This window comes from Ruegeria sp. HKCCD7296 (genome assembly GCF_013110775.1).
Classification (GTDB): domain Bacteria; phylum Pseudomonadota; class Alphaproteobacteria; order Rhodobacterales; family Rhodobacteraceae; genus Ruegeria.
Genome location: NZ_WVRF01000004.1, coordinates 115344 through 173014 on the forward strand (window position 1 = coordinate 115344; position 57671 = coordinate 173014).

Here is a 57671-nt window from a genome sequence, read left to right on the forward strand (position 1 = left end):
GTTTGACCCATCGCTTGACGCAGGCCATCTGCCAATTCTTTCGCTTGCTGAGTGTCTTCTTTGTCTGGGGTCAGCTTGAGGCCGAATGAGGCAAGCGTTTGTACGCCTCCATTTCGAAACCAAATCGGGGCGTATTCCTCTGGGGCATCTACAAAACGCAACAGCATCTCTTCGTGGTTGCCAAGAAGGCAATGAACTCGTCCACCTGACGCTTGGCTCAGATAAAGCAAATGGCGCAAAACATGAGCACTGTTCGGACCACGATCGATATAGTCGCCAACAAAAACCAATGGATCTTGATCGTCTAGACGAGGCAAAAGCGCGTGCAGCAGATCCAGGCGGCCATGAATATCACCCACCGCTGTCACGCGCGTGCCGGGGGAGATGTCGCAAGACACTGTTTCGGTCGCTGGACGCGCCGAACGGTTGAACCGTGATTTGATCCATTTCGTAACCATGCGCCCTGATCCCTACCCTTCCGAGCAAATGGCGGCAATGAACATCTGATTGAACCGGCAAAGTGTTGACCAACACCCTCGTGTTGTCCGATATGACCTTCAAAGTGGTCGAAAAACGTTGATCTCAGGCGCGAAACAAAGTCTTTCGGTCAACGGTGATTTCGTGGTGCGTTCTGAGGGTTTTATGAAACGGGTTTTGATTACGGGCTCTGCGGGGTTCATCGGGTTCCATCTGGCCAAGCTGCTTCTTTCAGAAGGGTTTCAGGTGCATGGCTATGACGGGATGACCGACTATTACGATGTGACGCTTAAACAGCGTAGGCATCAGATCCTGCTACAAACCCCGGGCTTTACCGCGACCGAGGATCGATTGGAAAACTATGACCGGCTGGTGCAGGTGGCGGAGGAATTCCATCCCGATGTCATCGTCCACTTGGCGGCCCAAGCCGGTGTTCGGCACAGCCTCGAATACCCCCGCAGCTATATCGAATCTAATGTCGTTGGCACGTTCAACGTGATGGAAATCGCGCGCCAGCATGAGGTCGGACATCTGTTGATGGCTTCGACCTCGTCCATCTATGGTGCCAACGAAGAGATGCCGTTTACCGAAACGGAAAAAGCGGACACGCAATTGACCATCTACTCTGCCACCAAAAAGGCGAATGAGGCGATGGGGCATTCCTATGCGCATCTGTGGAATCTGCCGACCACGATGTTTCGGTTTTTTACGGTCTATGGCACCTGGGGTCGGCCCGACCTGGCCTATTTCAAGTTTGTGGCCGCCATTCTCGAAGGCCGTCCGATTGACATTTACAATCACGGAGACATGTATCGGGACTTCACCCATGTTGAAGATTTGGTGCGCGGAATCAGATTGCTGATCGATGTACCCCCGGTCCGGCCTGCCAGCCGTGAAGACATCGAGGATGGCGATAGCCTTTCAACGGTTGCGCCCTATCGCATCGTCAATATCGGAAATGGCGACAAAGTGCGTCTGATGGACTTCATCGAAGCCATCGAAGAGGCGGTTGGACAGACGGCCATCAAGAACTTTATGCCGATGCAGATGGGCGACGTTCATGCGACATGGGCTGACAACCGCCTGTTGCAGCGGTTGACCAATTACCGTCCACAGACGGACCTGAAAGATGGCATAGCCCAGTTCGTTTCCTGGTATCGGGATTACTACGGAAAATAGCGTTGGCTAAAAGTTGAATGAAAAAACCGGCGCTGGCTGCGCCGGTTTTTCTATTATTAACCGCCGAAATCGTCCAGCATGATGTCTTCACGATCCACGCCCAGATCCAGCAGCATGTTGATGACCGACTGGTTCATGATGGGCGGACCACACATGTAGAACTCGCAGTCTTCTGGCGCGGGATGGTTCTTGAGGTATTCTTCGAACAGGACGTTATGGATGAATCCGGTATAGCCTTTCCAGTCATCCTCGGGCTGCGCATCCGAAAGCGCGACATGCCATTCGAAATTGTCGAACTCTTCGGCCAGTTGGTCGAAATCCTCGACAAAGAACATCTCTTTCTTCGACCGCGCGCCATACCAGAAGCTGATCTTGCGATCGCGGTTTTCAAGGCGCTTGAGTTGGTCGAAGATGTGGCTTCGCATGGGGGCCATGCCGGCACCACCACCGATGAACACCATCTCTTTTTGGGTCTCACGCGCGAAGAACTCGCCAAACGGACCCGAGATTGTAACCTTGTCACCCGGTTTCAGGTTGAAGATGTAGGATGACATCTGACCCGGCGGGATGCCTTCCGAGCCCGGAGGCGGCGAAGCCACACGGACGTTCAGCATGATCATGCCTTTTTCATCCGGGTAGTTGGCCATCGAATAGGCCCGTTCGATCGGTTCCGCGACAACCGACTCATACTGCCACAGATTGAAGCGATCCCAATCCTCGCGGTATTCCTCTTCCACATCGAAATCGGTGTATTTCAACTGGTGTGCGGGGGCCTCGATCTGGATGTAGCCACCGGCGCGGAAGTTCACATCCTCGCCTTCCGGCAAGTCTAGGGTCAGTGCTTTGATAAAGGTTGCAACGTTTTCGTTCGAACGAACGGTACATTCCCATTTCTTGACGCCGAAGACCTCTTCCGGGACTTCGATGTCCATATCCTGTTTCACGGCCACCTGACAGGACAGTCGGTCACCGCACGAGGCTTCGCGTTTGGTGATATGGCTTTCCTCAGTGGGCAGGATCGACCCACCACCCGAATGCACGCGCACCCGACATTGCGCGCAGGTGCCACCGCCGCCGCAAGCCGAAGGAACAAAAAGCTTCTCGGCCGCCAGCGTTTGCAGCAATTTGCCGCCTGCGGGTACGGAAATGGTTTTCTCGCCGTTGATGGTGATGTTCACGTTGCCGGTCGACACCAGCTTGGACCGGGCGGCCATGATGACGGCCACCAGTGCCAGAACGATGACGGTGAAAAGAGCTACGCCTAGGGTAAAGGTTTCCATTGACGCCTCCTTACAGTTTCACGCCCGAGAAGGACATGAAGGCCATGGCCATCAATCCTGCGGTGATGAAGGTGATGCCCAGACCCTGTAGGCCGTCGGGAATGTCCGAATATTTCAGCTTTTCGCGAACACCCGCCATCGCAGTGATCGCCAACGCCCAACCAAAGCCCGAAGACAGGCCATAGGTTGCGGCCTCGGCAAAGTTGTAGTCACGTTCCACCATGAACAGCGAGCCGCCCAGGATGGCGCAGTTCACGGTGATCAGCGGCAGGAAGATCCCCAGCGCGTTGTAAAGCGGCGGGAAGTACTTATCCAAAACCATCTCAAGGATTTGAACCATCGCCGCAATCACGCCGATATACGAGATCAGGCCAAGGAAGGTCAGGTCCACATCCGGGAAACCAGCCCACGCCAGCGCACCCGGCTTCAGCAGATAGTTCAGCAGCAGGTTGTTGGCGGGAACGGTGATGGCCTGCACGACCATGACAGAAATACCCAGACCCAGCGCAGTCGAGATTTTCTTCGAAACGGCGATGAAGGTACACATCCCCAAGAAGAAGCTGAGCGCAAGGTTTTCGACAAAGATGGCCTTTACGGCCAGTGAGATCAGACCTTCCATCAGTGGGCCTCTACCTGCTGAATTTTGTATTCACGCTCTTCCACCTGGTTCGGCTTCCATGTGCGGAACGCCCAGATGATCAGACCGATGATGAAGAACGCCGACGGTGGCAGTAGCAACATGCCGTTGGGCACGTACCAGCCACCGTTGTTGACGGTCTCCAGTATGGTAACGCCGAACAGCGACCCGGCACCGAACAACTCACGAATGAAGCCAACCAACAGCAGGATCAGGCCATAGCCCATCCCATTGCCCATCCCGTCGATGAAGGACGCGACCGGAGGGTTCTTCATCGCAAACGCCTCGGCGCGGCCCATCACAATACAGTTGGTGATGATCAGACCGACGAAGACCGACAGGGTTTTCGAGATCTCGAACGCGTAGGCCTTGAGGATCTGGTCAACCAGGATCACCAGCGAGGCGATGATTACCATCTGCACGATGATCCGGATCGAGCCGGGAATCTGGTTGCGCAGGCACGAGATGAAGAAGGACGAGAACGAGGTCACGAAAATAACCGCCAGCGCCATCACCATCGACACCTGCAGCGACGAGGTCACCGCCAGTGCCGAACAGATGCCCAGCACCTGCAAGGTGATCGGGTTGTTGTCGACAAGCGGGTCGACCAGCATCTCTTTCTTGGTCTGAGACATTAGAACTCTCCTGCTTGCAGCTTGGCCAGGAACGGAGCATAGCCCGCGTCGCCCATCCAGAATTTCACCAGGTTATCGACACCAACTGAGGTCAGTGTCGCCCCTGCCAGAGCATCGATATAAAATTCCGGTCCGGCAGCAGGCTGGGACTTGGCAACGGTGATTTGCAGATCACCCGCATCATCACGCAGCTTCTTGCCGTTCCACAGCGCTTTCCAACGTGGGTTGTCCACTTCGGCCCCAAGGCCAGGGGTTTCACCGTGCTGATAGAATTGCAGACCGTAGATATCGTTGCCGTTGTTTTCCAAAGCGATAAAGCCGTAGAGCGTAGACCACAAACCATAGCCGTGCAGCGGCAGGATCACCTTGTCCAGATCGCCTGCGTCGTCACGCAGCAGATAGATCACGCGGTATTTCGACTTGCGACCAATACCAGCGGGGTCATCGTCCAGCGCAACGCTCAGCTCAGGGTCGCTGGCGGCGGCGATGTCGTCGAAGGTGGCCGGGTCGAACTGATCATCGACGAAGTCGCCGGTGGACAGTTCCAGCACATGCGGCTCAAAGGCGGCAAAGGCTTCGGTCACATCGATGCCGGGTTCAAAAACGCCCGCAACTTGCAGAACGTTGACCTGTTTGTCCTTCAGGCGGTTGGTTTCCTGCACCGGGCGCAGGCTAACAGCGGCTGCAGAGACAACCATCGAGGCGACAAGACAAACGGCAACGGCGATGAAGATCGTCTTGCCAACCGAATCTGGCGAAGCTGCCAGAAACTTGGCCAGTGCGCCCTTTGGAGCGTCGTTGTTGTCAGGGGATTGCGTATCAGACATGGCGACGCGCCCTCCGTTTAATGTTGGCCTGAACAACGAAATAGTCGATCAGCGGTGCAAAGACGTTTCCGAACAGAATTGCCAGCATCATACCTTCGGGGAAAGCCGGATTGATCACGCGGATCATCACAACCATGACACCGATCAGCGCGCCATAGATATAGCGACCTACGTTGGTATGGCTGGCCGAAACCGGTTCGGTCACCATAAAGGCCAGACCAAAGGCATAACCGCCCAGTACGATGTGCCAGTACCAAGGCATCGCGAACATCGGGTTCGTGTCCGATCCGATGAGGTTCAGCAGCAGGGTAAAGCCGATTGTTCCGGCCAGACAGCCTACAATCAGGCGGTAATTGGCGATCTTTGTCGTCAGCAGGAAGGCCAGACCGATCATACACGCCAGCGTCGATGTCTCACCAAAGCTGCCCTGAATCTGTCCGAAGAACGCGCTTGACCAGGTGATGCCTTCAGCGGCCAGAGCCTGAACGCCGTCCGCAGCCGAGACCGCCAGTGCAGTTGCGCCCGAGAATCCGTCAACCGGGGTCCAAACCGCATCTCCTGACATCTGTGCGGGATAGGCGAAGTAAAGGAAGGCGCGTCCAACTAGTGCCGGGTTGAGGAAGTTCTTGCCTGTTCCACCAAACACTTCTTTACCGATCACGACCCCGAAGATGATACCCAATGCGACCTGCCATAGCGGCGTGGTTGCAGGCATTATCAGCGTGTAGAGCATTGATGTAACGAGGAAACCCTCGTTCACCTCATGCCCGCGCACAGTTGCGAAGATAACCTCGAAAATGCCGCCAGCCACCAGCGTGACGATGTAGATCGGCAGGAAATACATCAGCCCGTGCATGACGTTGGCAAAAATGCTTTCCGGGTTCAGCGAGATGCCAAATGTCTGCAGAATGGCAATACGCCAACCAGTGGCCGAGTCAGGCCCAAGCGTGGCAATAGCCGAATTGGCTTGGTAGCCGGTATTGTACATCCCCCACAGAATACAGGGGATCGTTGCGATCACGACATAAGTCATGATCCGCTTCATATCCACGTAAGACCGTGCATGAGGGGCAACGGTGGTCACAGTTTTCGGAGTGTAGATAAAGCTTTCGACCATCTCGTAGATGGGGAAATACTTTTCGTACTTGCCGCCCTTGGTAAAGTTCGGCTCGATCCGATCGAAGAAGCTGCGCAAACCCATTTGGATCAGCCCTCCTTTTCAATCTTGGTCAGGCAGTCGCGCAGCGCCAGCCCGTATTCATATTTTGCCGGACAGGCAAAGCCCACAAGACCCAGATCCTCTTCGTCCAGCTCCAATGCGCCCAAGGCTTGGGCGGTGTCGGTATCCATCACCAACAAGGCGCGCAGTAGCTGTGTGGGCAGGTAATCCTGCGGCATCAACTCTTCGAACACTCCGGTCGGCACCATCGCACGACGCCCACCATTCAGGTTGGACGTGAAGGCATACAGTTTTTTGGCGAATGCCGATCCCAAAACCGGCTGGACCGAATATTTCGACGGCATTGGGCGAATCCAACCCATCGGAATTTGGTCGTGATCCTCTCGGATAATGCTGATCTGACGTGCGAAACGACCCAAATAGGCCGTCGGGCCATCTGCGTGCTGACCTGACAGGATCGAGCCGGAAATGATCCGAGGTGTTCCGTCGACATTCACCTCGTCACGGGTAAGATCATCCGTGGATGCGCCCATAACGGTACGGACCAGACGTGGCTGACGTGCTCCAGGACCAGACAGAGCGACCACGATGTTCGGATCAAGATGACCAGTCAGCAAAAGTCGGCCAATGGCAATGACGTCCTGATAGCCAATGGTCCAGACCTGCTTGTCGCCCGTAAGGGGTTCAAGAAAATGAATATGGGTTCCCGCCAGACCCGAAGGGTGGGGCCCAGAGAATGCTGCGGTTTCCACGCCGTTCAAGTCTGCGCCGGGGATCGCGTCACCCTCTTTTTGGCATAGGTACGTCGCACCCTCTGTCAGCTTGCTGATGGCACTCAGACCGGCAGTGAACGCGTCGGATGCTTCTTGAATAACAGCCGCCGCATCTGCCGCCAACGGATCACTGTCCATAGCGGTGACAAAAATCGCAGCCGGTGCGCTGCCCGGTTCAGGCATTTTCGAATAAGGCCGTGTGCGAAACGCGGTCCACAAACCAGCAGCGCACAGTTTGGCAGACACGCCCTCAGCCGTATCCGCATCGCCGACGCCAGAGAAATCCACTCCTGTGTCATTTGCGTCCGACACTTCGATCACGACGCTTTGCAGAACACGACGGGCACCGCGGTTGATGGCGACAACCTTACCGCTGACAGGCGCAACCATCATCGCATCTGGCGCATCTTTATGACAGAACAACGGAGCCCCCCGCTGCACCGAGTCGCCTTCCTGTACCAACATCTTTGGCTTAAGGCCGATATAGTCATCCCCCAACACACCGACAGTCTTGTACTCCGGCCCCGGATGGATGGTCTGGTCAGGAGCGCCTTCAACCGGCAGATCCAACCCTTTTTTCAGTTTGAAAGTTTGCATGTTGCTACGTTCTTCCAAGCCTTTTTTGCTGCGCCTGCATTGTCGACGCCCTTTCGGGGTCATGCAATACCGCGGAAATTCTTACCATTCGTCGCAAAAGCGTCAAAATGTGTCCAGAATCCGCTGGCGTTATTCCGATCATGGACCCTTTACGCGGGGATGCCTCTAAACGCAAACCTGTTACCGCCAAAAGTTATCTTGGGACTACACATTCCCGCTATTTCCCCGGCAAACTGAAACATTTCAGCCGCAAAAAAAGCGTGTCGCACCCGCTGTACTTCCGGTGTAAGCAACTCGAATGGAAAAAAACGCAGACCTCGACATTTTTTTGATCGCAACACCCGGCCTGGAAGCACCACTATGCACTGAGGTGCAGGCGCACGGATTCGCCGGTGCAAAAGCGGTTCGCGGTGGTGTGACGTGTCGCGGGTCCTGGTCAGAAGTCTGGCGCGCCAATTTGACCTTAAGGGGCGCAAACAAGGTTCTTGTGCGTCTGGGTAGCTTCCCAGCGGTGCATCTGGCTCAGCTGGACAAACGCGCCCGCAAATTTCCCTGGGGCGCGTTCTTGCGTTCCGACATTCCGGTAAAGGTAGAGGCAACCAGCCGTAAATCCCGGATTTACCACGCAGGGGCCGCCCGGCAAAGGGTTGAACGCGCGATCTCTGAGACGTTAGGCGCTCCGATTTCATCCGAGGCTGGTCTTAGGGTCTTGCTGCGCATCGAGAAAGACATTTGCACTTTGTCGGTCGATAGTTCGGGCGAGCTTTTACATAAGCGCGGACATAAGGAAGCAATCGCCAAAGCCCCAATGCGAGAAACGATGGCCGCTATGTTCTTACGAGAATGTGGGTTTACAGGGGAAGAGCCTGTACTTGACCCAATGTGCGGGTCGGGCACCTTTGTCATTGAGGCTGCCGAAATTGCACTCGGACTACTGCCCGGCCGATCGCGCCGCTTCGCGTTCGAGGACCTGGCAGGCTTTGATTGCGATCAGTGGCAGTCGATGCGCGAAAGCAATTCCAAAAGAGAAAGTGCAATGACCTTTTGCGGTTCGGACAGGAACGCGGGTGCTGTCGAAGCGGCAACCGCAAACGCCAATCGGGCGCAGGTCAGCCATGTGACGCGCTTTCAACTGCGATCCGTCAGCGACATTAACCCCCCCGAAGGCCCCGAAGGCCTGGTTATTGTTAACCCGCCCTATGGAGCACGTATCGGGGATGAAAAGCGCCTGCGTTCAGTCTATGGTGCACTGGGCAAAGCCCTGATGAGCCGGTTTCAGGGATGGAGAGTTGGAATAGTGACCAGTTCTGCTTCCTTGGCTAGGTCAACCCGTCTTCCACTATTGGCGCCAGGCCCGGTGGTCGACCATGGCGGCACAAAAATTCGCCTGTACAAAACGGATCCACTCGGCTGACTCCGATTATCAAATTGCCGTGCCCTGTTCCGCCAACGATTTCCCACGTCCAAGCCCCAAAATCCTCTTGCGCATCGGAACCGCCGGGTATAGATCACCCGCCACGGTCGGAGTGTAGCTCAGCCTGGTAGAGCACTGTCTTCGGGAGGCAGGGGTCGGAGGTTCGAATCCTCTCACTCCGACCAATAAAACAAGGCGCCTGAGGGCGCCTTTGTTGTTTTCAAGACAGTGATCCGAGGTTCGTTGAACCTGAGCATTAGTCGAACTCTAACGCGTTGGCAGCTTTACGCAGGTGCTCGGGGCTATAACCTATATGCAGCGACGAAGAGGAGCACCCAGAACAGAGCGAAATTGAGGCTGCCTAAGACGAAAACTCGACCAAGCCATTTGCGTGGTGGAACGCAGCGCGTCACTGCAAGCAACAACAATCCAGCAGGCAGAGCTCGTAACGCAGCCAGGGTAATCGGATAGCCAGCCGGGAGCGCTTCCGTAGTTACCAGGTAGGTGCTTCCCCATACCGCTGGGGCGAGCGCAGTGAGAAGAATGTCGGTTGAGCGTGACATAGTGTGTCTCCCGGCTGAGGCGTTGGAAAAGTTGAGTGAGACGTCAGAGGCGCGCGGGTTACGCTGCTTCCGCTTTGAGGTTTGATCCAACGAGGCACGCTGCAATCCTTGCAACATGAGCGCCCTGGAAACGCGCTCCGGCCAGGTCAAATTCGGTAGGTGTGCGGGAACCATCAGCACCGGCGATCGTTCCGGCACCATATGGCGCGCCGCCAATGATATCTTCTGATGTAGTCTGGCCAGCAAATGTGTAGGGCATTCCGGCAATCAGCATCCCAAAGTGTTGAAGAGGGACTTGCGTTGTCAGAAGGGTGGCCTCGTGCCCGCCATGTTGCGAACCTGTTGATGCAAAGACCGCTCCGACCTTACCAACCAGTGCATTCCTGGCCCAAAGCCCTCCCGCCTGGTCAAGGAAGGACTTCATTTGGCCAGCCATCATGCCAAATCGGGTCGGTGTTCCAATGATGATTGCATCATAGTTTTCCAGATCGGTCGGCAAGGCGGCAGGTGTATCATCTAAGACATAGCCAGCCTGCTGACGGACCTCTTCAGGGACGGTTTCGGGCACACGTCGAACGTCAACTTCAGTGCCGGGAACACTTCTGGCGCCTTCAGCTTCGGCATCGGCCAATGTGCGGACGTGGCCATAGCTTGAATAGTAGAGAACGAGAATACGTGACATAGGATAATCGCAGCCGCACGGATTGGGCGACCCTTCGGCAAAAGCTTTCACAGCGTCCATTTGGCAAATACTGCATCTCAAGTGATGGCGACGTGCCTCCGGAGATCACGGCAGAAACCCTTGAGCGGTTTGAAATTCTGACCAGCAAAGCGCTTGAGGTTACTGAAAAGCGCCTGAGGGGCGAAAGCGGTTACGGAACGGAAGACAACGAGGCTCTCAAATTCTTGAGTTGGCAGTTCCGCCGATGCCCGCGCAATGTCGCGACGTGGCTGATGGACTGTATTGAAGCGTCCGGGCGCAATCACCCTTTCGTCAAGCATCAAGCAAGTTGGGTCCTCGTATATCAGGGCCTTGGCCGCATCGTCGGAAGCGAAGAGGACGAAGCGAGAGCAATGCGGTTGCTTCTGACTTCGTCAATTAAGGACTGGATCTGGAACCGACAAAGCGCGGCCATGGCGTTCATGCTGTCTCGTTCTGACACCGCTCCATCTTATCTGAAACGAGAAGACGTAGAGAAGCTAACCAAAAGGACTATTGCGGACTTTCAACGTAATATTGGCGGTCAATATACAATGTTTAACTACGCGCCTTTCTTACTTGCAGGCCTGGTAAGATGGCGTCTCGTTGATCCTACAGCATTGGTGATCGGGGCCGACCCGTTGGCGGATGACCTCTTGGCTATCATTGAGAAAACAGAGCAAGACCTGAAGGCCCGCCGTGGGTCCAATACTAATTTCCAAAGGCGGAGGTTGAAGTTCTTGCCTATCCTCCAAGACCTTAAGTCAGAACTGGCGGGAGAAGGTTCGAATCCTGACCTGTTGTTGGATATCTATGGAGCAAGTGGAACGTGAACATGAGCGCGCAGGTAGTCTGAAAATTGGCGTGACAGTGCCAAACAGTATCCGTTACCAGCTTTTAAATGGAGTTCCAGTTCGGCCGAGAGTGACGCGAAGTCAGTTCTCAGGTGGCCGACAGACGCCATACCAACGTTGCCCTCTTTTACCTTTCGTCTTCCGTGAAATAGCCGATGCTGACAATGAGAAATTGAGGCGGGAAGAAATCAGTCAGCTAAAATGTTCAGCCAGTTCGGAACAACTCATTCTGACTCGATCTTTCTATCCGGGCGGAAAAACGGCGGTCTTTTTTACTGTTCCATAGACAAAGCTGGTATCGATTGAGGCTATCCCACCGATCGGATGAATTCGGTGACGAATAAATTCCTCGTAGGCATCGAGATCCGATACCAAAACCCGCAATTGGTAGTCCATTGCCCCGGTCAGCACGTGGCATTCAAGAACTTCATCGATCATCCGAACGCGCTTTTCGAAATTCTGAACGTCCGTTTCATTGTGTCGCTCTAACCGGATACGCACGAAGACTGTAATGGCCATCCCATACGCGGCAGCGTCAACGTCGGCGCTGTATCCCGTTATCACTCCGTTGGCTTCAAGATTTTTGACCCGGCGCAGACACGGTGACGGGGACAGGTTCACCTCGTCGGCAAGATCCTGGTTCGTCATGCGCCCGTCACGCTGCAGCGCTCGAATGATTTGCCTGTCCTTAGCGTCCATTTCACCCTCTTGCTTAGCAGAAAATGCCAATTGAGCCGCTCACGTTGGTATATTTCGCAACCATTAGCCCAAAGTAAAGGCGCAAACTGGCTCCAACATGAATCAGGAGCTTGCAATGACTCGTCCAACCGGATTTGCCACCCGCGCCATTCACCACGCTTATAACCCTCTGGAAAATGACGGTGCGTTGACGCCACCCCTGCATTTGACGTCCACATTTACCTTCGAAACCGCAGAGGCTGGTGGAGAGTTGTTCGCCGGTGAGCGTGAAGGTCATATCTACAGCCGTATTTCAAACCCCACATGCGACCTTCTTGAGCAACGCATTGCCGTGCTTGAGGGGGCCGAGGCCGGTCTAGCTCTCTCAAGCGGCATGGGGGCGATCACGGCAGTGCTTTGGACCCTGCTGTCGCCAGGTGACGAAGTCATCGTGGACAAAACGCTCTATGGCTGCACCTTCGCCTTCATGCGTCATGGTTTGGCGAAATGGGGGGTTACGATCACACATGTAGACATGACAGACCCTGAAAACCTTAAAGCGGCCGTTTCCGGCAAAACCCGCGTTGTCTATTTCGAAACTCCGGCCAATCCGAACATGCGCTTGGTGGACATCGCCGCAAGCGCCACAATTGCGCATTCGGTCGGTGCAACGGTCGTCGTCGATAACACTTATGCCAGCCCATATCTGACCCGCCCGATTGAGCATGGGGCAGATATTGTTCTGCACTCCGCCACCAAATACCTCGGCGGGCATGGCGATGTGGTTGCCGGTCTGGTTGTAGGAACCGCCGAACAGATCGCTGAGATCCGCCTTGTTGGGATGAAGGACATGACCGGCGCGGTAATGGCCCCTTTCAACGCGATGCTGATCCTGCGTGGTCTGAAAACACTGAACCTTCGTCTGGATCGTCATTGTGACTCTGCCAGGGTCGTCGCGGACTTCCTCGAAGCGCATCCTGCCGTCGACGAGGTTTATTTCCCCGGTCTTGAGAGCTTCGCACAGCACGATGTAGCGCAGCGACAGATGTCCCAACCGGGCGCTATGATAGCGTTCGAGATCAAATCCGGTCTGTCCGGAGGGATTGAATTCATGAACCGCTTGAACATGATCCAGCGTGCAGTGTCGTTGGGCGACGCGGAAACACTGATCCAACACCCAGCGTCCATGACTCATTCGACGTATACCCCAGAAGAGCGTGCCGAGCATGGGATAAGCGATGGCCTGATCCGTCTGTCTGTCGGGCTAGAGGATGTCGAAGATATCCTTGCAGACCTAGAGCAGGCTTTGCCCTACCCTGCTCGCAGCGCCGCCTAAACCCGGAGACAACCATGCACATTGATCCCACCAAACTAAAGAATGTCGAACAGCGCCTGCTGTGGTTGTCTCATTGGATGATCCACCATGCCAACCATGTCCGACCAAAGGTGGATGGGATCAAGATTGGTGGCCATCAGGCTTCGTCTGCTTCGATGGTGTCGATCATGACCGCGCTCTACTTCTCAGCCTTACGCCCTGAGGACCGGGTTGCAGTCAAACCCCATGCGTCGCCGGTGTTTCATGCGATGCAGTATCTCATGGGTAATCAGACCCGCGAGAAGATGGAGAATTTCCGCGGATTTGGGGGTGTGCAAAGTTATCCCAGCCGGACAAAGGATATTGATGATGTTGATTTCTCGACCGGGTCTGTGGGTTTAGGTGTCGCGATCACCTCGTTTGCCTCGATCATTCAAGACTACATCAAGGCCAAAAGCTGGGGCTCAGACGCGCCAATGGGACGTATGGTAGCCCTGGTAGGCGACGCCGAACTGGATGAAGGCAACGTCTATGAGGCACTACAGGAAGGATGGAAGAACGACCTGCGAAACACGTGGTGGATCATAGATTACAACCGACAGTCACTGGACGGTATCGTCCGGGAAGGCTTGTTCGAACGGATCGAGAAAATTTTCGATGCGTTCAGCTGGGTTGTCGTTCGTGTGAAATATGGTGTTTTGCAACGCGCGGCCTTTGAAGAGCCCGGCGGCGACCGCCTGCGTGATTGGATCGACGCTTGCCCCAACCAAGACTACTCCGCTTTGACTTTCATGGGTGGTGCGAATTGGCGACAGCGTCTTATGGACGATCTAGGGGATCAGGGGGATGTGACCGCTCTGATCGAACGGCGCACGGATGCAGAGCTCGCAGCACTTATGGAGAACCTCGGCGGCAACTGCGTCGAGACCATGGCCCAAACATTTGCCGACATCGATCATGATCGCCCGACATGTTTCCTGGCCTACACGGTAAAAGGATGGGGCACCCCCATTGCAGGCCACAAGGACAATCACGGCGGGCTGATGAACAATAGTCAGTTTGCCGCGTGGCAGTCGCATATGGGCGTGCCAGAAGGCGAAGAATGGGAGCCGCTTGCGACGGTGCAAGACCGTGACGCGCTCAAGGGTTTTCTGGCCAGCACCCCGTTCTTTGCCAAAGGTCCGCGCCGCTATTTTGATGACAAGCTGGATGTGCCGACCATCGAGATCGACACCAGTCGCGAAATCTCGACACAGATGGCGTTTGGCAAGATCCTAGACGATCTATCAAAAGGCGACAGCCCATTGGCCGAACGCATAGTGACGACCTCCCCAGATGTGACTGGCACAACAAGCCTCGGTCCTTGGGTGAACCGGCGTAAACTGTTCGCCCGATCCGAGCAAGCCGACGCCTTCATAGAACACCGGATCCCTTCGACGGCGAAATGGGAATTCACGCCGGAAGGGCAGCATATCGAGCTTGGTATCGCCGAAATGAACCTCATGTTGCTTCTGGGAGCGGCGGGTTTGTCGCATTCCCTGTTCGGTAAGCGGCTGATCCCAATTGGCACCGTCTATGATCCGTTTGTCAGCCGCGGCCTCGATGCGCTGAATTACGCCTGCTATCAGGACGCGCGCTTCATGCTGGTTGGCACACCATCGGGCGTCACACTCGCACCCGAGGGTGGAGCACACCAATCCGTTGGAACACCACTGATCGGGATGAGCCAAGACGGGTTGGCAGCATTTGAACCCGCCTTTGCTGATGAGTTGGCAGTGATCATGGAATGGGCCTTTGACTACGTGCAGCGCGATGGTGAAGGGCAGCCGGACGAGCGCACCTGGCTTCGCGATGAAACCGGGGGGTCCGTCTATCTGCGTCTGACCACCAACCCGATTGAACAGCCTGGAAAGCGTGTCGACAACGAGTTCCGCCAAGGTGCCATCGATGGGGCCTATTGGCTACGAAAACCGGGGCCCAATTGCGAAGTTGTAATAGCCTATCAAGGAGCAGTCGCGCCGGAGGCAATCAAGGCCGCCGGTATCATTGGTGAAGGCCGTCGCGACATAGGTGTATTGGCCGTGACATCCGCAGATCGCCTGAATGCTGGATGGACCGCCGCTCAACGAGCGCGTTCTCGCGGTAACCAAGCGGCACGCTCCCACATTGAAACCCTGATGTCCGACCTCCCGCCGCACTGCAAGCTGGTCACCGTAATCGATGGTCATCCTGCAACTTTATCCTGGCTCGGGGCAGTGCTTGGACATCAGACTATCCCAATGGGTGTCGAGCATTTTGGTCAGACCGGAACAATCGGCGATCTCTATCGCCACCACTGCATTGACGCAGACGCTATCCTGGAGAAAGTGAATGGTCTGACCCATGGCAGAACTCTTCACCGTGCATAAGTGGGCTGGATCTGGGCAATAATGCATAGAACAAACTAGCACTGAACATAGACCAAGATAACTAGCGGACCATGTAGACAGTGCTCTTAGGTTCAATGAACCTGCCGAACCTGAACTCGGCTGGTTTGATTGGCGACAACGCCTGAAAAACAGGGCTCCTTTGACTAAAAATCAATAACTTGGCCCTCTGCACCGGTCTTCGGGAGGCAGGGGTCGGAGGTTCGAATCCTCTCACTCCGACCAACGCAACTGCTTGATGTACATAGATATCTCGAAGCAGTTGCAGGCAACGACACAACGTTGCACGTCCGAACGCTGCACTTTCGCTGCACTGATCACGCCAACAGCAAATCATCGCTGCATCGAGCACGTCCCTCATCGCACAAGGAGAGATGCGAGATGGCGACGATCAACAAGCGGCCAAGCGGCAAGTGGCAGGCAACGGTTCGCAGCGGTGGCAGGTCTGCGAGCAAAACTTTCACCAAGCGCGCAAACGCTTACTACGATGACTTTGGGAAAGGCGTTGTACCAGTTAGCAGACCAGATGACAGGCGAGCGGTGGCGTGACCAGCGCCTGCATGAGGCCAAGTCTTCGACAGTGGTCCGCGAACTGTCGTTGATGCAGTCAGCAGTGGACCATGTGCTTGGTGACAACGCTGACGCAGACACGAACTCGAACCCGTTGCGGCACGTGAAGCGTCCGCGTGTTGATGATCGTCGCGAACGCAGGCTTACAGACCGCGAGTGGAAACGGTTGTTGAACGCAGCGGGCGAGTGCTTGAACCCGCTGATGCGACCACTGCTTGTGCTGGCTCGCGAGACTGCGATGCGCCGGGGCGAGTTGCTGTCGATGGAGTGGAGGCACGTTGACAGCGAAGGCGCTTCCATGCAAGCACTTCGAGATCAAGCTGGTCACCCAACCGTCGGATGGTGGACATGTCCGATGTATCAAGACGGTGGAGATGCAGCCCGACGAGTTGGACGATGCTTGGAAGCAGTTCGGAAGATGCTCAGGGCGTCGATCACGTCGGTCGAGTTCAGCTTGCGCTTAACCCGGATCGCCAGGCATTCCCGGCTGAACTCGTCGAGGATGTTCAACGTATGGAACCGGGCTTTCGCTGCGGCAGGACCAAGGTCCGGTATCGCAAGGGAGAAAGTAGGCGCTCAGCCTGAATGCTCCTTGAGATCAAGGCATTTGCAAATCAGGCCTTAAGGTGTCCGATACGTTCGAAAACCCATTGCCTCGTAGTAGGCCAGCGCTTCGGGATTATCGTTTGAGATGGATGCGTCGATTTTTTCAATCGAGGCATCGTCAGCGGCCTTCAGACTGACAGCAAACAACGCCCGCCCATACCCTGTCGAGCAGCGGAGGGTCGGATATGTGTGCCGATGATACCCCAGCCGGGTTCAACACCATACGTGTTTCCAGCGTCAGCACGTATCAGAGATTGAACGCCAAGGATTACGCCGTTCTCCTACGCGACCGAGCATCTTATTTTCCTGGGGTCCTCTAGGTAATGGGCGCGAACGAAAGCTTCGTTGTCTGGGCTTTTCCGTTTCCCGGACGCAGTCAACTCTTTGAGCAACCCGCTCATCTCTTCGGCATTTCCCAGCACAGCTTCTCGGATTTTCATGATGAACCCATCTATACCTTGTGAGGCCTTGAGCCCCTGCTTTCAGCATAAACCGCTGGCGCAGACCTCTAAAGCCGCCATTCATTCAAACCGCAGCATCACGCATTTTGGGCTCTCGGCAGTCGTTCGCTGCGCACTGTTTCAAGTTCGGCTCTAGTCCGCAGCCGTCATTGGCTCCAGCAAAAGTCAGCGGCCGCTCAGCGGACGAAACGGCCGGAAAATGCCTGGCACGAATTGGACTTTTGGATGCTTCTGTCAGGGCGCATAGTACCAGCCAATAGTGAAAGCTCCACATCACAGCTTGTTTTCCAAGTTTCGAATTATTCGATGCGAGAAAAAGAAGTCTATCTTGTCTCGCGTACGATCTCCAGGCCTTACCGCTGGATCTCACTGCCTTTTCAGCTGAGACTGATAGGCCGACTGGTAGCAACTACTGCAGGCGAATATTCCCTTGCTGTAAAGCAATTCAATGCGAGTATCACTCGGTTCGGTAACCGAACGCCCGAAAGTCCTCAAAGTAAACCGAACTGGCAACTCGCGCGACATCTTCATCGAAGTATGACTGCCATCGACCCCGTTTCGACGGGTTAAGGTGAACGGCAGGGTTCATTGCAATTCCCAATTGATCGGCAACGCGACCGAGATCTTCCTCAAAATTCTCAAAACGGCCAATGAAATTAAGAGGGCGCGATCCATCCCGGTCAGTAAGCCACGTCACCTGCGGGCGAAAGTGCACATGAGTTGCTACTTCGGACAGCCCATCGAGAACGAAATGGCGGAAATCACCAGAGTAAGTTGCTAAATGTTCGTCTCTAAAGCGTCGGTCATGCTGGTTCAAACCACCCGCGTTCAGGAAGAAAAATGCGGAAACCAATCGGTCGAACGGGTGCCTTACGAAAGCAAACCTGAAAAAATCATGGAACCAAGGTTTGTTTGAGTAGGTCTCAATAGATGTGTGACCGTAGGGATCCTCAAGCCAAGGTTTAGAACCATCGTAGTCAATTCCCAGAAGAGGAAGGCCAAAGAGTGAGAGCAGGCTTTTGCCGGCTGTCTTAGGAACATGGATATATAGACAGTGGTGTTTGTGCGATATCATGTCATACTCCTCTGCCGTCGCGCGTGCACAATTTCGGGCGCCCTTTAATCCCTAGCTTTCCGCAATAGTCCGACTTGAATGGCCTCACAATCGATGAGTGCGGATAGCGCAATTTCAATTCCTCGGAGTCTCCAATCGGTTCTTCTTGGAGTAAAGTTCTTTTCAGGCCCAGCACATCTATCTAATAATACAAATCAAGTAGAACGAGTATTCTCGATGGTCGAGAACAGATAGCCTAAAACAGTATGAGATAAATCTTCGTCGAGCGTCCCGCGTCGATCAAGCTTGTAAACACTGCTTCGACCTGCGTTTATGTGGTCTTGTACTTCTTCTGAGATTGGTGAACCAAACCCAGCCCTTTGGATCGCGAGCGCATTGGTCGCACCGATCTCCGGCGTATTGGCCCAACTGCGCTCAAACTCAGGATCGATCTCAATCAGCGCCCGAAATGTCTGATGCAGCCAAAAGTAATAGGCACTACTTGGATGATCGGTCAGGTTTTTTCCTACGTCCTGTGGCAACCGGCGGAGCGACAAGCCCAGCTTATTGAATAACGTTGTCAATGACCTGTGGTTTTGTTGAGGCTGTAGCAATTTGCGCCAATCTTTAACGTCTTCGCTAAACAGTTTTATCAGCGCAGCTTCGCCCATTCCGTAGACGTATTCTGACCAAAGTCTGTCCACGGCCAACCGCAACTTTGAAACCAGCAAATTGTTCGGTTCTGACGCGAGAAACCAACTTGCCATTGGGCGTGTTTTGGCAGGCTTCGCATAAGCGAAAAAACCCGATTGCACCGTGGCGTCGTCAATCCAGTCATCCAGTGAGCGCGCGCACCAACTGGTTGCATCTGCCCAGACACCGCCGTTTTTTTCCAAAAGCCTAAGGCGAACGATGTCAGAGAAACTGGCGAGCGTTAGCCCTTGTATTCTCGAGTAGAACGATGGCAACTCAATCAACTCGTTGAGGCTCTCGGAACTGATGCAGCGGACATCCCAGTGAGTGTTTCGAACCTCCCAACTCTTCCGGCAACTGTTGACGATTCTAGGCACATCTTTCCAACCTTGGTGCCAGTAGATCCAAACCGTCCGGGGCAACCGAGGCTGGGAATTTCTCTCCATGATTGGTGGTGTGCGCGCGTCACTTTCCATCTAAGTACTCCATTTGTGCCGCGTCCTGCCAGACACTCTCAACATATTTCATCTAAGCGTTGCATTAGACATTCTCAGGCAAAGCATCTTACTAGTGGAGACTAGCTCAGTGAGGTAACGTCAATTTCCGTTCAGCATTAAGTGGCGGGTTTGCGAGACTGCCAGTGCTATATTGTACGGCGCCACACCACATGTAACCTCGCCGCTTGGATTAGACAATTAAGTTATCGGAACTCGGTGGAGCTTCGATATTGACCGCCGCGGGTTTTGTCCAATATCTCCGTGTTATCCGACTTGGCACTGTTTTTTTGATCATCTTCCCCTCTGTCGGTGCCGAAAGACGGCTTTCAAATAAGCATAGCCGCTGCGCAGAAGTCGCTCTCTCTCGGCCTCCGCGCTTCTGGTCGCGGCGATGGCGCTTTCTCTCTCGGCTTCCGCGCTTCTGGCCGCGGCGATGGCGCTTTCTCTCTCGGCTTCCGCGCTTCTGGCCGCGGCGATGGCGCTTTCTCTCTCGGCTTCCGCGCTTCTGGCCGCGGCGATGGCGCTTTCTCTCTCGGCTTCCGCGCTTCTGGCCGCGGCGATGGCGCTTTCGGTTCGGCCAAGTAAAGCCACCAGAAGTTCGACCGTATCGTTCAGCGTTAATGCTGGCGAACATAGGTCCAACCACTCTGCTTCGGTTTGTACAGGTGCCAGAAGTCGCGCAGCCTCTTCGTTGGAAAGATAATTGTCTGCAAGCGCTTCGTTCGACGTTCGGTACGAATTCATAATTTTCAAACGTTGCGCTGGCGAAACCAGGCGTACCTTTTCAAATCGCGAAAATCTTGTCGAATCAAGCACCTCGCGAACGACAAAATTGAACTCAGGATGCCGGTGGTAAGCAATTAGGCGCGCGTCGGCGAACACTCGAACAGCCAGCGAATTGAGGGACAAGTTTTCCCTAACTTTGTCCGCGTCCTGGCCCGAAATTTCACCAAGCCCGAGAGCTTGGAGGAACGTTGGCACTACGCTTCCCGCAGAAAACAACGCCGGATCGTACAACCGAACAGTCAAAGAATCGCGTCCCACAACGCCAGCAATCCGCTCGAGCATCGCATTGAAATCGAAGAAGGCCGGGGGACGCGCGAGATACTCCTCAAGCGTACCAGTTAAATCATTCCCCTTCGCACGCTCCTTAAAGTGCGACTCCGCAAGGTTATCTTGCCGTCTTACAAAACCCACGAAATGCACGCGTGCAGGCGCTACTCGCCGCTTGATGAAGTCAACCACATCGGCGCCATTGTCCTCACCAAAGAGATCGGGAAACCGCTCGGAACTGATGATCGTCGTTCCATTGAAACTGTTGACCTCTTCGGAGAGGTAGTCCCAAGCCGAGTCGGGTGTGATCGGGAAAGTTTCTGGGTTTAGCCAGCCGGGCCACTTGTGCCGAAGAATGTGGTGGTTCACATCGTTGATGTGATTGTCCCGCGCATAGTGTGTTGAAGCGAAGCGCGCTCCTTTCTCTTCAAGACTTGACCGATTGTGGTATAGAAAGCGCTGAATGCTGGTCGACCCAGTCTTTTCGATGCCAAAGTGGACCACGAGCGTAGGTTCACGTTCTGCCACAGAAGTTGTTTGCATCATGGTTGCTCTCTTTTGAACCAACGCCTTGGAGCAGTGTGCCCCAACTCAGTTTTCAACAGTTAACCACCGGAGGCCAGTAGTCGTATACGGGCAACTACACAAAATTAGGCCGGTTTTGCAATCGCCCGACATATGGGGTGTGTAATTCGCGCAACGAATTGGGCGATTGTAACCGAAATCGGTTACTGTCTCGTCTGGCCAACCGTGTTTACAAGTTACCTGTCCCAGAAACCATCATCTCAATAGACCGTCATACACTAACGTTCAAAGCGGCCACTCAAGTGGGAGTGGAATGCCTCCTCAGAACTGGTCCACCGTTATGTTTGAGAAACGGAGGACAGAGAATGGCGAACAAACGGCACAAGCCCGAGGAAATAGTTCAGATGTTGCGGCAAGTTTATGTGCTTGTCGGTCAGGTGGGGGATGCAGCGCGTGGACGCGATCCGTGAGGTTGGCATCACCGAGCAGACCTATTACCGCTGGCGCAAGCAATATGGTGGGATGGGAAGCCTCGCGCGCGAAGCAGAGTATACAGAGCTCTAAAACAAGGAAGAATACCTGCACCAGATCACGAAGCTTGCGCTCAAGGACTTTGAGTTGCATCCAAGATTATCACGGGAGCATCCGTTGCAGTAGCCGAGCGCCGCTTTTGTGTTTTCGGGCGCGATGCCTATTGACGCTGGTACTCATACGAGCAACGCACGGTCGGCCCACATAGAAGCACGTGCATCCTTTATCTGCGTTTGAGAGTCTTGCGGCGAAACGCTTGCTGTGGCGGCAACCGAACCGTACTACTCGAGCGCCTTTGCTTGGCAGACGCTACTGGCGTTCAAACCAGTTGGAGCCAACCGGGTCAGTGCTGGATGTTGGCACCAAAAAATGTCAGCACAGTCGCCTTGCAAGCCTTCCATTCATTTTCGAAAGTGTTAAAAAACTTCGAGTTCCCGGGGGTTCATGCCGTGACAAGCAAGACTTTATTTTTTCATGTTGGGACGGTCAAAACCGGGTCGACGTCGGTACAAAGAGTATTGTGGGAGAACCGCGACAATTTGCTCGCATGTGGTGTGGCGTATCCTGCGGTTTCGGAGCCGAGACTCGACCTTCCTCGTTTCGCAAATGCCGATTTCCTGTTTCAAGAGGACTTCGACCGCGCTGCAGCGAGAGATGCTCTAGAGTCTGCGGGCGCGGAAAACCTCGTGATATCTGAAGAAGCGCTTTGGGGAAAGCCGCATGTCATGCTGGATTCAGTCTTCGAAGGTTTCGAAAAAGTCATCGTGACCTATGTTCGCAACCCAGCCGATCTTGTCGCGTCCTGGGCCGCAGAGAATGCGGAACCCTATAATGCCATGACGAACGGATTGGGCAACGAAGTAGATGGCCCCTTGCAGATAGATTTGGGCCTGGAAGAGTTCACAAAAAGATATAACGCAAATTTTCGTAAATTCCTTGATTCAACGGATGACATGCGGAGAAAAGGTTTCCGAATTGTCTATAGGCCATTCGAGAAAGACCAATTGGTTGGCGGGAATGTGGTGTTGGATCTTTTTGATGTCATTGGGATGGATCCAGAGCAGGTACCACGGCTGAGGAATACCTAGGCCAATAAAAGCAGGTCAAGGAAATTCTGTGACGTGTCCACGTATGTTTGGGAGTATGTGAAAGATACCCCTAACCGGGCGCGATACAGCTTGAGACTCGTAGAAAACGTTTATAACCAAACCGAAACGGGCGACGACCGGGCGGTGATTGCAACAATGGACGACGCATCGATCCGCAAGATCGTGGATGATTGTGCGCACATCGAAGAACGCATATCTCGCGATTACCTCGAAGGCCGTCCGCTCTTGCAAAACCCATTTCCAAAGGTCTACAGCTCTGATCGGGAGCCTTACGCGCCTGTGTCTGAGCGAGAGCTCGAGGCGCTGTGCGATAAGGGTCTTGTAGAAATATTGATGAAAGAGGTTGCTGAGCTGAAAGATCTGAGGCGGAAAATGGTCGCGGCCTTTGTTGAAAAGGAGCGAGTAGTTTCCGAAAGGGATCATGCGATTGCTGAAAGAGATCATGCAATTGCTGAAAGAGATCATGCGATTGCTGAAAGAGATCATGCGATTGCTGAAAGAGATCATGCGATTGCTGAAAGAGATCATGCAATTCGATATCCCTGGAAGTACGTTTCTCGCGCTATGTCGGTGAGGATAGGTCGCAAACAGTCCAATTAGAGGCGCCCGGCAAGCATCGCAAATGCGTTCTGGCTATTGCGAGGATTTTTTTGGTTGAGGCGAAAGCAACCTCAGAGAACACTGATTCCTTTTGTTTCGAGCCGTCAGTGCTCCTCATTTCCAAGCGAAGCATCATGCCGACTTAAGCCTTTACGATTGATGAATATCATTCCATTAAGAACATGCTTGTCGTCCGCCCGAGGCTTTCCTTAAGACTTCGGAAATAACGGTTTCAGACGCGGCGTTTGCGCGTCGATAAGCCAGAAGAAATCGCTCATGTTGCCGCTCCGGCGTCTGTGCCATGAAACACGCCGCGCGACGAACATTAATCCATCCTGAACCAAATTGGCAGTGGCGTGCCCCCATCGGGTGGTCCGGCAGAGGCCAGACTCAAGTCAAACCTTGTTCGTTTGTTACATGGCGACTAAAGATAGGCGACAACGCAGTGACAAATATTGAGAAACAAATGACCAAAGCTTTGGCAGGCCAAAAAGGTGGCACTTCAATGAAATTTGCATCCCGCCCGGATAAGATTAGCCAAGATGACGCGCTGCTCTATGCTTCGCAATATATGAATGCACCGATGCTGAACCACTTTAAGTTCATCCTTACAAATGTCTTTTCCCACCTCCCTTTCATTTCACCTCAAAGGCGTGAAAAGTTCATTCGATCTGCTAATAAGAGAAACACCAAAATCCTTTCATCTGCTATTCTAAATTACAAAGACAACCATCCCTTACCTGATGATTGCGACATCGACGCTCTACTCCTGGCGGAAACTCACAAAAAGATGCGGTACGAGTTCGATGAAAACTACTATGTGGAACACAATGAAGGCCTCGATGTGATGGCTGAAGACCCTTTCCTCCATTTTTTGACGATCGGCTGGAGAGAGGGCCGTAACCCCAATGCTTGGTTTGACTGCCAAGCGTATTATAAATGCTACCCCGACGTTGCGTTGGCTGGCGTCAACCCGTTTGAACATTATATAGCGTTTGGGCGTCAGGAAGGACGGGAACTACCAGACAGTACCATGTTCATGCCAAGTTTGCCAATTTTAAAGGCAAAATACAAGGTTCAGGATAGTACTTTCAAACAAAGCCTCGAAGACGCGGAGAGGATTCTTGTAATTCTTATCCCGGAGCATAACGAGATGAGTGGTGGGATATTTTCATTCTTCTCTATTGCAAACGCTGCATACAAGCTCCGCCATAGGCATAATTTCGAAATTGTCTTGATGACGCGTCCCAACAAGATGGGCGAAACTTACCTTCGCCAAAGGAACTTTAGGAACTCGGAGGACGTTTTCCGATTTGAGCAGATTGTACGGTGTAAAAACGCAAAGACCGTTTACATAAATATTCCAGAATACGCAGCTTCTGAATTTGTAGATAGTTTGAATGACGAAACGCTCGAGTATCTCGAGGCGCGAGATAATCTTTTTATTAATATATTAAACCAGAAAACGGATATCATGCCAGAGCCAAGCGAGTACGAGGATTTACGCGCACTCAGCGATCAATTGACCCAGTCGGTCGCACACCACGCATATTTTGGGCAGTCATTTGCGGATCATTATGGAACACCAATGCTTTTGCTACCGGCCTACACTGATCTGAGCAATTATGAAGCCGTGCCACGGCACGAGAAGGAAAAGCTTATAATCTACTCTCCGGATGAAGCCCCTTGGAAGCAGAAAGTACTTGACGTTCTTGCCGCTGGCTTGCCCGACTACGAAATGTTGAAGATCGAAGGGATCACCTTCGATGCGTTCATGGACTTGGCTTCCAAGTGCCGTTACTCAGTAACGTTTGGTGAAGGTTTCGATGGCTATCTTGCACAACCCATTTATCAGGGCGGCGTTGCGTTCGCCGTTTATAATGACGAGTTCTTTCCGTCAGAGCGTTTGAGGGACTTTTATAACATCTTTCAGTCGGAGGAAGAGATGGTCCAGAGTATCGTCGATCGCATCCGCAAAATGGACGAGGATCCGGAACTCTACCAACTTGCCAACGACAAGATGATGACAGTTTATGATGGTCTGTATTCGCGCGACGATTACCTGCGGCGGATTGAGATGCTAATAAAGCGGGAGTTCGAGTTGCAACCGCTATACACCGAAAGCTGGAGTCAAAGTATCAAACTGTAAATAGCTCGAAATTCGAGGGTTTCCGGATAAAGATGTTGACAGCATCTTATTGAAAAATTTAACGCTTTTTTAGTATCGGCGCCGGCGGGATGGGAACTGACCTACTCAAAGAGCTCAAACGGCTTCAGAAGAAGAGCGAACGGCTTCGGAAGGGAGACTCCGACCTAGCAATCGATAAGCTTAACCTGAAGGAGGCCGCCCTGTGAAACTTATTGGCCCTGCCCGCTGGCGCGCCTGCATTAACATAGTCCGAAACGAGATGAAGGTATCGGAACGCCGGATCTGTCGTGTATTGGTTCAGATCGCCCGAATGGCGCGGTTGCCCTTGCACATCCCCACTATGATCGAACAAATCTCTTCCGCGTCGACCTCGGAAATTGCACCGAAAAACGGCAGACACAGTACTTGAGATTTCACGGTTTCGACATACGGTCGATCCTGAGCGGAAATAATTGGGAAACCTCTGTACGGCGCAAAGTCTGTGCAGATCGGGTGGAAGTACTTTCGGGCGAAAATATTGCGGGACTTCAACTTCTCATAGATATCGTCTCGCGAGCAACCGAATAGAGATTCCTCTATGACCAATGGGTAATATTGCTCAGAGCACGTCACACCTTCTTGGCGCACTTGGGTTCGTAGTCCCGGCAATGCGGAGAGCTGTTCGTCATAAAAAGCACGAAGCTTGCGGCGTTTGCTTCGTTCCTCGTCGACATGGGGAAGGTTAAGGAGACCCACGGCAGCCTGAACCTCGTTCATCTTTCCGTTGATGCCAATATCCACAACTTCCTCTTCGTTGAGTATTCCAAAGTTCCTGAGGTAGTAAAGGCGTTGCTGATCCTCGGGTTTCGGCGTCGCGACAAGTCCTCCTTCAAGCGTGGTGAACAGCTTGGTCGCATGAAAGGAGAAGACGGACGCGTCCCCGAACATGGCGATCGGACGGCCCTTGATTTCTGTTCCGAATGCGTGAGCGGCATCATAAACCAGTTTGAGCTCATGTGCGTTGGCAATCTCTTGTAGTGCGTCTACATCGCAGGCAGTGCCGTAAACATGGATGCCGAGAATAGCTGAGGTATTACTGGTAATCGCGCACTCTACTGACCGTGGATCAAGGGTCAGCGTTTCAGGAGATACATCGGCGAAAACCGCGCGGAGCCCGTTCCAATGGATCGAATGCGCGGTTGCCGCGAAAGTCAATGGTGACGTTATAACTTCGCTACCCGGGGGAAGGTGGAGTAACTTCAAAGCCGCAAGAAGCCCGATGGTCCCGTTGCCAAACAGCATTGCTGTCGGCACTCCTAGGTAATTGGCCATGTTCTCCTCTAACAGCCCATGAACAGGCCCCCCATTTGTCACTACACCTGACGCCCAGATGTCGTCGATCATTGCCTTCAAGTCGTTCCTGTCGGGAAGCATAGGCCGAGTGACATAAAGTGGGTCGCGCATTGTTCACCTCAATCATTGCCTCGTATTAAAAAACAAAGCAGTGTCTCTATACCGACTCTGCGGCGTTTCAAGTGCTGTCGATGTTTTCCCCGACAAGTTTTTCCTTACTAAAGTAGGCTTTCCGACAGCGCAAACGTTCACTTCTAGCGAGTGGCTTTGTGTGTTCCAAGCAACGAGCCCGAAACCGATGCGCTCTTCATTTCGGCGGCGCCTTGTTCGGAAGTGCTCAGTTGGCGAAAAATTGACCAGCAAGACTGCGTTGAACATCCGCGATAGCCTTTACGAGGCCGTGCCTAACCAGAACCAGAGTGCACACATTCCCCTTCGAATGAGGGAAATAGTTTGATTCCGGAAAGCCTCAAAGTACGTCATAAATGTTCCTGTCAAGGAGCCTTTGGTATAAGGATGAGAGCTCCTCTTCTGAAGAAGTTTCAAAGAAGGCAACTCCGCAACGGCTTGCCTGTTTGGGTTGTACCTCTTCCCCTACTCTTTGTAACGGGTAGTATCCAACGAGTGGAAAAGGTTCAAGCGCCCGGATACCACCAAAAATGCCGTGGTCTCCCCCGGTGACCGTATGCCGAAGCACATGCCTTTTCCGACAGCCGTCCGATACTCGATCGCCGCCGACAAAGTAGCTCGCATAATGGGCGGCGAACCGCGAACCAGTGCTCATCTCTATTAGCAATGAATAAAGGTCTCCAGGGCAACGTCGCGAGCACTCGATAATGTAAGCGCGATCGCCATCGAGGATGAACTGGGTGTGCAAAAGTCCGTCCAACAAACCGATAGCTGAACAGAGCTTGGACAACCCCGACTCCAGGCACTGCCGCGCTTCCACCGGAACATCGTGGCAAACATAGCTAGTGTCTACCGCAAAAGGGTTCACACTCGAACCTTCGATTACGTAATGCGGATCGACGAGGCGGCGGTTTTGCACGAATCCGGTGCAACTGTATAGCTGGCCTTTCACGAACTCCTCGACAAGATATTTCCCAGTGGGGCTGGCGCGGCTGGCGCATTGAACGGCCTCATCGAACGAAGCTTGATCCGCACCGGAAATGACCGAGATACCACGGCCGCTGAAGGAGTCGGCCGGCTTGCAGATCCACTTTCCGTCCGTAGGTCTTTCACCGGGCGTGATCGCACGGGGTGCGGGTAGATCGTATTCTCGACAAAGTTCACGAAACATTGCCTTGTTGCTAAGTAACCGAACGGTTTGAGCGGAATCCACGCGTCCATTGCAAATGGGAAGTTCGGAACAAATGGCAATCGACAAGTCGGTACAGCCGGGAACGACACGTTCGATACCTATCCGCTCTACGTGATGCTGTACCGCTGCCAGATTACTATAGTCCTCTTCAATCCAACGCTTCCCCGCGCGCTTTGCTAAGAGATCCCCGGCGCGATTTCCAATGGTCCAAACCTCGTGGTTTTCAGAAAGGAGATAGTCATAGATCGGACCTGCGGCAAAAGAGGAGTCGAGAAGCAATACTTTCACGAAATTTATCCGTATACCAATTGGCTTTCAAGGTTTTCGATTAGAACATTGTGCTGACTTTCCAGCGACATCTTGATCGCCTCGATGACCAGGACATTCTTGTAACCGTCTCGAGCCGATACCCTTGGCTGGGTCTCACCCCTAATTACTTGCAGGAAATGCGCAAACTGGCTTTCCAGCGGATCGCTACGCGTCACCTCCAGTTTGTTCTCTTGAAATGGAAGCCACCAAGAAGCTCCTGCACTCCCAAGGTAGCTTCGTACATGCATGCTCGGGAAGTCGATCGAGCCCATTGTGCCGGCGAAGTGATAACAGCTCTCGTCTGCATAATTCGGATAAGCTGGGTTTTCCCCGCTCGTCATTTCCCAGCTCTTTGAGCTGGCCGCCGTGTCAGAAAGTAAGAAAGAGCCGATCGCGCCACCCTCAAACGCGAATGTGAGCGCTACCGTGTCTTCCACATCGAATCCTCGAACTGCGTTGCTAGACAAGGCGAACACAGAGACGATCTCACCACAGAAATGGCGCATCATCCCGATCTCGTGGATGAGATTGATCAGGACCGGCCCACCGCCAGGACGAGTGCGCCATTCGCCTTCGAGAAAGTAATCTTCAGGTTTGTAAAACAGTGCGGTTCCGCTTACGCAGACTAGCTGGCCAAAGCTGGGCGAGTTCAAGAATTCTTCTACCGGCGCGAGAAGAGAGCTGTGCGTCCTGTGGTGACCGACAAGCACAGGGACACCCTTCTGCTCGGCGGCCTGTTCTAGCTTGCGAGCAGACGCGAGATCATCTGTGATCGGCTTCTCAACGAGAACCGGAATGTGCCGATCGATGCAGGCCATCGCTTGTTCGAAATGCCACGCGTTAGGCGAGCTAACTATTGCGGCATCAATCCCACCGCCTTCAAAGGCTTGATCCAATTCGGAAAAGAATTCAACTCCGCAGCTATCGGCAAACGTGCGGTTCTGGCCGCGGTCTGGGGCAACGATGGCAGCGAGACGAGCGCCCGGATTTTGTTGAATGATTTCAGCGTGTTTCCTACCTATCAATCCGGGGCCTATGAGCAGAAGATTCGACTTTTTGCTCAACTTATTCTCCATTCGAACGTCCAAATTAATAAACCCACTCCACCGGCAGCAGAGCAATGTCACAAACCGAACCCGTTGTATGGCTTTATGTCTTGTAGGTCAATCGGAACTATGTTGGAGACCTAAATCAGAACGACGCTCGGACGTGACGTCCTAAGTCGGGATCCGACCTATCCAACCGCGGCAACCTAATTCGGGAGTTTGCCTAAGAGGAGGGGGCCCGGGTCTCGTTTGGAAATACTCCTAAAAACTGAACTCAAGATAAAAGTTGGATAGGTTGGGTAATCAAAGGGCTATGCTGAGGGACGTTCGACATTACCGCAGCAGGGCCGCCGCACAGGGAACGGGGTTTTGGTTTAGGGCGGGGGAGTGTTTCTGAAGTCTAGTAGGGATCGTTCACACGTGCTCCGGTTTTACCGCTGCAGTGCGTAACACTTCTGACCTTATTTGGCCGATCAAATCGTGTGTTTGCCGTACATGCACGTGCACTGCTGAACACGTCGCGTCTTGCACTTCATTGTACGGCGTGCAACACTCAAGTCATTGACAAAATGGACGTTCTTGCTCAGTGAAGTGAGTGCAAAGAAGACGTGCAGTGTAGTCAGCGTCAGACAAACAGCCGCCCGTGCACTGTCTTCGGGAGGCAGGGGTCGGAGGTTCGAATCCTCTCACTCCGACCAATAACTCCAACAGCTTAGCGGATTTGAACTTTTGCGGCCGTCGTGCGGGGCACCGCTACGGACACCGCCAGTCGAGAGTTGTGCGTACTCGTTTGTTTTGGGCTCCTTGTTCGATGTATATACCAAAGAGAGGCTGGCCTCCCCTTAACACAAATCACCTAGCGACCGTGTCGAATAGCAAGGGTCTAACATGAAGATTGCGATGATTGGTGCCGGCTATGATCCAGGTGGCCAAGCAGTACGGCCGATATGGCTATCGCAGCGCATCGTCATCTCTCGGTGTCGGCCGGTATTGCAGCGAGCTCCGCGCGAGACCAATCACCCGGCCCGTCGGCCCCTCGGACGTGGCGAGTTTCTGGCGTGTGTGAATGACGGCCTGACGGAGATCCTCTGTGGTCAGGCCCTGTGCTTTAGATAGTTCACGCTCTCCTTGACAATGAGTTTGTCCGGTTCGAGCTCGGCGACGATCTTCTTTAGCCGCGCGTTCTTTTTCTCCAAGCTCTTCATCTCCGACAACTGAGCGCGTCCGATCCCGCCGAAACGCTTCCGCCAGCTGTAATACCTCGCATCGCTGATCCCGACACCGCGGCACGCCGAAGCCACGTCTTCGCCCGCATTGAGCTTCAGCTCGATCTCACACAGCAGCTTCAAGATGTCTTCGTCGAAATGTCGCTTCCTCGCCATGCCAACTTTCCCTCGCGCGGGCAATATAGTGGCACAGTTTTTTGGAGTCAGAACACGAATACTACTGGCGTTGATTCGATCGGCGTTGCCAGTCCAATAGAACTTGACATCACCGGCTCAGCAGATAAAGCCGTTCATGTTTAGAATATATCATGAGAATATCCTTGAGACGTCTTGGTTTTCGAAAGAATGGTCATCCACGACCTTGGTTGCGCAGGCTCCTAATAGACCAAAGTGGGAACCCGCGCTCAACCTTTCGACGGGTGGTTTTGAAGAAGAACGGTAAGGTGCGGCCACAGCATGCTGTCTGGTTTTATTCCGTCGAGAATAAAACTGTCCAGAACTGGTTGGATGACCGGTGGCAGTCGCTGCGCCCGCTTACGATGTTTCCCGAAACGAGTAACCCGCCGCCGCGTCGGATCACCCTCGTGACCGACAGCGTCGGCCCCACTAGCCTGTTCGGCGGCGTGGCCACGGGCCTGATCCTGGCCGCGCAATGGGCCGAACGCACGGAATCCGATCTGCGCATCGTCACCCGGACCGAAACCCCAGTGACTACGGCGCTGTCCGGCGTGCTGGCGGTCAACGACCTTCAGTTTTCCGGTGCGGTCGAGTATCTCCATGCCCCTGATCTCCATACCCCTCATGTCGGAGCGGCCGAGATTGCCGTGAGCGATCGTGACCTGTTCTTGGCCACCTCGTGGTGGAGCGCGCGCTGCCTGCTCAACAGTGTTCCCGCCGACCGTATCGTCTACCTGCTTCAGGAAGACGAACGCATGTTCTACCCCTTGAGCGACGACCACTTGATGTGTAGCCAAACACTGGCTGAACCCTTTGGTTTTGTTGTGCTCAACTCCGGTCTGTTGCACCGGCATCTGACGACTGGAGATGATGCCGTTCCCGGTCTGGAAACGCGGTCGATGGCCTTCGAACCGGCTTTTCACTATCCCCGGGCGCCCCGGCCCGAGCGTGCGAGCGATGAGAAGCGCAAGCTGTTCTTCTATGCGCGGCCGAACAACTCCCGCAACCTGTATGCCACCGGCATGGCCCTGCTCAACCAGGCGGCGCTGCGTGGCGTGATCGACCCGGTACAGTGGGAGGTCCACCTGGTCGGGCGCGACCTGGAACACCTGCTGTTCGATAACGGGCTGTCCGCAGTCTATCACGATCCGATGCCGTGGCAGGACTACATGCGCTTTCAGCAGGACATGGATGCCGGGTTGAGCCTGATGTATACGCCGCACCCCTCGTATCCTCCGCTCGACCTAGCGGCGATGGGCATCCCGGTCCTGAGCAACCGGTTCGGCCTCAAGACCGGGCTCGAGATGTATTCCAACAACATCGTGACGGCGGACCTGGACATGGATTCGCTACTGGATGGCATGGAGCGCCTGATGGCCCTGGCGGACGACCCCGATGCCGTGGCGCGCAACCTCGATGGCGATCACATCAACCGCGATTGGACCGCGGCCCTTGCGCCGGTGATCGACCGCCTGGCAGAGCTCAGCGACGCAGAAGGCTAACATGTACAAGGATCTCCTGCCCGAGCCCGTCTTTTTTCGCACACCGTGGGAAGTCGAAACGCTGCCCGTGCGGCTGGCTGAGGTGCTGTCTGGAACAGCGCAGCGCGTCGCCTACGTGTACGACACGCCCGATACGAGCACCTTTCGCTATCGGGTGTTCAACGTCATTGAGGCGCTGCGCGCATCGCCTGACAGCGGGATCAGAGCAAGTTGGTTTGCGGTATCCGAGATCGCGTCGCTGCGGCAGATTCTGCCACAGCTTACCACCTTGGTTCTGACCCGGACGAAGATCTCGCGGTCGGTGTCGGACCTAATCTCGGCAGCACGGGCGCACGGGGTCCGCGTCCTGATGGACTGCGATGATCTGGTGTTCGACCTGCGCTATGCGCAGCTTGTATCGGTCAACAACGACCAGCCCTTCGATTGGGAGGCGCACCTCAATGACTGGTATGCTTATGTTGGCCGCATCCAAGCGGTAGCGCAGCAATGCGACGGCGGGATCGCCACGAACCCGTTCCTAGCCGAAAAGCTGGCCGCGACGTGCCAGGGGCCGGTGTCGATCATTCCGAACTTCCTGAACAAGCGTCAGCAAGAGGTTTCGGCGCGCCTGCTGGCCGCTAAGGCCACGCGCGGCTTCGACCCCGGCAAGCGTGTCATGATCGGCTATTTCAGCGGCTCTCCGACACACAACCGGGATTTCCAGGCGGCGCTGGATGCGCTGATCCAGTTGATGGACGAAGACGACAGTGTTGCGGTGCGGATCGTTGGCTTCATGAGCGGGCACGAGCGGCTGGCCCGGTTCGGAGACCGCGTCGACAAGATCGACCTGCAGGACTGGCTGAATCTCCAAGTCAAGATTGCCGAGGTCGACATCAACATCGCCCCCCTCCAGCTCAATGATTTCACCAATTGCAAAAGTGAGCTGAAGTTCTTCGAGGCGGCCATTGTCGGCAGCTACACCATTGCGTCACGCAGCTATACGTTCAAACGGGCCATCCACGGGCTGGAGCAAGGCATGGTGATCGACAATGGCGATTGGTACCAGGCGCTCAGGTCAGGTATCGCCCGGGTGCGTGAGACCAAAGCCTTTGCCCAAAACGCTATGCATACCGCCGAAGCGGTGACAGCCCGGTATGGCTGGGACCGCAATACCGAATGCATCCTTGCCGCCTTGGAAGCCCCGGCATCGTAAGACATGTCTCTCAAGACGGTGTCCGAAGCACGCAAGCACGGAATGATCCGTCAGCAGATTTTCGCGCCCCATGGCGGGGCGTGGTGTTGTCCGTCAGCCCAGCAAACAGTCGAGCGAGCGCCTTGAATCGCGTTTTGCCACGCTGCGGGCAAAGCGGTCGCGGGTCCGGGATCCCAGGGGCAGCGGTGACAGCATCAGGGCCGAAAGCACCTTGTGTGCAACATACTCTTTCGCGGTGCGCGGGACATGAACCCGGGCCTGCGCCAGCTTCTTGCGCAGCTTGAAGATCTCAACCTTGCGCAGCTTTTGCTCTGCCTCCAACGCCGCGTTTCTCTGGGACATAGCCGCGTGATCATGCTGCAGTCGTGCCAGGGTGGCGTCCAAGTCGGCAATAGTGTGGTCGCGCTCGACCAGAACGGTATCGAGCGTTTCCCGGCGCCGGGCCATGGGGCTGACCGGGTTATCCATTTGTGGAAACTCGGGGCAAGACGTGCCGTGCTGGCCAGCGGACTCCGTGCTGACGATGGCCTCCTGGCCGTGGCTAGTTTCAACTGGTCGAGAGCAGAGCACGCGCTACTTCCGCTGGGTCGAACGCAGGAATACTAGATGCGGGACAGGTGATTTCAGAAAGTTGAAAGGAATTGCCAATCTGGGCGATCTCTGTCGCGCGTTCGAGTTCGTCTGCAATGCGATCAGGCGAGACATATGGCATACTTATAATGTTTGGGCTGCGCTCCGACATGTTCTTATGATCGTAATCGTTTGTGATAGCAAGCGCTCCGGCCATAGCAAGCTCGAGAGGCGGATAACTCGGATGTGGACTAAGCATTAACGATATTCCGACGCTTGCCTCGCTCAGCAGAGCCGCGTAATCAGCAAGGGTCAGTTTGCCTGCACAAGAAGCATTTTCCAATTCGTCGATCATTACCTCAGAAAAAGCCTCGCCTGCGAAGACGATCCGCCAAGTACAATTCTTGCCCGGATCGCGCGTCTGCCAAATTCTAAGCCCTTCCACGAGCGTTCCGAAGCAGTTTCGCGGCGTTCCAGGCCTCCCATATGCGAAAATCGTTTTTCCTTTGGGGGTCGGCTTTAGGCTAGACGCGATTTCTGGGTTAATCTCGCACGGTAGGCGAGAAACCGATGAAAAACGATACTTCTCAGTCATGAAATTCGCCAGTTCTTCAGAGTTGATGATCGCTATAGTTTCTTTTGCCCGACCATAGGTCGCTTCTGCGCTGGCGAACGCCTCTCCCCATTGGTAAAATCCCGGCTCATAGTCTTGTATCAGATAAATTAGTCGGTTCTGGGTCCCGTATATTTCATGCTGATCGGCCATCAAGCGAAAAGCGAGATCGGCGGTCCACCAAGCAGTCACGAAGAAATAGTCGTTTTTTCGCAGTCTCATCGCATCATAGCGATCATCGCTTGAAGAGATCACGCTCGCTCCGGAGTTGATATCGCCTGCCCGTGCTTTTAGAACTGGACGACCGACCAATTCGCTGGCTGTCGCGAGCGATGCTCTGTCGACGTCGGTCGAGGTGACTACGAAGCGTATATCTGCGTCGCCCATTTCCCAGAAGACCTGCATTGCGACCTTCAGTGCCGTCGAAATTTCGCCACAAGTTTGATCGGGCTTCAGTGATGGGATTATCACGTTGAGTCTCGGTCGATCAGTAGGATCGGATGCGGTCGCAACAGGGTACACTTGCTGCGCTACATCATAGTACTTGGTCGCCCGCCGCCTGCTCTGTAGGATACGTTTGGACATTCGCCTAAGAGTTACAGCGAGCTCTGACGGACGCACCGACATGGCGACACCGGAAGCTTGATCTGTTTTACTTTCTGCCACGACCGATACACTGGAGTAACCAAGGCTTTCGGCCAAAAAGGTGAGCGATCGCTCGATTGCGTGGGCCAATGTACCGTCTTCCTGACCTGCCTCTTCCGGAAAGTCTTTTGTGGATAGGTCGAAATTCAAAAGCGGACGCAGTACCTCCGGCCTAGCCCAAAACATCATACCTGCCGGAAAGTCAAGGATTTGATCCGCTGTTATGAGAATGCCGAGTTTTGCCATCAGCTCTTGTGCAGATTGAAAATTGTATCCCCAATTCAGCCGACCTTTAATGGTATTTGTGTGCGCGGGATGAACGATGCCAACGCCCTCTTGCTGCAGGATATCAAGGTTCGACGATATAATCTCGGCAGAACCCACTAGGCTTTCAAACAAGTAATCTCCCCAGTCGCAAAGCTCACTATCATGGAGCGATTTTTTTGTATGTAAGTGCAGGACGGCGTCAGCGTTGGCGTGATGCCGCGCAAGGGCGGCCAGAAAAGGCATCACATCGCGACCGCGATTCTCATGAACCTCGACGATGACTTTTATGCCTTCACGGTCCGCAAAATCGTTTAGCTTCTTTGCTTTTTGCAGAGTATCGGTCGTAAGCACAATGCGAGCATCCACACCCAAAGGCTTTAATCGCCTAAGCAATTTCTCTGCGACTTCGACATAGTAGCAGTGAGCGATTGCAAGGATGCGTGTCTGAGAAAGTGTTGAAAAGGGGGTTGTTCCACACTCGCGTGCCAATGGCACAACAAGATGCCCACAAGAGCTAGGTGAGTGATTCCACGACACCTGAATGCCATCAGAGTCGATTAGGCCGTGATGATCTGACGTATGAGCAGGCGGGACGTTTCGCATCGGTAAGTCTTCGTAGGTAGCCTCCCCGCGACACTTGATGTGTTTTCCTAAGAGATGTACCACTTGCGGGGTAAGTACGCACTTTAGGCGAGGATCGTCGAGGTCGACGCCGCCTTCAGTTGTCAAGGTCGCCTTTACAAACGGAAAACCACGTTCGACTAGTTCCACAAACCTGTGAATCGTGACATTGGCCGGGTCATTTAGTAGGTCTTTGTGGTCGAACAATGCACCGACCGTCAGTCCAAGCGATTTCAAACGGTCGGACAGGTGTATTTCGGTTTGGTTGATCAAATCCCATTTCGAATCGTATTCAGTCATGTCTGCAAGTAGGTCGAACGCGGGACCTTCCATCGCTCTATTTCTGAACGTGAAATAGTAGCTTTGGTAGTGCGGACGCAACTCGTTGTTGCGCGTCAGAAACAGTACATCGTCAGACCTCCGGTCGTGTCTCACTAACATACTGCGCAATGCCTCTTGCGACGTGGGGATGATAGAGTCGTTGGTGAAGCTAACCTCTTTGCAATGGTTCAAACCACCGATGAATCGAACAGCGCAGGACCATGCAGCAAAATCAAAACCACGATTGGGCCGAGACAGGATGCACACAAAACGCTCCAAATCTTCCTCGGTGCATTTGAAAACCCCGACACAGTTTGCGACGAGGACGACAGAGAAACCAGCCGCCCGATAGCTATCGACCTGATAACGATGGAGATCTGAAAGGCGACCCCCGGCGGCATACGCAACAAAAATCAACAAACGTGCCTTCTCTGGGAACGGCGAAGCATGGAGGACTTGATAGTCCGCATCGCTTGTCAAAGACGATCCTTGGCTCGGACTGTGGTCGAAGGCTCCCTCGATAAATGGGGCAAAGCGTGCACGAGGCTTTCCGGACTTGTGAAAGACCACGCGCCTCGCAAAGGGGCGTGCAGTCCTGCCGACAAATAGCAATGTTCGAACCCAACCGCGTGGCTTGCCATTAGGATTGAATACAAGTCGAGACATGATGTTGAGAGCCTATGAGATATGGCCGCATGAAAGGGTAAATCTTAGACGAACGGTTATGTAAAGGGTCGTCTATGGTCTTTTGTGTGTTATTGTTTTGAGCTACATCATGATGTATGGTGAGGGCTCCGATCAAAGAACACAAAGATGACATGATAATCCGGTGATGGGTTGCCGCACTCGCACCCGATAGCTTCTTTGCGCTGCCCCAGGTAATCGTTTCAAAGTGATCAAAAAGCGGTATAATAATCTACATGCCAAGCTAAACCTCTAGGGTCAGGACCCATAAACCTGCTGGAATGCCTCAGCGCCACGTGATTCACGCGTCCTAAAGACGAGGGCGGCATGAGCGATTACTTCTGGCTGAGCGAAGCGAAAATGGAGCGACTTCGGCCACACTTTCCTAAATCACGTGGCAAACCGAAGGTGGATGACAGGCGCGTTCTGAGCGGTATCATCTATGTCCTGCGCAACGGATTGCAGTGGCGGGATGCACCGCCAATCTATGGCCCCCACAAAACCCTCTAAAACCGCTTTGTCAGGTGGTCTCGCATAGGTGTTTTCGCTCATAACTTCAGTGATTTGGCTCAGCCAGACAGTGACGGCGACACAATCATGATCGATAGCACTCATCTCAAGGCGCACCGCACCTCGGTAAGTCTCTCAAAAGGGGGATCAAACCCCGAGCCATCGGGCGCACCTAGGGCGGCCTGAATTCAAAACTACACATGGTGTCAGATGGGCGAGGCCGCCCGTTAACCTCCTTTCTGTCGCCCGGCCAAATGAGTGATGCAAAAGGGGCTGTCGTCCTTTTGGCCCATCTGCCAAAGGCAAAGCGGCTTCTGGGGGACAAGGGTTACGACGGAGACTGGTTTCGGGCCGCGTTGAAGGATTTGGGGATGCGCGTTTGCATCCCGTCAAGAGCCAAGCGCACCAAGCCTTCGACATACAACAAGCGGCTCTATCGCAAGCGCCACAGGATCGAGAACCCCTTTGCCAGGTTAAAGGATTGGCGGCGCATCGCGACACGCTACGACAGATGCGGAGACCTGTTCCTGTCAGCCATTTGCATCACCGTCGCCGTCATATTCTGGTTACCGAAATGATTCCTGACCCTAATAAATTGCCTCCTTTCGAACATGGGATGTGGCGAATCCAGACCACATGTGACATAGCTTCTGAGACATAAAGGCCGACTAAAGAGAAGAAATTAAAAAGATGGAAATAATCGCGCTTTCCATTCCGGACGTGAAGTTAATTACCCCGAGACGTTTTGGCGATCATCGAGGGTTCTTCGAAGAAACCTATAATGCAGAAAGCTTTGCCGCTGCGGGAGTAAACACGCAGTTTGTTCAGGACAATCACTCGCTCTCAAGCGCGGTGAACACTGTGCGCGGACTGCATTTTCAGGCCCCTCCCCGTGCACAGGCGAAACTTGTGCGGTGCGGGCGTGGCAGGCTTTTTGATGTGGCCGTGGATATTCGCAATGGGTCACCAACATTTGGCCACTGGGTCGGAGAAGAGTTGAGTTTTGAAAACGGGCGGATGTTGTTGGTCCCCGCAGGTTTTGCACATGGCTTCGTGACCTTGGAGCCGGATACCGAGATCGTCTACAAATGTTCCGACACCTATGCACCGGAGAAAGAAGGTGCGGTCCTTTGGGATGACCCTGAAATCGGAATTGACTGGCCAAGCAGTAACTCAGCCCCCCAGCTGTCCGAGAAAGACAAGATTGCGCCTTGTCTTCGTGATTTGGAATCCCCTTTTGTTTTTGAGGCTGCTCGATGAAAATTCTTGTCACTGGTGGGGCTGGGTTTATTGGCTCTGCCGTTATTCGACGCGCTATTGTAGACGGACATTCCGTCGTGAATGTTGATGCGCTGACCTATGCTGCCTGCCTGGATAATGTTGCTTCGGTTGCCCAATCACCGGCTTATGCTTTTGAACATGCAGATATCCGCGATGCCGCGGCAATGTCCGCTATCCTGGACAAGCACCAGCCCGATACAATCATGCATCTGGCTGCAGAAAGCCATGTGGACCGTTCAATCGATGGGCCAGCTGCCTTTATCGACACAAATATTACAGGTACTTACGTCTTGCTGGAAGCCGCGCGCGCCTATTGGCAAAACGCAGGCCGGCCGGAAGGTTTCAGGTTCCACCATATTTCAACGGATGAGGTCTTTGGGTCTCTGGGGGCGAGAGGTTTTTTCACCGAAGACAGCCCATATCAACCAAATTCGCCCTATTCCGCGTCAAAAGCGGGGTCGGATCACCTTGTACGCGCCTGGCGGGAAACCTATGGCCTGCCTGTTGTTTTGACGAATTGCTCTAACAATTACGGGCCCTACCAATTTCCGGAAAAGCTGATCCCCGTGGTGATCCTGAATGCCCTGTCCGGGCAACCAATCCCGATTTACGGTAAAGGCGACAACATTCGCGACTGGCTGCATGTCGAAGATCACGCCGAAGCACTGCTGTTGGTGCTGGACAAAGGCGAACTTGGTCGCAGCTACAATATCGGCGGTGAAAACGAGATGACCAATCTCGACCTCGTTAGGATGCTGTGCAAAATCCTGGATCGGCTGAAACCGGGCTCTGCGCCCTACAGTGATCTAATCACGTTTGTCACGGATCGCCCGGGTCACGATCGCCGTTATGCCATCGACCCGACCCGTATCCGCGAGGAACTGAACTGGCGCCCGTCATACACTCCTGAAACCGGGCTTGAACAAACTGTTCAGTGGTATTTGGATAACACAGACTGGTTGCAGGCCTTACAGGCACGCAGTGGTGTAGGCGAGCGATTGGGGACCGGTCGATGAAAGCACTGGTTTTTGGCCATAGTGGTCAGGTGGCGACCGAACTGCGCCGCCGTGCACAACACCATGATGTCAAGGTTGAGGCTTTAGGTCGTGCAGGGGCGGATTTGTCCAATCCTTCGCAATGTGCGGACGCTATCCGAGGTACTGATGCCGACGTCATTATCAATGCGGCGGCATACACAGCAGTGGATAAGGCCGAAGAAGACCTCGATCTTGCGCAACTTATTAACGCAGACTCGCCCGGAGCAATGGCGCGCGCAGCCAAGGCACGGAGCCTGCCCTTTCTGCATATCTCAACGGATTACGTATTCGGCGGATCTGGCACAACCCCTTGGACAACCGATCACCCTACAGCACCTTTAGGCGCTTACGGCAAAACCAAGTTGGACGGAGAACGCCAGATCGCTCAAGCGGGAGGATGGCACGCCATTCTGCGAACAAGTTGGGTGTTTTCGGCCCATGGGAATAATTTTGTCAAAACCATCCTCAGACTTGCCGAAACCCGCGACAGATTGACAATTGTTGCTGACCAGATCGGCGGACCAACACCCGCGGCTGACATTGCCGATGCTCTTCTTGTTATGGCGAAAAGCAAAGCAGGCACTGAAGGCGGGCTATTTCATTTTGCCGGCGCTCCTTATGCCAGCTGGGCGGACTTCGCACGCGAAATCATTGTGCAGTCAGGCCTGACAACTCAGATCGAAGACATCCCCTCGACGGACTACCCTACCCCAGCCCCAAGACCACTGAATTCTCGTTTGAACTGTGATCGCCTGAACGTTGTGTTTGGAATTGGTAGACCGGAGTGGAAAACTGGTCTGAGCGACGTTTTGCGCGAGTTGAATTCAGCAACTGGCTGACCCTGAAAGGACAGAGCATGCAACGTAAAGGCATTATTCTTGCCGGAGGGTCCGGCACCCGACTTTATCCGATCACCATGGCAGTTTCCAAGCAACTGCTGCCGATCTATGACAAGCCGATGATTTTCTACCCTCTGAGTGTTCTGATGCTTGCGCAAATCCGCGAGATTGCAATCATCACAACACCTAAGGATCTGGATCAGTTCCAACGCATGTTGGGCGATGGCAGCCAGTATGGTTTGTCCATAACATGGATTGTCCAGCCATCCCCTGACGGTCTGGCACAGGCATATACTCTGGCCGAGGACTTTCTGGCCGGCGCCCCATCTGCCCTGATTTTGGGAGACAATATCTTCTTTGGTCACGGACTGCCTGGGTTGCTTTTGGAAGCGGACGCACAGAAACAAGGCGGGACTGTTTTCGCCTATCGCGTAGCCGATCCCGAACGCTATGGGGTGGTGGATTTTGAAGGCACCAAAGCGCGCGCGATCATCGAAAAACCCGAAGTTCCTCCATCAAACTATGCGGTGACAGGGCTTTATTTTCTTGACGGTGATGCTTCGGCACGAGCGCACGAAGTTCAACCTTCAGAACGTGGCGAACTGGAGATTACATCATTGCTGGAGATGTACCTGCAGGAGGGTTTGCTGGACGTCCAGACCATGGGGCGCGGCTTTGCTTGGCTGGATACCGGCACGCACGGCTCTTTGCTGGATGCAGGTAACTTTGTTCGAACCATCGAAGCACGTCAGGGTATGCAGACCGGGAGCCTCGACGAAATCGCCTGGGTCAACGGCTGGATTGACGATGCCGCATTGGAAGAACGCGCGCGGCTGTTCGCCAAATCCACCTATGGAGCATATCTAAAGAAGTTGCTCGACTAGAAAGGAAACCCCAACGCGCCGTCGAAGAGCCAAAGCTATAGGCTTGGGTGATTGCGCTTTGGATTGCCTAACAGGTGCATTCTCTTAGAGAGATTTGTTTTAAAATCACGCTTGTATAGTTGCAGCGTATTTTCATGCCGATGGAGATTTGAAGGGGACCGGATGAACGTTTCGGCTCTGCCATACTCCGCGCAAAAATGCACGTTGCTTTGACCGTTTTCTGGCAGAAAACAGGACGACCGGAGACAGCATCTGCAAAACAGCAGAGGCAAGCGCCCGAGTGAAGGCAAAAGGAACCTTGTGTTTTCGGGCCGCATAAACTCTGGACCGCCCCATAAACACTCCCTTCAACCCGGCAACCGCAGCGCTGCTGGGCGAAGATGTGCCCTGAACATGCGTCACCTGCGCGTCGTGAATATAATACAAGGGTCCACAAACCGCCTTGAGCCGAAGGCTTAGGTCATCGTCTTCGTGATATAGGAAAATTTCCGGATCAAACCCACCAACGGCCTCAAAAGCAGAACGGCGAACCAATAACGCTGCACCAAGAAGAACTGGAAGTTCCAGATCACCTTCAGCTTTTTTCGAGCGCAGCATTTCACTGCGTGGTGTAATCACGCTGGAACGGCGAAAACTTGGTTTTCCGGATTTACTCAGGATCCTTGGATTAAAGGCCGATGCGGAAGGATAACGATCCGCTCCTGCCTTCATCGCTTCCAGCGCGCCGGACAATAGCTTCGAATCCGGATTCAAAAACAAAAGCAGATCGGTCTGCGCGTGTTCAGCGCCCAGATTGCAAGCCGTACCAAACCCCTTGTTTTCTTTGTTTCTGAGCAGAATTGCCCCATGCGTTTCGGCCAGTTCTTGTACCGCTTCAACATCATCTGAAGCATTATCCACCAATACAGTGGGTACGCCATTCGGAATGGAGTTCAACATTTCCGGCAAAACACCGCCGCTGTTGAAGCAAACACTTATGATCGTGATCTGTGACAATCTTACCTGCCGAGGAAACAAGAGAAGGGTGATCAGTTCATCGACTCAATCATTGTCGGGGTCAACCCCCGCTGCGGTAAGGCGATTTCGTGGTCTCTGCACTATCACCCATTGAAACAAATGGGTTGCCTTAGTCATTCCGAAACAACTCTACTTAACGAAACAACAGACTAGCTTTTCACCCGAAACAGCATTCGAACTTTAAGTTTACAGGGTCAACAGTTGGCACTTTACCGCCGATTTGCGCTGTGCTCACTTTGGAAGACTGTCGCTGGACTAAGTGTTGCTCTCAATTAGCAGCAGTTGTTCATGCATGCCCCTAACCTCGACTTAAACGGTGCCGTAGGCTGCTAGAAACTGACATCAAGCCGTTTTGGCAGGCAAACTTAGGCAAAACCGTGGAGGTTTGGCGTGGTTGTTGCGCGACAATTAGGATTCTTGAAATTCACCTAACATACGCGCTGACTCACCGAAATTAGGATTGCGTCTCATTCGGATTTAATTCCGGTGTTGAGTTTCCCCCATATAGAATTGACGCAATCAACCTTCCAGCGGAGGTGGATTTACACCAGAACTTCCAATGCATGTGCGTGGGTTTCTTGGCGAAGGGTGAACAGGTTCTTCGCCACGAGTATGGACTAAATAACGGCGTTCAACGGTCGGTTTTTCTATCGTGCGACAACACAGCCCGGCGCAGGGAAACGCGATTGAAGCGTTGAACGGCATTCATGAAAGCTACGAGTATTTGTCGTCAGGTGTGTTACGGCAAACCGCTCTGGACTTCCCCAACCAGAAACATTTTGTTTATGTAAACGTATGGAACAAGTGAGCGGGAGGTTGTCATTTAGAGCCCGAGCGGGAATATGGGGATGCCACTCTTGCGGCGCTTCATGGATCAAAGCTGACGCATTGGTCTAATCTGGGAATGCTTGAAAAGTCGAGCCGCAGCAAAACCAGTAAAGGGTCCGCGAAGCCCAGTCGTTACAGTGCAAGTTAATAATTGCCCAAAAGGGCATTTCGCCTATTGCGGAAACCGGTCAGTGACGGCTCGCTTAAAGACTGGTAAGCGGAGGTTCAAACAAAGTAAGTCATACGGGAGATCAATCATTGAAAATCAACGACTGTGTACGAATAACTAAGCGGCCACAATCTGATTAATCCGAAGAGTTTAAAGCGGTCTCAATCACAAGCGGCCTAAGACGCTTTAGTACGAGAATATCCATGCCCATCAAAGATACCCTGCTATTCTATCTGCTTTCTGCGGCGTCAAAACTCAGCCGTCCGATCTCGTCACGCGCAGCCCGGCGATTTCGAAATTCGGCGAAGAAAAGAGACCCCAAACGAACAACCGCACACAACCAGCAGCTTGGTCGCCAGGGATTTGACGGTTCAGGTCGAGCTGATGAGTTTGTTCCATTCGATCCGCAGCCAAAACCCGAACTTGCTGTGCGGGCAATCGCACACTATTTGCCCCAATTCCATCCATTTAAGGAAAACGATGATTGGTGGGGTAAAGGTTTCACTGAATGGACAAACGTTGGCAAGGCCATTCCGAACTTCCCCGGACACTACCAACCGCATTGTCCTATACACTTGGGCTATTATGACTTGCGGTTGCCTGAAGTTATGGTCGAACAGACCCGGATCGCAAAAGCTTACGGGATCGGCGGTTTTTCATACTACTATTATTGGTTTGGTGGGAAGACCCTGATGGAGGGCCCTTTAGAGCAAATGCTGGGCAACCCTGACGCCGACATGCCCTTCTGCTTGAATTGGGCCAACGAGAACTGGACTCGGCGTTGGGACGGACGCGAGCACGATGTTCTGATCGCACAGAACCACTCGATAGAAGACTCAGTGAGTCTCTTACGACACATCCGCAAGTATATAGAAGATCCGCGCTATATCCGAATAAACGGAAGGCCCGTGTTCATCGTTTATCGAGCAAACATTATTCCTGACATACAGGAAACGACAAAGGTTTGGCGGCAGGAAGCGCAGCGCTGGGGAGAGCCGGACCTCTATCTTATTGCAGCCCAGACCTTTGACATCGGAAATCCCGAGCAACTTGGCTTTGATGCGGCTTTGGAGTTCCCGCCCCAACAGGTGAAGCGCACAGATATCACCGGCGAAATGGAGGTTTACAACCCTGAGTTTACTGGGGCCATACTAGACTATGAGGCGGTGGTAGATGCCGAACTTGACAAGAGCGAACCAGGCTATAAGCTTTTTAGGTCATCTACCCTTTCATGGGACAATACAGCTCGCAACCAGGATGCGTCGCGCATAATGGGCAGGTTCTCGATTGAAGCTTACAAACGCTGGACGGCCCATTTGGGAAATCAAGTTCTTTCTCAAGATAAGTACAACGCTGACGAAAAAATCATTTTCATCAACGCATGGAACGAATGGGCAGAAGGAACGCATCTAGAGCCTGACCAACGTTATGGATTTGCATATCTCCAAGCCACCTATGATGCCCTGCCTAAAAAGCGATAAATACGAAGGCTTAGCAGTATATTATTGAAAACTCAGTTCGCTTTCCACGACGACGAACACAGATTTACATTTCAATTCTGAAAAGGTTCAAACCATTGCAGTTAATGGCTCAAAAACCAGTGATCTAAAGTGTTTCTGATTTGATTTGACAGTTGGTCGCCTTGTCGAATGCGTATGTCAGGTAAAGTTTGGCTCAGGAGCTTTTCCTTCCAGATACCCTTGACTGTGGTCATAGTCTAGAACAGGGATCTGCCGCGACGCGTTTTACCGCCGACGGGTGCGTTCGTTCTTATGGTGATTAAGCCGTTCATTCAGATCGGCCTGCTACGCCTCAGCGTTGTCATATAGTTTCTTGCGGAGCGCAACTTCGCAGAGCTACCGCAACACCATCTTACGGAACCCCTAGAAATGCCTTTTGTTTGGCGGGATATCACCTTGGTCTTGGTGTATTGAATGTCATTGATCGCAAGGAGGAGCCGGAAGCCCTACTTGTCGGCCGGATAACAAAAATATATGCCCCACTTGGTAACGATCCTTAACACTCGCAGGTCCTGCTGGGTATAAAACGGCAGAACCCGGGCGTTGAACAGGTCGCCGCCCGTTATTAGAGTCTTGGAGCGTTAGAGTTTAGCGCACGCCGCCTTACAATTGTTTATCACTCAAGTCTGATGATAAACCCGCCCGTCGCCCTTGAGCATTCCGACATATAACGGGCCCTGCATTCCCAGGTAGTCTTGATGGCGCATTGGTGTTGTGAAAAATGGGAAGTGGTGGAGTGGTTTAATAGTCGTCGCTCGCTGAGTTGGAACCCATAGGGAATGTCGCACCAGCCGAAGCAGAAGCAAACTTCTACGTCGCTCTGGAAAGATCAGATGTGGCCGGGCAACTAAGTGAAACCAAACTTCGGCAAACCCGCAGGGGTTCAAGGAGAAAAACTACTCTGCTCCTATCGGGCAAGAGTATCAACGCCGCAAACCCAATTTCACCTCCTCTTACTGGGAACACCAATTAATCGATCTCAAAAAGACTCCAAACGAAATCCCGAAGTCTCCACAAGGTTGACGAATATTCGCTCAACAGCGTGGGCAAGGGTGCCATCTGCCAACCCACGCTCGATATCAAAATCGTTAATATCCAGCTTTAACAAAGGTTCAATAGCTGCGGGCGTGATCCAAAACATGGTTCCAGCAATGAATTGTCCATCTTCGTATTTAACTCCTATCTGACGAGCTATTTTTTTAACATTTTCACGATTGTGACGCATATTAGTTGAATTGTGTTTATGAATTGATTGGTGCGGCGCCAGCATTCCAAGACTTGGGTCAGCTTCAAACTTTTTGAAAGCCGACTTGTCGATCAACGCACTCAATGTGCTCTTGCGGATTGTATCCCCATCGATTCGGTATGCTGATTTCTTACCGTGCACCTTGCACAACGCCCGGTAGTTCAAATGCGCGATGCGCTTCATTGTTAAAAGGAACGGGCGAACGTCCCGGCCCCGGTTGTCTACGAGTTCTACATGCGCTTCCGGCATGCTATTACTAATAGTCAGCGCCGTTTCCAGACTTGTGACCGTTACATAAAGGTCAACCACACCCCTAGGCAGTTCATCGATGAGTTCCTTCAATTCCCGCCACGTATCCGCGTAATGCACATGAGCGCAAATGGCATACTTTGCCTCCGTAGTTTCAGGAATCTCAGGTCGCAAGAAAGGTGCCGCGATAGGGTCATAGTTAGCTAGTACTTTCCGAGTGGCATCCAGATATCCGTACCCGTAGCGTTGGTCAGGCTCCAGGTGAGTTCCTTCTGACCAATTATTCCATGCGTTTATGAAAACGATACGTTCATCGTCCGTCAGGTCAGGATTTTTGACAGTGTTTTCAACATTCGCAGATAGCCACTGGCTGTATCTGGTCAGGCTGAAATCAGTGAATATCGATGCCTTCAAACCCCACCGTGCAGTGCTGTCCCAGGACAACATGGCTGTTCGAAAGGTCTTTTTCGCCGAGGGTTTCTTTCGGACCTCCTTGGACACAATATCACCATAGTCATATATACCGCCTTGAAATCCCTCTTCAAGATTGTCGACGAGTTTGGTTACACTCTTTGCGTCAACAGCGTGGGGCGGGAATTGTATGGCCGCATCTAGTCCAAGCTCTTCCGGCGTCCCGCTATCGACAGTTAGCGGGGAAACGACGTACAAGTCTTTAAGGCCCATCTCTTTTGCCTGTTCCCGCCACATCTGAATTGTTTTCTTGAAGTCGGGGATTAGGTGTGCCCGGCAAACGATGAACAGGGGTCTCCCATTGACACGGATGTATCGTGGGTCCTTCATGAAGCTCTCAAGATACTCAAGCATCGCATGTGAGTCTTCCAGCGAATGGTCCTTATCGATTTGAATTTCCTGATCCAATCCGTCCCAGCGGCTGGTCCAGTTTTCGTTGGCCCAGATCATGCAATACGGCATATCTACGTTGGGGTTGTTGCGCATTGCTTCTAGCGGCTTTTCCATAAGCGGCTTGCCCCCAAACCAATATAAATAATATGCGAACCCGGACACGCCATAATTGCGCGCCAACCTCGCCTGCTCCTCCATTACCTCAGAAAAGCTTAGATCATAGTATCCCAAATGGATCGGGTATTGTGGCTGATGGTGTCCTGCAAAAAGGGCATATGCTTTACTTACATTGGCCCACTTATTGGAACGTTTGCCCGACAATTTATCATACTCGGGAAAAGGATGAAATTCCGGGAGATAAAAGGCAATGGCTTTTACAACGGTTTCGAGCGTCTCGTTAGGCATATAGTCGATAAAGTCTTCCCGCACCTGAGAATATTGAACAACGGGCAGATCTGGTCCTTTTCCGTAGCGACCGAAAGGTGGGATAACCCCTTGCGCCGAACTAGCGCGCCGATCTTGCAGGACTAAATTTACATTGGTGTCACCGGCCAGAATACGCTCAACAAGTTTGGGTGTTTCAAATTTTTCCGGCCAGATTTTCCTGGGTCGTCCCCGGCGTTCACGCAAGCTATTTGACAGACGACGACTTAAGCTGGTGTTACGCCAAAATTTGCTTTGCAAAACCTCATTTGCACGACTCGTTGTGCTCAGAAGATTTTCCATGAGATTGGAAATGATCTCATCGCGCTCTGCCAAGGCTCCCTTGAGCTTGCTGAGAGTATCTTCCTCGACTGATCTTTGTTCTTGCTTGCCTGTTGCATGGATCAGCTTTTCATTGGGGTCTGTCGCGCGAATTTGTGCCTCCTCGGCGAAATAGTGCTCCCGCGGAACATCGGAAATCTCAAAGATCGAGTTCGGCAGCTCTGGCAGTTCACCGTCAGAGGCAATAACAAGATCATAACGAGTATTCGAAACGCCATCCTGGGTATGGCCTTGGGCTAATACGCGAAATGGTGCGCTCTGGTCGTTCGCAATGAGCGAGGCCATGCTCAGACGTTGGCCATAGTGGTGTGTGGTTGGAAAGTAGCGGCCTACAAGTTCTACGAATTCGTCTTTAGAAAGCTCTTTTAAATGGAGCAGCCTATCATTCCCGGATTTGTCCGAGTGCTCTAGCATATTTGGGCTTGATATCAGCAACAACCCATCGGGCCGAAGTACACGACGCAATTCTTGCATAATACGGTCGTGCGGTCCTATATGTTCAGAGGTCGCGAAATAAGTGACCATATCTACAGAAGAATCTGAAAGCGGAATATCCGTGGCGCTGCCGACGCGAAAGAACAGACGAGGATCACGGTAAATTGACTTTGCGTGGTAAACAGCCGACGCACTTATGTCGAGCCCGATGGCAGACTTAGCATTTTCGGCAATAGAAAAAGTTCCATGGCCCTCGCCACAGGCTATGTCCAGAACGTCCAATTCATTGGCTAGACTGCGGGCTATTTGATACCGATGCATATGTTCTAGTTCTATAGTACCTTGCAATTCAGGAAGATAACACCTGCCATCAGTTGGTGGCTTCCTAGGTTTATCCTTACCGCCCTTAGTCATTGAAATTCTGTCCTAGCAATTCTTCGTCGTGAAAGTCGCAAGTATTCCACAAAATGTGCCGTACACAGCAGTGCCTGCCGGGGTAACAGCCTCTTGCTACCAGTACTGCGAGCCACTGATTAGGCTTTTGCAGACTGAGTCTCGGCGACCGACATATTTATTTTACTGGAATTCCAAGCGCAGAAAAGGTGCGATTCATTTATTGTACGTATGCCCCGCGCCCCTTTGGCAGAAAGTGTCCTCGCGGGAAAATGGTTTTAAGCTAAATTCATAGAGTGGCGACGACGTGGGAATAATACCGTCTCAGCTCCTGAAGCTATAGCCGTTTGCGCATGACCTAGAAACTGTAAGAACTGAAACTGCACATAGACCACCTCCGAGCCGGAAGAATGTGCGTGAAAGCAGCACTCGAGGCGAAAGGTGAACACCTCAAAAAACTTTGGGTGCAAATGACGTTTCAACGGAACCGCCAGACCGTGGTGACCTCTGCAGTAGTCGACCGGATCACTGGGCTAAAAGAATCCGAACCTTGCGCAACCGCGAAGTAACCTCGAAAGAGCCCGCATAATCTCAACGATCTGGGCGGCAGTAGCATCAGCCTCCAAGCTGATCACAACATCACAATGCGTTGTCTCAACTGCTGCTCTCGATGGAAACTACCCCACCCACTAGGTCAACGACAAAAATATTGGCGCGAGCAAAAGTCCTTTCACTGGCTCAATATCAATCACCCTGGTCGGCAGCAGCAACCTCCTTCCCGGCGTCAAACGTTTTTTGCAGATCAAGATTTCTGTTACGTCCATTCTACATCGCCCAGAAAGATGTAACCAGCGCCGTAAATCGTTTTTATAAGGCGAGGATTCTTTGGGTCTTCGCCAAGTTTGGTACGAAGCCTGGAAATTCGCACGTCCATGGCCCGGTCAAAACTGTCTCCTGCTGCACCGCCCAACGATTCTTGCATTTGCGCTCTGCTGATAAGACGCTTGGGGCTTTCGAGGAATAGCCTCAGAACCTCTCCTTCTGCATGGCTGAAAGGCGTTTCGGCACCGGCGCCATCCTCAAGAACGTAGCGGTCAAAATGTGCAATCCAGCCGTTGAAAATAGCGGTGTCCGAATGCGAAGTCTGACTGCGTGGGTTACGCAACCTGGCCCGGATCCTGGCCACCACTTCCGCCGGATCGAACGGTTTGGTTATGTAGTCATCAGCCCCAAGTTCCAGCCCAGTCACGCGATCCTGCACCTGTGCCCGACCAGATATGATGATCACCGCAGCACCCTGTTCCAAAGCAAGACGATGAACCAGCGCCAACCCATCGGTATCCGGCAGGGAAAGATCCACAAGACAGACATCCGGCGTCACGCGGTTCAGTGCCGCCTCGAACTCTCGGGCGCGAGAGAAACTCTGTGTTCGGAACCCGGCATCCTCCAAGACGTCGGTCAGGATACGTCGTATCTCGGGTTCGTCATCGAGAATGGTCACCAAAGGTTGGGTCATCAGGCGGCCTTAGCTTGAATCAGTGCGGACAATTGAGCCTGTGAAAACGGTTTACGCAACACCGGCGCCAACGCAAGCGCCTGTTGGTACAGCGGATCAGAATTCGGTAGAGAGGTCATAAGGATGCACGGCACTCCAGAGCCTATTTGCCGCAGAAGATCCAGGCCCGAGCCCCCTCCCTCCAAGCGGATGTCGGACAACACCATCGCGATATCCTCTACATTCGAAAGCAGCGTTAGGGCTTCATCCACCGAATTGGCTTCTATGACTGAAAAACCAAGCTCAACCAGCATGTCTCGGAACTGACCTCGCAACTCGTCGCTGTCTTCCACCAACAACACAAGGCCATCCTGAGAGGGTGGAGCGGAACGATATGGCAATCGCAACACGACCGATGCGCCGGATGGAGTGTTTCTGAGGTTCAGATCACCACCGGCAAGTTTCACCGTGTCATAAACCATGGGCAAGCCCAAACCAGACCCGTCACTGCCTTTAGTCGTGAAAAAGGGGTTCAATGCCTTCTCCAACGCCTCGGACGAAAATCCTGGGCCGGTGTCGGACACTGTGATTTCGACCCATATCTTGCCAATCGCATGTGCGCTGATGGTGATCTGACCCGTGCTTCCGCACGCATCTCGCGCGTTCAGGACAAGGTTCAGCAACGCGTCCTGGACCATCCCTGGATCCAACACTAGTGCCTGATCGGGAAGAGTGTTCACAACAGAAAGCCCCATGCCACGCGGCAGGGATGGGGTGGCCAGAATACGCAGATCTTCCAACAAACCGCGCATGTCTGTGGCCTGCGGCTGGGGCGTACGGTTGCCAGTCATATCTGCGATACGATTCAGCAACTGCCCACCCCGACGCGCTGTTTGTTGAGTGGCTGCAACCAGTTCTTGCGCTTCATCCGGCAGGTCCATCTTGTCCAATCTGGACTGCATCCCAAGGATAATCGTTAGCAAGTTGGAAAAGTCATGCGCCAGGCCGCTGGTCATCTGGGCTGCCATCGCCCGGCGACGAGTCTGCTGCAAGGCGACCCGTGCCTGCGTTTCTTCGGTAATGTCCACGGACATCACATAGACACCCCCTGCCCCATCCGGCGTGAACGAAACTCGGATGCGACGAGCATCCTGATCTTCGGTAAACTCAAAAACTGAAGGCGCGCCATCATAAGCCTTTTGCAAATGGCTTTCCACGCGCTCAAAAGCGACCTCACCCAGCGCCTCGGAAATATGCAGGCCAAGAATATCGGACGGACGCCCCGGCATGACCGCACTCAGACGTCGGTTGGAGTAGTCATAAAGCCCGTCACTGTCCAAATGCGCGATATGCGCAGGCATCATTTCGGTCACAAGGCGCGTTCGGGCTTCAATTTCGGTCAGTTCCCTTTTCGCTTCTTCCAAGGCCGCGATCGTGGCTGCAAGCTTGCGGTTGGTCGCTGATAGTTCCTCGGCGTGCCCGAGCAACTGTTCCGACAGTTCCTCTGATCGCGCCCGCAACAGGTTTTCGGCGCGCCGCGTGCCCGTGATGTCAGTATAGACCGCGACCCATCCTCCTTGAGGCAACGGAGCGCCCTCGATTGAGACAACCTGCCCGTTGGGCCGCACCCGCTCCATGTAATGCGGTTCAAACGCCAGGGCCTGCTTGACCCGCAGATTGACCATGTCCTCGACACTCTCGTCATGTCCATATTCTCCACGGCTGGCGAGGAAATGAATTGTATCCCGAAACGGAGCCCCGGGTTGAACCAACTCGTCCGGTAAATCGAACATTTCCTGAAACCGGCGATTGCTGAGCACAAGCTGCAACTTGCTGTCATAAATGGAAAGCGCCTGACCGATAAGGTTCAGCCCTGCCGTGGTCATCGCCTTTATGCGCTTTTCCGTTATGTCCAAGTTTGCCTTTTCCACAGCACCTGCGTAGCACCTGATTACAGGTACGAATAGTGGGTTTCATTCTTGCGGCAATGCTAATTTATGACCCGCCATGCAGCGGCATTTTATTGGCGGCACGATAAGCTTCGACATAACCTCTGGCTACGGACCGTACGGCGCGGCCGATCTGGGCATAGGCTTCGTCCGGCAGGTTGGCAAAAGACACGCGCGCAGACCAACCCGGCGCATCGAAGCCGCTGCCGTTCAATAGAACAATCCCGTGATCTTCGGCCAGTTTGAACGCAATGTCCAGCGGGTGCACGTTCTTCTTGATCCACGCAACAACATCCTCACCGACATATTTTCGCAACCAATACTCGAAATCGATAATCCCGTAATAGGCATCGTAGTTTTCGCCCCCGTCAACCTGGATCCCCATCGCTTCGGTCAACAGCTTGAACCGTCGATGCACAAGCTCCATGCAAGCGGTTTGATAGTCTTTCTTGGTGTCTACAAGTTCAACAAGCGAAAACAGGGTCATCATGACCTGTTGCGGCAAGGAAAGACCAGCGGTGTGGTTCAGGGCAACATCCCGGCTGTCTGCAACCAGACGGTCTATGAACCTGATCTCACGCGGTGTCAGGCTGAGCGTGCCATAGCGCTTGTCCAGCGCCTGTTTGATCTCTTCACTGTGCTCAGCCAGTTTGAGGTCAAAGATATTGTCCTGCGCCACTGCGATGACACCCAAACGCCAGCCGGTGCAGCCGAAATACTTCGAATACGAATACACGCCGATCGTGTTGCGCGGCATGTACCCCATGACCGATGTGAAATCATGCACGAAGGTTCCATAGACATCATCTGTCAGAACGATGAGATCGGGGCGATGGTTCTCGACCACATCTGCCAGCTTCTCCAAAGATGCCTTGTTCAGCGCAACTGACGAAGGATTGCCCGGATTGACCAGAAAGAAGGCTTTTACTTTGGGGTCTTTCAACGTCTCGACCGCTGCATCGGTCAGCTGGAACGCGTCTTCTTCGTCCGTTTCCACATGCACGGATTCGAGGCTGTAATCCTCAAGTTCAGGCATCTCGAGATACGGCGTGAAGATCGGAGTACACAACGCAATCGTATCACCTGGGTTCAGTAATCGGTTGGCTTTGAGCGACTTGAAGATGTAACACATCGCCGCCGTGCCGCCCTCGACTGCAAACAGATCAAATCGCGCATCCGGCTGTCGACCAGAACACATGGCCCACATCAAGTATTCGTGCGCTATGATCTGATTGTGATGCAGAATACGGTCCGGCACCGGGTAATTGTCGCCAATAATCGAGTCCGTCAGTTCGTGAACAAACGCATCTGCATTGAAATCAAACGCAAAAATGGCGTGTTTGACAACGGTAAGCAAAGTGTCCGTGCCGGGCATGTCCGCATTGACCTCAGCCCATTTCAGAAGCCTGTCATGGCATCCCTTGACGGCTGGCATGCCACCCAGACCCGCCGGATGATCCATGACGCGTTTGGCTTCGGTGACGGCAAACTGACCGAGTGCAAAGAACGCTTCACGCGGACGGGTTGCGATCCAGTTGGGATTTCCTCGTCCCGCATTCAGAAACGCGCTGTTGGATTTTCTGGCCTCATCCGAGGCTAGTTTGATCAGCTCATCTTTGATCTGAAAAGGGCTGAGCGCTTCGTAATCGTGCAGTTTCAGACGGTCCATAACACATACCTTTCCAAATCAACTAAGGATCAAAACAACAACCATGCCAAAGATCGTCAACAAAGTGTTCCCAATCGCATAGGGCATCCCATACCCCAGCGCGGGTATTCGACTTTGCGCGGCCTCCTGGATCATCCCAAGCGCAGCGGTTGTTGTTCTCGCGCCAGCGCAGGCGCCAAACAGAATGGCCGGGTGAAACTTGAACACATAGTGGCCAACGTAAACCGAGAAGATCATCGGCAGAGAGGTGGCGACTATTCCCCAAAGCAGCAGCGCAACGCCGGCCTGTTGCAGGCCCGCCACAAAACCGGGACCGGCGCTTATGCCAATCACAGCTATGAAAACGTTTAGGCCAAGGGTGTTCATCAACCACAAAGACGGGCCGGGAATACGCCCGAATGTCGGATGCACAGTTCGCAACCAGCCCAGTAATAAGCCGGCCAAAAGGGCCCCGCCTGTTGTGGATAGGCTAATTGGGAAACCACCCATGGTAATTGCCAGTGTTCCGACCAGACCACCAATGAATATTCCCCAGCCGACAAAAGCCAAGTCTGTTGTCTCGACCGGGCGGTCGGCATACCCAACCCGGGCAATGGCGGCCTCTACATGACGCTTTGATCCAAGAACCGTCAAGATATCGCCGCGATGCACAACAGTTCCCGGCAAAAGTGGCAGTTCGACCATGTTTCGCATTAGTTTCGAAACATAGACACCGCGCGCCAGCGAAAGCTTGCTTAGTTCTTCCAGAGTTTTCCCGTGAACCTCTTTGCTGGTGATCAGCACATCCAGCTTCTCGGTCGGCGTGTTCAGCAATTCAGGGGCATCAGCCTCTTTCAGGTGCCCTTCCAAAAGGCCAACCAAATCCGCGCGTCGCCCAGAGAACATGACGAGGTCGCCCGCCTGAAGTACCGTGCTGTCTTCAACCTCGATCACAGCGTCACCGCGCTTGATCCGTTCGGCATAAATACGCACACCAGGCATCAAATCCTTCACCGGCTGGCCCAGCAAATCGCTGTCATCGGGGATTTCGAACGCCCGAGCTTCGATCATGCGATAGGCCGAAACGATACCTTCGCCAGTCTCAACAGAAGCGCTACCACCAAGCTTGGCCTCATATTCTTTGCAAGCGACAACCAGATTCACACCGATCAGACGTGGCCCGAGTTTGGCCAGAATGATGGCCGACCCAATCGTGCCGTAAATATATGTGACTGCGTAGGCAATCGGTATCTGATTGGCATAGGTCTGCGCCTGTTCTGACGACAGACCCAGTTGACTGATCTGGTCGGTCGCCACACCAATTGCGGCAGAAATGGTCTGTGATCCTGCATACAAGCCAGCCGCGAAGCCCAGTTCCAGCCCTGCGACTTTGGCAGATAAGACTGGCACAATCAGGCACAAAGCCAAAACACTGAGTGCGAACAACACCTCTCGTGCGCCGTCTGCCTTGAGACCGCGGATAAACTGCGGGCCGACACCGTATCCAACTGCGAAGATGAACATGATGAAAAAGGTCGATTTGACCGCCGAGTCGATTTGAATATGCGTTTGCCCGATGATCACAGCCGCAAGCAAAGTTGCTGTAACGGTCCCGAGGCTGAAACCAAAAAATTTCTTGGGACCGATCCAGAACCCTATCCCGATCGACAGAAAAACCGCCAGTTCGGGATAGCTGCGCAGCACATTCACAAACCAATCGCCCATTCCTGTCCTCCCCGGAACCCCTTGTGTGCATAAAGGTGTGTTTGGAACTTTGAAATCGCTGACAAGCCGATCTGCACAAATAATTCAGAACCGAAAAACCGCAGCACAATTACCGCTGGCCGTCAGAGCGTAAAACGATGCGTATTTCACAAGGACGATATCGTAAGATATGAATTTGTCTACAATTTTTCAGGGAAAGTTCTAAGCCACACACAGGGCGATCAGTATCGAGAACGGGATTTTGCACCTTCAGATGTAATCGAATGCAGCGAAAGTGTATGGTCCATGTTCTTCATCCGGTGCCGCAGCATCTGACGGCTTAATCGGGCCAAGTCCGGCGCCAGTTCAGGCTTGTCCGCCACATTCTCAAATTCGCCTTTGCTCTGATGGTCAAACAGGATCGGCGGCAGGTCCGCGGCAAACTCGATCAGAGTAAATCGGTCGTCTCGCAGAATTCCCAGGCACGAGTCGCTGTTGCCCGTTTCAAGTTGCTGTTGCCACAGAGTCGAGTTTTCAGGTTCCGAGAAATCCAGCTCGCTGAACGAATAGCTGCGCCAGTCCTCTGGAACTTCACCGCGCAACAGCGGCATCAAGGATCGACCATCCATCGTGTTCGGAGCCGGTTGCCCAATCCAGTCCAGGATCGTTGGCGCGACATCGACCGATTCAGTTGGAACACTCACTCGTGCACCCGCCTGATCATTGTTCCCGGGCAAACGGATCATCAAAGGGGTATGATAGGCTGCGTCATAGACGGTCATCTTACCCCAGCTGTGGCGATCCCCCAGCATTTCGCCATGATCAGCTGTGATCACAAGAATCGTGTCGTCATATTGCCCGCTGTCCTTGAGGTATTTCACCACACGACCGATGTGGTGATCTACTTCTGTTGCCAGACCAAGGTAGACAGCGCGCAGAGTGCGAATGTTCTCGTCCGTCGGCTCGACTTCATCAAAGCCGTGCACAAAGTCTTTGGCTGTATAGGAATCCTGCGTGGGCCCAAAGAACGGGTGCAGGTTCTTCTCAGCTTCCGTGCTGTGCAACCGTTGTGGCAGAGGGATTTCTGCCGGATTGTACATGTCGTTGTACGGCGCGGGTGCGACCAGAGGCGGATGCGGGCGGATATAGGTCAAATGAGCAAACCAACCCTCGCCACAATGAGGCGCGATGCCTTCAAGAAAAGCATCCGTCAGAAACGCAGTGTCACTGTCTTCGGCCCGATAGAGCGCCGGGTCATTCAATTTGGGGGACTGACCGTCTTTCGAGGTGGGTTTGTAAACATCCCAGTGCTGATCGAACTTATATCCCTTTTTCATCAGATGTGCTTGCCAGGGATATGACTCTTCAAGGCGCATTTCGACCACCTCAAGAAACCCGGTCATGGACTGCTCATATGATTTGAGAACCGGATCATTGGCGTCATGGACACGCGGATCGGCAGATGTATCTGTATAGCCGAACAGCAACGGCATGTATCCCGCTTTGCGCATTTCCGTGGCGATATTGGGGGTATCGTGACGCAGTGGCGTTCCATTTCGCACCGAACGGTGGTTCATCGCATATTGCCCGGTCAAAAGCGAAGCCCGCGAAGGCCCGCAGGGGTTGGTG

General features: G+C 53.3%; 42 protein-coding genes, 2 tRNA genes and 5 pseudogenes (2 of these 49 cut by a window edge). 21 read left to right on the plus strand and 28 right to left on the minus strand.

What is annotated here, in order from left to right:
- Positions 1-458 carry the 5' portion of a metallophosphoesterase family protein gene (locus tag GS632_RS07745; RefSeq protein WP_171176848.1) on the minus strand. It extends 307 nt beyond the left edge of the window, so only the first 458 of its 765 coding nucleotides appear in the window; it begins with the start codon at positions 456-458; its stop codon lies beyond the left edge, outside the window.
- A 184-nt stretch (positions 459-642) separates the two neighbouring features.
- On the opposite strand from GS632_RS07745, the gene GS632_RS07750 reads away from it, so the two are divergent.
- Entirely contained in the window at positions 643-1656 is a 1014-nt protein-coding gene (locus tag GS632_RS07750) for an NAD-dependent epimerase/dehydratase family protein (RefSeq protein ID WP_171176846.1), read from the plus strand.
- Positions 1657-1712: 56 nt separating this feature from the next.
- Here GS632_RS07750 and nqrF read toward each other — a convergent pair whose 3' ends face one another.
- From nqrF to GS632_RS07780, 6 genes are read right to left on the minus strand one after another with little or no spacing between them, the layout of a single operon-like run.
- A complete protein-coding gene (gene nqrF, locus GS632_RS07755) occupies positions 1713-2936 on the minus strand; it encodes an NADH:ubiquinone reductase (Na(+)-transporting) subunit F (RefSeq protein WP_171176844.1) in 1224 nt (407 codons plus the stop codon).
- A 10-nt stretch (positions 2937-2946) separates the two neighbouring features.
- On the minus strand, positions 2947-3555 hold the full coding sequence (nqrE, locus tag GS632_RS07760) for an NADH:ubiquinone reductase (Na(+)-transporting) subunit E (RefSeq protein WP_050603817.1): 609 nt from the start codon (positions 3553-3555) through the stop codon (positions 2947-2949).
- A complete protein-coding gene (locus tag GS632_RS07765) occupies positions 3555-4208 on the minus strand; it encodes an NADH:ubiquinone reductase (Na(+)-transporting) subunit D (RefSeq protein WP_152460184.1) in 654 nt (217 codons plus the stop codon). Before GS632_RS07765 ends, nqrE begins: the two co-directional genes overlap by 1 nt.
- Positions 4208-5035 carry a Na(+)-translocating NADH-quinone reductase subunit C gene (locus tag GS632_RS07770; RefSeq protein ID WP_171176842.1) on the minus strand — a complete coding sequence of 276 codons (828 nt, stop codon included), beginning with the start codon at positions 5033-5035 and terminating at the stop codon, positions 4208-4210. The genes GS632_RS07765 and GS632_RS07770 overlap by 1 nt, the downstream gene beginning before the upstream one ends.
- Positions 5028-6236 carry an NADH:ubiquinone reductase (Na(+)-transporting) subunit B gene (locus tag GS632_RS07775; protein WP_171176840.1) on the minus strand — a complete coding sequence of 403 codons (1209 nt, stop codon included), beginning with the start codon at positions 6234-6236 and terminating at the stop codon, positions 5028-5030. The genes GS632_RS07770 and GS632_RS07775 overlap by 8 nt, the downstream gene beginning before the upstream one ends.
- A gap of 5 nt (positions 6237-6241) precedes the next feature.
- Positions 6242-7585 (minus strand): Na(+)-translocating NADH-quinone reductase subunit A, encoded by a 1344-nt coding sequence (locus tag GS632_RS07780; RefSeq protein ID WP_171176838.1) that lies wholly within the window; start codon positions 7583-7585, stop codon positions 6242-6244.
- Positions 7586-7883: 298 nt separating this feature from the next.
- Between GS632_RS07780 and GS632_RS07785 the strand changes: the two genes are divergently transcribed.
- Together GS632_RS07785 and GS632_RS07790 are read left to right on the plus strand one after the other, a co-directional pair.
- Complete coding sequence (locus GS632_RS07785) at positions 7884-8999, plus strand: class I SAM-dependent RNA methyltransferase (protein WP_171176836.1); 1116 nt, start codon at positions 7884-7886, stop codon at positions 8997-8999.
- Between the two features lie 108 nt (positions 9000-9107).
- Positions 9108-9184: transfer RNA gene (locus GS632_RS07790), tRNA-Pro, on the plus strand.
- Positions 9185-9304: 120 nt separating this feature from the next.
- Here GS632_RS07790 and GS632_RS22105 read toward each other — a convergent pair.
- Positions 9305-9562: pseudogene (locus GS632_RS22105) on the minus strand (EamA family transporter); the annotation flags it as partial.
- A 58-nt stretch (positions 9563-9620) separates the two neighbouring features.
- Entirely contained in the window at positions 9621-10244 is a 624-nt protein-coding gene (gene wrbA / locus GS632_RS07795; protein WP_171721317.1) for an NAD(P)H:quinone oxidoreductase, read from the minus strand.
- A gap of 92 nt (positions 10245-10336) precedes the next feature.
- Between wrbA and GS632_RS07800 the strand changes: the two genes are divergently transcribed.
- Positions 10337-11095, plus strand: a complete 759-nt coding sequence (locus GS632_RS07800) for a hypothetical protein (RefSeq protein WP_171721316.1) — start codon at positions 10337-10339, stop codon at positions 11093-11095.
- A 264-nt stretch (positions 11096-11359) separates the two neighbouring features.
- Here GS632_RS07800 and GS632_RS07805 read toward each other — a convergent pair whose 3' ends face one another.
- Entirely contained in the window at positions 11360-11815 is a 456-nt protein-coding gene (locus GS632_RS07805) for an Lrp/AsnC family transcriptional regulator (RefSeq protein ID WP_171238332.1), read from the minus strand.
- 115 nt (positions 11816-11930) lie between these two features.
- Between GS632_RS07805 and GS632_RS07810 the strand changes: the two genes are divergently transcribed.
- From GS632_RS07810 to GS632_RS07820, 3 genes are all read left to right on the plus strand, one after another.
- On the plus strand, positions 11931-13130 hold the full coding sequence (locus GS632_RS07810) for a methionine gamma-lyase (protein WP_171238333.1): 1200 nt from the start codon (positions 11931-11933) through the stop codon (positions 13128-13130).
- A gap of 14 nt (positions 13131-13144) precedes the next feature.
- Complete coding sequence (locus GS632_RS07815) at positions 13145-15517, plus strand: 1-deoxy-D-xylulose-5-phosphate synthase N-terminal domain-containing protein (RefSeq protein ID WP_171721315.1); 2373 nt, start codon at positions 13145-13147, stop codon at positions 15515-15517.
- A 544-nt stretch (positions 15518-16061) separates the two neighbouring features.
- Complete coding sequence (locus tag GS632_RS07820; RefSeq protein ID WP_171721314.1) at positions 16062-16730, plus strand: hypothetical protein; 669 nt, start codon at positions 16062-16064, stop codon at positions 16728-16730.
- Here the strand turns inward: GS632_RS07820 and GS632_RS22255 are convergent.
- From GS632_RS22255 to GS632_RS07840, 4 genes are all read right to left on the minus strand, one after another.
- Entirely contained in the window at positions 16727-16858 is a 132-nt protein-coding gene (locus tag GS632_RS22255; RefSeq protein ID WP_256368722.1) for a hypothetical protein, read from the minus strand. The genes GS632_RS07820 and GS632_RS22255 overlap by 4 nt on opposite strands.
- A gap of 771 nt (positions 16859-17629) precedes the next feature.
- Positions 17630-18247: a sulfotransferase family 2 domain-containing protein gene (locus GS632_RS07830; RefSeq protein ID WP_171721313.1), complete on the minus strand. Its 618-nt coding sequence runs from the start codon at positions 18245-18247 to the stop codon at positions 17630-17632.
- A gap of 194 nt (positions 18248-18441) precedes the next feature.
- The gene (locus tag GS632_RS07835) at positions 18442-19395 is read right to left on the minus strand and encodes a capsular polysaccharide synthesis protein (protein ID WP_171721312.1); all 954 of its coding nucleotides are present in this window, start codon (positions 19393-19395) and stop codon (positions 18442-18444) included.
- Positions 19396-19707: 312 nt separating this feature from the next.
- Complete coding sequence (locus tag GS632_RS07840; RefSeq protein ID WP_171728246.1) at positions 19708-21015, minus strand: hypothetical protein; 1308 nt, start codon at positions 21013-21015, stop codon at positions 19708-19710.
- A 344-nt stretch (positions 21016-21359) separates the two neighbouring features.
- Between GS632_RS07840 and GS632_RS07845 the strand changes: the two are divergent.
- The 3 genes and pseudogenes from GS632_RS07845 to GS632_RS07855 form a co-directional block, all read left to right on the plus strand.
- Positions 21360-21525 (plus strand): annotated as a pseudogene (locus tag GS632_RS07845) (transposase); the annotation flags it as partial.
- Positions 21526-21878: 353 nt separating this feature from the next.
- Positions 21879-22613 carry a hypothetical protein gene (locus GS632_RS07850; protein WP_171721310.1) on the plus strand — a complete coding sequence of 245 codons (735 nt, stop codon included), beginning with the start codon at positions 21879-21881 and terminating at the stop codon, positions 22611-22613.
- Positions 22614-22646: 33 nt separating this feature from the next.
- The gene (locus GS632_RS07855; RefSeq protein ID WP_171721309.1) at positions 22647-23234 is read left to right on the plus strand and encodes a hypothetical protein; all 588 of its coding nucleotides are present in this window, start codon (positions 22647-22649) and stop codon (positions 23232-23234) included.
- Between the two features lie 128 nt (positions 23235-23362).
- Here the strand turns inward: GS632_RS07855 and GS632_RS07860 are convergent.
- A pseudogene (locus GS632_RS07860) lies at positions 23363-23512 on the minus strand (IS5/IS1182 family transposase); the annotation flags it as partial.
- A 188-nt stretch (positions 23513-23700) separates the two neighbouring features.
- Here GS632_RS07860 and GS632_RS07865 point away from each other — a divergent pair.
- On the plus strand, positions 23701-25383 hold the full coding sequence (locus GS632_RS07865; RefSeq protein ID WP_171238085.1) for a hypothetical protein: 1683 nt from the start codon (positions 23701-23703) through the stop codon (positions 25381-25383).
- 83 nt (positions 25384-25466) lie between these two features.
- Positions 25467-25684 (plus strand): annotated as a pseudogene (locus tag GS632_RS22110) (IS3 family transposase); the annotation flags it as partial.
- Here the strand turns inward: GS632_RS22110 and GS632_RS07870 are convergent.
- The 3 genes from GS632_RS07870 to GS632_RS07880 all read right to left on the minus strand — a co-directional run bounded on the left by GS632_RS07870 (position 25681) and on the right by GS632_RS07880 (position 29421).
- Complete coding sequence (locus tag GS632_RS07870) at positions 25681-26826, minus strand: DegT/DnrJ/EryC1/StrS family aminotransferase (RefSeq protein WP_171238084.1); 1146 nt, start codon at positions 26824-26826, stop codon at positions 25681-25683. The pseudogene GS632_RS22110 and the gene GS632_RS07870 sit on opposite strands and share 4 nt — an antisense overlap.
- A 358-nt stretch (positions 26827-27184) precedes the next feature.
- Positions 27185-28324, minus strand: coding sequence for an acetyl-CoA carboxylase biotin carboxylase subunit family protein (locus GS632_RS07875; RefSeq protein ID WP_171238083.1), 1140 nt, complete (start codon positions 28322-28324; stop codon positions 27185-27187).
- Between the two features lie 5 nt (positions 28325-28329).
- The gene (locus GS632_RS07880) at positions 28330-29421 is read right to left on the minus strand and encodes a Gfo/Idh/MocA family protein (RefSeq protein WP_171238082.1); all 1092 of its coding nucleotides are present in this window, start codon (positions 29419-29421) and stop codon (positions 28330-28332) included.
- Between the two features lie 577 nt (positions 29422-29998).
- Between GS632_RS07880 and GS632_RS07885 the strand changes: the two genes are divergently transcribed.
- Positions 29999-30089, plus strand: a tRNA-Pro gene (locus GS632_RS07885).
- A gap of 396 nt (positions 30090-30485) precedes the next feature.
- Here GS632_RS07885 and GS632_RS07890 read toward each other — a convergent pair.
- A complete protein-coding gene (locus GS632_RS07890) occupies positions 30486-30773 on the minus strand; it encodes a transposase (protein WP_171238081.1) in 288 nt (95 codons plus the stop codon).
- A gap of 269 nt (positions 30774-31042) precedes the next feature.
- On the opposite strand from GS632_RS07890, the gene GS632_RS07895 reads away from it, so the two are divergent.
- Positions 31043-32296 (plus strand): hypothetical protein, encoded by a 1254-nt coding sequence (locus GS632_RS07895; RefSeq protein ID WP_171238080.1) that lies wholly within the window; start codon positions 31043-31045, stop codon positions 32294-32296.
- A gap of 1 nt (position 32297) precedes the next feature.
- Positions 32298-33488 carry a glycosyltransferase family 1 protein gene (locus GS632_RS07900; protein WP_171238079.1) on the plus strand — a complete coding sequence of 397 codons (1191 nt, stop codon included), beginning with the start codon at positions 32298-32300 and terminating at the stop codon, positions 33486-33488.
- Positions 33489-33581: 93 nt separating this feature from the next.
- On the opposite strand, the gene GS632_RS07905 is transcribed toward GS632_RS07900, so the two are convergent.
- Together GS632_RS07905 and GS632_RS07910 are read right to left on the minus strand one after the other, a co-directional pair.
- Positions 33582-33956: a hypothetical protein gene (locus GS632_RS07905; RefSeq protein WP_171721308.1), complete on the minus strand. Its 375-nt coding sequence runs from the start codon at positions 33954-33956 to the stop codon at positions 33582-33584.
- 79 nt (positions 33957-34035) lie between these two features.
- Complete coding sequence (locus tag GS632_RS07910) at positions 34036-37005, minus strand: rhamnan synthesis F family protein (RefSeq protein WP_171721307.1); 2970 nt, start codon at positions 37003-37005, stop codon at positions 34036-34038.
- Between the two features lie 531 nt (positions 37006-37536).
- Between GS632_RS07910 and GS632_RS07915 the strand changes: the two are divergent.
- From GS632_RS07915 to rfbA, 5 genes and pseudogenes are all read left to right on the plus strand, one after another.
- Positions 37537-38297: pseudogene (locus GS632_RS07915) on the plus strand (IS5 family transposase).
- A 112-nt stretch (positions 38298-38409) separates the two neighbouring features.
- A complete protein-coding gene (gene rfbC / locus GS632_RS07920; protein ID WP_171238076.1) occupies positions 38410-38979 on the plus strand; it encodes a dTDP-4-dehydrorhamnose 3,5-epimerase in 570 nt (189 codons plus the stop codon).
- Entirely contained in the window at positions 38976-40016 is a 1041-nt protein-coding gene (rfbB, locus tag GS632_RS07925) for a dTDP-glucose 4,6-dehydratase (RefSeq protein WP_171238075.1), read from the plus strand. Before rfbC ends, rfbB begins: the two co-directional genes overlap by 4 nt.
- Positions 40013-40876, plus strand: coding sequence for a dTDP-4-dehydrorhamnose reductase (gene rfbD / locus GS632_RS07930; protein ID WP_245223156.1), 864 nt, complete (start codon positions 40013-40015; stop codon positions 40874-40876). The genes rfbB and rfbD overlap by 4 nt, the downstream gene beginning before the upstream one ends.
- A 17-nt stretch (positions 40877-40893) precedes the next feature.
- Complete coding sequence (gene rfbA / locus GS632_RS07935; protein ID WP_171238074.1) at positions 40894-41760, plus strand: glucose-1-phosphate thymidylyltransferase RfbA; 867 nt, start codon at positions 40894-40896, stop codon at positions 41758-41760.
- Between the two features lie 132 nt (positions 41761-41892).
- Here the strand turns inward: rfbA and GS632_RS07940 are convergent, their stop codons facing one another.
- On the minus strand, positions 41893-42756 hold the full coding sequence (locus tag GS632_RS07940) for a glycosyltransferase family 2 protein (RefSeq protein WP_171238073.1): 864 nt from the start codon (positions 42754-42756) through the stop codon (positions 41893-41895).
- Between the two features lie 1221 nt (positions 42757-43977).
- Between GS632_RS07940 and GS632_RS07945 the strand changes: the two genes are divergently transcribed.
- Positions 43978-45255, plus strand: a complete 1278-nt coding sequence (locus GS632_RS07945; RefSeq protein ID WP_171238072.1) for a glycoside hydrolase family 99-like domain-containing protein — start codon at positions 43978-43980, stop codon at positions 45253-45255.
- Positions 45256-46273: 1018 nt separating this feature from the next.
- On the opposite strand, the gene GS632_RS07950 is transcribed toward GS632_RS07945, so the two are convergent.
- The 6 genes from GS632_RS07950 to GS632_RS07975 form a co-directional block, all read right to left on the minus strand.
- A complete protein-coding gene (locus tag GS632_RS07950) occupies positions 46274-49267 on the minus strand; it encodes a glycoside hydrolase family 99-like domain-containing protein (RefSeq protein ID WP_171721306.1) in 2994 nt (997 codons plus the stop codon).
- Positions 49268-50060: 793 nt separating this feature from the next.
- The gene (locus GS632_RS07955) at positions 50061-50762 is read right to left on the minus strand and encodes a response regulator transcription factor (RefSeq protein ID WP_171238070.1); all 702 of its coding nucleotides are present in this window, start codon (positions 50760-50762) and stop codon (positions 50061-50063) included.
- The gene (locus GS632_RS07960) at positions 50762-52627 is read right to left on the minus strand and encodes a PAS-domain containing protein (RefSeq protein WP_371732319.1); all 1866 of its coding nucleotides are present in this window, start codon (positions 52625-52627) and stop codon (positions 50762-50764) included. The genes GS632_RS07955 and GS632_RS07960 overlap by 1 nt, the downstream gene beginning before the upstream one ends.
- Before the next feature lie 109 nt (positions 52628-52736).
- The gene (locus GS632_RS07965; RefSeq protein WP_171238069.1) at positions 52737-54359 is read right to left on the minus strand and encodes a bifunctional aspartate transaminase/aspartate 4-decarboxylase; all 1623 of its coding nucleotides are present in this window, start codon (positions 54357-54359) and stop codon (positions 52737-52739) included.
- Positions 54360-54377: 18 nt separating this feature from the next.
- A complete protein-coding gene (gene aspT / locus GS632_RS07970) occupies positions 54378-56063 on the minus strand; it encodes an aspartate-alanine antiporter (protein ID WP_171235874.1) in 1686 nt (561 codons plus the stop codon).
- Between the two features lie 221 nt (positions 56064-56284).
- Positions 56285-57671, minus strand: partial view of an alkaline phosphatase family protein gene (locus tag GS632_RS07975; RefSeq protein ID WP_171238068.1) — the 3' portion only. The gene runs 146 nt beyond the window's last position; only the last 1387 of its 1533 coding nucleotides appear in the window; the start codon falls outside the window, past its right edge; the stop codon is at positions 56285-56287.

Coding starts and splice junctions, on each gene's coding strand:
- GS632_RS07750 (WP_171176846.1), top strand. CDS start 643: ATGAAACGGGTTTTGATTACGGGCTCTGCGGGGTTCATCGGGTTCCAT.
- GS632_RS07780 (WP_171176838.1), bottom strand. CDS start 7,585: ATGCAAACTTTCAAACTGAAAAAAGGGTTGGATCTGCCGGTTGAAGGC.
- GS632_RS07870 (WP_171238084.1), bottom strand. CDS start 26,826: ATGCGCGACCCACTTTATGTCACTCGGCCTATGCTTCCCGACAGGAAC.
- GS632_RS07850 (WP_171721310.1), top strand. CDS start 21,879: ATGTTGGCACCAAAAAATGTCAGCACAGTCGCCTTGCAAGCCTTCCAT.
- GS632_RS07840 (WP_171728246.1), bottom strand. CDS start 21,015: ATGATGCAAACAACTTCTGTGGCAGAACGTGAACCTACGCTCGTGGTC.
- GS632_RS07835 (WP_171721312.1), bottom strand. CDS start 19,395: ATGGAAAGTGACGCGCGCACACCACCAATCATGGAGAGAAATTCCCAG.
- GS632_RS07805 (WP_171238332.1), bottom strand. CDS start 11,815: ATGGACGCTAAGGACAGGCAAATCATTCGAGCGCTGCAGCGTGACGGG.
- GS632_RS07765 (WP_152460184.1), bottom strand. CDS start 4,208: ATGTCTCAGACCAAGAAAGAGATGCTGGTCGACCCGCTTGTCGACAAC.
- nqrF (WP_171176844.1), bottom strand. CDS start 2,936: ATGGAAACCTTTACCCTAGGCGTAGCTCTTTTCACCGTCATCGTTCTG.
- aspT (WP_171235874.1), bottom strand. CDS start 56,063: ATGGGCGATTGGTTTGTGAATGTGCTGCGCAGCTATCCCGAACTGGCG.
- rfbA (WP_171238074.1), top strand. CDS start 40,894: ATGCAACGTAAAGGCATTATTCTTGCCGGAGGGTCCGGCACCCGACTT.
- GS632_RS07955 (WP_171238070.1), bottom strand. CDS start 50,762: ATGACCCAACCTTTGGTGACCATTCTCGATGACGAACCCGAGATACGA.
- GS632_RS07905 (WP_171721308.1), bottom strand. CDS start 33,956: ATGGATAACCCGGTCAGCCCCATGGCCCGGCGCCGGGAAACGCTCGAT.
- GS632_RS07770 (WP_171176842.1), bottom strand. CDS start 5,035: ATGTCTGATACGCAATCCCCTGACAACAACGACGCTCCAAAGGGCGCA.
- GS632_RS07865 (WP_171238085.1), top strand. CDS start 23,701: ATGACCAAAGCTTTGGCAGGCCAAAAAGGTGGCACTTCAATGAAATTT.
- GS632_RS07820 (WP_171721314.1), top strand. CDS start 16,062: ATGACAGGCGAGCGGTGGCGTGACCAGCGCCTGCATGAGGCCAAGTCT.
- GS632_RS07815 (WP_171721315.1), top strand. CDS start 13,145: ATGCACATTGATCCCACCAAACTAAAGAATGTCGAACAGCGCCTGCTG.
- GS632_RS07945 (WP_171238072.1), top strand. CDS start 43,978: ATGCCCATCAAAGATACCCTGCTATTCTATCTGCTTTCTGCGGCGTCA.
- GS632_RS07960 (WP_371732319.1), bottom strand. CDS start 52,627: ATGACCACGGCAGGGCTGAACCTTATCGGTCAGGCGCTTTCCATTTAT.
- GS632_RS07890 (WP_171238081.1), bottom strand. CDS start 30,773: ATGGCGAGGAAGCGACATTTCGACGAAGACATCTTGAAGCTGCTGTGT.
- wrbA (WP_171721317.1), bottom strand. CDS start 10,244: ATGTCACGTATTCTCGTTCTCTACTATTCAAGCTATGGCCACGTCCGC.
- GS632_RS07880 (WP_171238082.1), bottom strand. CDS start 29,421: ATGGAGAATAAGTTGAGCAAAAAGTCGAATCTTCTGCTCATAGGCCCC.
- GS632_RS07830 (WP_171721313.1), bottom strand. CDS start 18,247: ATGATATCGCACAAACACCACTGTCTATATATCCATGTTCCTAAGACA.
- rfbB (WP_171238075.1), top strand. CDS start 38,976: ATGAAAATTCTTGTCACTGGTGGGGCTGGGTTTATTGGCTCTGCCGTT.
- rfbC (WP_171238076.1), top strand. CDS start 38,410: ATGGAAATAATCGCGCTTTCCATTCCGGACGTGAAGTTAATTACCCCG.
- GS632_RS07810 (WP_171238333.1), top strand. CDS start 11,931: ATGACTCGTCCAACCGGATTTGCCACCCGCGCCATTCACCACGCTTAT.
- nqrE (WP_050603817.1), bottom strand. CDS start 3,555: ATGGAAGGTCTGATCTCACTGGCCGTAAAGGCCATCTTTGTCGAAAAC.
- GS632_RS07785 (WP_171176836.1), top strand. CDS start 7,884: ATGGAAAAAAACGCAGACCTCGACATTTTTTTGATCGCAACACCCGGC.
- rfbD (WP_245223156.1), top strand. CDS start 40,013: ATGAAAGCACTGGTTTTTGGCCATAGTGGTCAGGTGGCGACCGAACTG.
- GS632_RS07965 (WP_171238069.1), bottom strand. CDS start 54,359: ATGGACCGTCTGAAACTGCACGATTACGAAGCGCTCAGCCCTTTTCAG.
- GS632_RS07950 (WP_171721306.1), bottom strand. CDS start 49,267: ATGACTAAGGGCGGTAAGGATAAACCTAGGAAGCCACCAACTGATGGC.
- GS632_RS07900 (WP_171238079.1), top strand. CDS start 32,298: ATGTACAAGGATCTCCTGCCCGAGCCCGTCTTTTTTCGCACACCGTGG.
- GS632_RS07775 (WP_171176840.1), bottom strand. CDS start 6,236: ATGGGTTTGCGCAGCTTCTTCGATCGGATCGAGCCGAACTTTACCAAG.